The 55,988-nt window shown below is 65.4% G+C and carries 50 protein-coding genes, 1 other RNA gene and 1 pseudogene (1 of these 52 only partly in view); 28 read left to right on the top strand and 24 right to left on the bottom strand.

All coding sequences use genetic code 11. The annotated features are described in order from the left end of the window. The 5 genes from hutG to EV679_RS15865 all read right to left on the bottom strand — a co-directional run. Window positions 1–218: the beginning of an N-formylglutamate deformylase gene (hutG, locus tag EV679_RS15885; RefSeq protein ID WP_130487724.1), read on the bottom strand. It extends 592 nt beyond the left edge of the window; the window shows 218 of its 810 coding nt (coding positions 1–218); its start codon is at window positions 216–218; its stop codon lies beyond the left edge, outside the window. Between the two features lie 79 nt (window positions 219–297). Next, window positions 298–1,119, bottom strand: a complete 822-nt coding sequence (locus tag EV679_RS15880) for a carbon-nitrogen hydrolase family protein (protein WP_130487723.1) — start codon at window positions 1,117–1,119, stop codon at window positions 298–300. Between the two features lie 90 nt (window positions 1,120–1,209). After that, entirely contained in the window at window positions 1,210–2,058 is an 849-nt protein-coding gene (locus EV679_RS15875; RefSeq protein WP_130487722.1) for a serine hydrolase, read from the bottom strand. Between the two features lie 18 nt (window positions 2,059–2,076). Then, window positions 2,077–3,486: a GntT/GntP/DsdX family permease gene (locus EV679_RS15870; protein WP_068375485.1), complete on the bottom strand. Its 1,410-nt coding sequence runs from the start codon at window positions 3,484–3,486 to the stop codon at window positions 2,077–2,079. Between the two features lie 136 nt (window positions 3,487–3,622). After that, on the bottom strand, window positions 3,623–5,098 hold the full coding sequence (locus EV679_RS15865) for an N-acyl-D-amino-acid deacylase family protein (RefSeq protein ID WP_130487721.1): 1,476 nt from the start codon (window positions 5,096–5,098) through the stop codon (window positions 3,623–3,625). A gap of 106 nt (window positions 5,099–5,204) precedes the next feature. Here EV679_RS15865 and EV679_RS15860 point away from each other — a divergent pair, with 106 nt between their 5' ends. Continuing rightward, window positions 5,205–6,152, top strand: coding sequence for a LysR family transcriptional regulator (locus tag EV679_RS15860; protein WP_130487720.1), 948 nt, complete (start codon window positions 5,205–5,207; stop codon window positions 6,150–6,152). 21 nt (window positions 6,153–6,173) lie between these two features. Here the strand turns inward: EV679_RS15860 and EV679_RS15855 are convergent, their stop codons facing one another. After that, window positions 6,174–7,082 carry a LysR substrate-binding domain-containing protein gene (locus EV679_RS15855; RefSeq protein ID WP_165390070.1) on the bottom strand — a complete coding sequence of 303 codons (909 nt, stop codon included), beginning with the start codon at window positions 7,080–7,082 and terminating at the stop codon, window positions 6,174–6,176. Between the two features lie 290 nt (window positions 7,083–7,372). Here EV679_RS15855 and EV679_RS15850 point away from each other — a divergent pair, with 290 nt between their 5' ends. Further along, window positions 7,373–8,728, top strand: coding sequence for a D-amino acid dehydrogenase (locus EV679_RS15850; protein ID WP_165390069.1), 1,356 nt, complete (start codon window positions 7,373–7,375; stop codon window positions 8,726–8,728). 214 nt (window positions 8,729–8,942) lie between these two features. On the opposite strand, the gene EV679_RS15845 is transcribed toward EV679_RS15850, so the two are convergent. Next, complete coding sequence (locus tag EV679_RS15845; protein WP_068375471.1) at window positions 8,943–9,218, bottom strand: SWIB/MDM2 domain-containing protein; 276 nt, start codon at window positions 9,216–9,218, stop codon at window positions 8,943–8,945. Between the two features lie 192 nt (window positions 9,219–9,410). Between EV679_RS15845 and pyrC the strand changes: the two genes are divergently transcribed. Next, on the top strand, window positions 9,411–10,490 hold the full coding sequence (gene pyrC / locus EV679_RS15840) for a dihydroorotase (protein WP_130487717.1): 1,080 nt from the start codon (window positions 9,411–9,413) through the stop codon (window positions 10,488–10,490). Between the two features lie 347 nt (window positions 10,491–10,837). Here the strand turns inward: pyrC and EV679_RS15835 are convergent, their stop codons facing one another. Then, window positions 10,838–12,649, bottom strand: a complete 1,812-nt coding sequence (locus EV679_RS15835) for an ATP-binding cassette domain-containing protein (RefSeq protein WP_130487716.1) — start codon at window positions 12,647–12,649, stop codon at window positions 10,838–10,840. Between the two features lie 531 nt (window positions 12,650–13,180). Between EV679_RS15835 and EV679_RS15830 the strand changes: the two genes are divergently transcribed. The 16 genes from EV679_RS15830 to ftsZ all read left to right on the top strand — a co-directional run bounded on the left by EV679_RS15830 (window position 13,181) and on the right by ftsZ (window position 31,993). Next, on the top strand, window positions 13,181–14,059 hold the full coding sequence (locus EV679_RS15830) for a prohibitin family protein (protein ID WP_130487715.1): 879 nt from the start codon (window positions 13,181–13,183) through the stop codon (window positions 14,057–14,059). A gap of 55 nt (window positions 14,060–14,114) precedes the next feature. After that, an RNA gene (gene rnpB, locus EV679_RS15825) (RNase P RNA component class A) lies at window positions 14,115–14,502 on the top strand. Window positions 14,503–14,963: 461 nt separating this feature from the next. Then, entirely contained in the window at window positions 14,964–15,392 is a 429-nt protein-coding gene (mraZ, locus tag EV679_RS15820) for a division/cell wall cluster transcriptional repressor MraZ (protein ID WP_130487714.1), read from the top strand. A 9-nt stretch (window positions 15,393–15,401) separates the two neighbouring features. Further along, the gene (rsmH, locus tag EV679_RS15815; RefSeq protein WP_130487713.1) at window positions 15,402–16,436 is read left to right on the top strand and encodes a 16S rRNA (cytosine(1402)-N(4))-methyltransferase RsmH; all 1,035 of its coding nucleotides are present in this window, start codon (window positions 15,402–15,404) and stop codon (window positions 16,434–16,436) included. Beyond that, window positions 16,433–16,720: a cell division protein FtsL gene (ftsL, locus tag EV679_RS15810; protein WP_068374490.1), complete on the top strand. Its 288-nt coding sequence runs from the start codon at window positions 16,433–16,435 to the stop codon at window positions 16,718–16,720. The genes rsmH and ftsL overlap by 4 nt, the downstream gene beginning before the upstream one ends. Then, the gene (locus EV679_RS15805) at window positions 16,720–18,444 is read left to right on the top strand and encodes a peptidoglycan D,D-transpeptidase FtsI family protein (protein WP_068374540.1); all 1,725 of its coding nucleotides are present in this window, start codon (window positions 16,720–16,722) and stop codon (window positions 18,442–18,444) included. Before ftsL ends, EV679_RS15805 begins: the two co-directional genes overlap by 1 nt. After that, window positions 18,441–21,314, top strand: coding sequence for a bifunctional UDP-N-acetylmuramoyl-L-alanyl-D-glutamate--2,6-diaminopimelate ligase MurE/UDP-N-acetylmuramoyl-tripeptide--D-alanyl-D-alanine ligase MurF (murF, locus tag EV679_RS15800; RefSeq protein WP_130487712.1), 2,874 nt, complete (start codon window positions 18,441–18,443; stop codon window positions 21,312–21,314). Before EV679_RS15805 ends, murF begins: the two co-directional genes overlap by 4 nt. Further along, a complete protein-coding gene (gene mraY, locus EV679_RS15795; protein ID WP_068374485.1) occupies window positions 21,304–22,476 on the top strand; it encodes a phospho-N-acetylmuramoyl-pentapeptide-transferase in 1,173 nt (390 codons plus the stop codon). The genes murF and mraY overlap by 11 nt, the downstream gene beginning before the upstream one ends. After that, window positions 22,473–24,005 (top strand): UDP-N-acetylmuramoyl-L-alanine--D-glutamate ligase, encoded by a 1,533-nt coding sequence (murD, locus tag EV679_RS15790; RefSeq protein ID WP_130487711.1) that lies wholly within the window; start codon window positions 22,473–22,475, stop codon window positions 24,003–24,005. Before mraY ends, murD begins: the two co-directional genes overlap by 4 nt. Beyond that, entirely contained in the window at window positions 24,002–25,195 is a 1,194-nt protein-coding gene (ftsW, locus tag EV679_RS15785) for a putative lipid II flippase FtsW (RefSeq protein WP_068374479.1), read from the top strand. Before murD ends, ftsW begins: the two co-directional genes overlap by 4 nt. Further along, the gene (gene murG / locus EV679_RS15780; protein ID WP_068374476.1) at window positions 25,192–26,271 is read left to right on the top strand and encodes an undecaprenyldiphospho-muramoylpentapeptide beta-N-acetylglucosaminyltransferase; all 1,080 of its coding nucleotides are present in this window, start codon (window positions 25,192–25,194) and stop codon (window positions 26,269–26,271) included. Before ftsW ends, murG begins: the two co-directional genes overlap by 4 nt. Then, window positions 26,268–27,677: a UDP-N-acetylmuramate--L-alanine ligase gene (gene murC, locus EV679_RS15775; protein ID WP_068374473.1), complete on the top strand. Its 1,410-nt coding sequence runs from the start codon at window positions 26,268–26,270 to the stop codon at window positions 27,675–27,677. Before murG ends, murC begins: the two co-directional genes overlap by 4 nt. After that, on the top strand, window positions 27,674–28,621 hold the full coding sequence (locus tag EV679_RS15770) for a D-alanine--D-alanine ligase (protein WP_068374470.1): 948 nt from the start codon (window positions 27,674–27,676) through the stop codon (window positions 28,619–28,621). Before murC ends, EV679_RS15770 begins: the two co-directional genes overlap by 4 nt. A gap of 24 nt (window positions 28,622–28,645) precedes the next feature. Continuing rightward, window positions 28,646–29,449 (top strand): cell division protein FtsQ/DivIB, encoded by an 804-nt coding sequence (locus EV679_RS15765; protein WP_068374467.1) that lies wholly within the window; start codon window positions 28,646–28,648, stop codon window positions 29,447–29,449. Window positions 29,450–29,453: 4 nt separating this feature from the next. Continuing rightward, a complete protein-coding gene (ftsA, locus tag EV679_RS15760; protein WP_068374464.1) occupies window positions 29,454–30,680 on the top strand; it encodes a cell division protein FtsA in 1,227 nt (408 codons plus the stop codon). A 125-nt stretch (window positions 30,681–30,805) separates the two neighbouring features. Then, window positions 30,806–31,993, top strand: a complete 1,188-nt coding sequence (gene ftsZ, locus EV679_RS15755; RefSeq protein ID WP_068374461.1) for a cell division protein FtsZ — start codon at window positions 30,806–30,808, stop codon at window positions 31,991–31,993. Between the two features lie 241 nt (window positions 31,994–32,234). On the opposite strand, the gene EV679_RS15750 is transcribed toward ftsZ, so the two are convergent. Both EV679_RS15750 and EV679_RS15745 read right to left on the bottom strand, forming a co-directional pair. Next, window positions 32,235–33,533, bottom strand: a complete 1,299-nt coding sequence (locus EV679_RS15750; RefSeq protein ID WP_068374458.1) for a sensor histidine kinase — start codon at window positions 33,531–33,533, stop codon at window positions 32,235–32,237. Further along, window positions 33,530–34,201 carry a response regulator transcription factor gene (locus EV679_RS15745; RefSeq protein ID WP_130487710.1) on the bottom strand — a complete coding sequence of 224 codons (672 nt, stop codon included), beginning with the start codon at window positions 34,199–34,201 and terminating at the stop codon, window positions 33,530–33,532. Before EV679_RS15745 ends, EV679_RS15750 begins: the two co-directional genes overlap by 4 nt. A gap of 207 nt (window positions 34,202–34,408) precedes the next feature. Here EV679_RS15745 and EV679_RS15740 point away from each other — a divergent pair, with 207 nt between their 5' ends. Beyond that, a complete protein-coding gene (locus EV679_RS15740; protein ID WP_068374453.1) occupies window positions 34,409–35,227 on the top strand; it encodes a BUD32 family EKC/KEOPS complex subunit in 819 nt (272 codons plus the stop codon). A gap of 46 nt (window positions 35,228–35,273) precedes the next feature. Here EV679_RS15740 and EV679_RS15735 read toward each other — a convergent pair whose 3' ends face one another. The 5 genes from EV679_RS15735 to EV679_RS15715 all read right to left on the bottom strand — a co-directional run bounded on the left by EV679_RS15735 (window position 35,274) and on the right by EV679_RS15715 (window position 39,802). Next, window positions 35,274–36,269, bottom strand: coding sequence for a TRAP transporter substrate-binding protein (locus EV679_RS15735; protein WP_083969737.1), 996 nt, complete (start codon window positions 36,267–36,269; stop codon window positions 35,274–35,276). A gap of 9 nt (window positions 36,270–36,278) precedes the next feature. Next, window positions 36,279–37,619, bottom strand: coding sequence for a TRAP transporter large permease (locus EV679_RS15730; protein WP_068374450.1), 1,341 nt, complete (start codon window positions 37,617–37,619; stop codon window positions 36,279–36,281). A 10-nt stretch (window positions 37,620–37,629) separates the two neighbouring features. Next, window positions 37,630–38,145 (bottom strand): TRAP transporter small permease, encoded by a 516-nt coding sequence (locus EV679_RS15725; RefSeq protein WP_068374447.1) that lies wholly within the window; start codon window positions 38,143–38,145, stop codon window positions 37,630–37,632. A 90-nt stretch (window positions 38,146–38,235) separates the two neighbouring features. After that, window positions 38,236–38,982, bottom strand: a complete 747-nt coding sequence (locus EV679_RS15720; protein WP_068374444.1) for an HpcH/HpaI aldolase family protein — start codon at window positions 38,980–38,982, stop codon at window positions 38,236–38,238. Beyond that, window positions 38,969–39,802 carry a carbon-nitrogen hydrolase family protein gene (locus tag EV679_RS15715; RefSeq protein ID WP_130487709.1) on the bottom strand — a complete coding sequence of 278 codons (834 nt, stop codon included), beginning with the start codon at window positions 39,800–39,802 and terminating at the stop codon, window positions 38,969–38,971. The genes EV679_RS15720 and EV679_RS15715 overlap by 14 nt, the downstream gene beginning before the upstream one ends. 121 nt (window positions 39,803–39,923) lie before the next feature. Between EV679_RS15715 and EV679_RS15710 the strand changes: the two genes are divergently transcribed. Together EV679_RS15710 and EV679_RS15705 are read left to right on the top strand one after the other, a co-directional pair. Then, entirely contained in the window at window positions 39,924–40,619 is a 696-nt protein-coding gene (locus tag EV679_RS15710; RefSeq protein WP_068374438.1) for a GntR family transcriptional regulator, read from the top strand. A 90-nt stretch (window positions 40,620–40,709) separates the two neighbouring features. Next, window positions 40,710–41,054 (top strand): zinc ribbon domain-containing protein YjdM, encoded by a 345-nt coding sequence (locus tag EV679_RS15705; protein WP_068374435.1) that lies wholly within the window; start codon window positions 40,710–40,712, stop codon window positions 41,052–41,054. A 42-nt stretch (window positions 41,055–41,096) separates the two neighbouring features. On the opposite strand, the gene EV679_RS15700 is transcribed toward EV679_RS15705, so the two are convergent. The 8 genes from EV679_RS15700 to EV679_RS15665 form a co-directional block, all read right to left on the bottom strand. Next, window positions 41,097–42,287, bottom strand: a complete 1,191-nt coding sequence (locus EV679_RS15700) for an ABC transporter substrate-binding protein (RefSeq protein ID WP_130487708.1) — start codon at window positions 42,285–42,287, stop codon at window positions 41,097–41,099. Window positions 42,288–42,319: 32 nt separating this feature from the next. Continuing rightward, complete coding sequence (locus EV679_RS15695) at window positions 42,320–43,018, bottom strand: ABC transporter ATP-binding protein (protein WP_130487707.1); 699 nt, start codon at window positions 43,016–43,018, stop codon at window positions 42,320–42,322. Further along, window positions 43,015–43,734, bottom strand: coding sequence for an ABC transporter ATP-binding protein (locus tag EV679_RS15690; protein ID WP_068374425.1), 720 nt, complete (start codon window positions 43,732–43,734; stop codon window positions 43,015–43,017). Before EV679_RS15690 ends, EV679_RS15695 begins: the two co-directional genes overlap by 4 nt. Before the next feature lie 11 nt (window positions 43,735–43,745). Then, window positions 43,746–44,735, bottom strand: coding sequence for a branched-chain amino acid ABC transporter permease (locus tag EV679_RS15685; RefSeq protein ID WP_130487706.1), 990 nt, complete (start codon window positions 44,733–44,735; stop codon window positions 43,746–43,748). Beyond that, a complete protein-coding gene (locus EV679_RS15680; RefSeq protein WP_068374419.1) occupies window positions 44,732–45,583 on the bottom strand; it encodes a branched-chain amino acid ABC transporter permease in 852 nt (283 codons plus the stop codon). The genes EV679_RS15685 and EV679_RS15680 overlap by 4 nt, the downstream gene beginning before the upstream one ends. A gap of 46 nt (window positions 45,584–45,629) precedes the next feature. Continuing rightward, window positions 45,630–45,974, bottom strand: a complete 345-nt coding sequence (locus tag EV679_RS15675) for an NIPSNAP family protein (RefSeq protein ID WP_068374416.1) — start codon at window positions 45,972–45,974, stop codon at window positions 45,630–45,632. Further along, entirely contained in the window at window positions 45,971–47,704 is a 1,734-nt protein-coding gene (locus EV679_RS15670; protein ID WP_130487705.1) for an FAD-dependent oxidoreductase, read from the bottom strand. Before EV679_RS15670 ends, EV679_RS15675 begins: the two co-directional genes overlap by 4 nt. 61 nt (window positions 47,705–47,765) lie before the next feature. After that, the gene (locus EV679_RS15665; RefSeq protein ID WP_127773135.1) at window positions 47,766–48,611 is read right to left on the bottom strand and encodes an SDR family NAD(P)-dependent oxidoreductase; all 846 of its coding nucleotides are present in this window, start codon (window positions 48,609–48,611) and stop codon (window positions 47,766–47,768) included. A 252-nt stretch (window positions 48,612–48,863) separates the two neighbouring features. Between EV679_RS15665 and EV679_RS15660 the strand changes: the two genes are divergently transcribed. Further along, the gene (locus EV679_RS15660) at window positions 48,864–49,820 is read left to right on the top strand and encodes a helix-turn-helix domain-containing protein (RefSeq protein ID WP_068374408.1); all 957 of its coding nucleotides are present in this window, start codon (window positions 48,864–48,866) and stop codon (window positions 49,818–49,820) included. Here the strand turns inward: EV679_RS15660 and EV679_RS15655 are convergent. Beyond that, window positions 49,813–50,622, bottom strand: a complete 810-nt coding sequence (locus EV679_RS15655) for an IclR family transcriptional regulator (protein WP_127773136.1) — start codon at window positions 50,620–50,622, stop codon at window positions 49,813–49,815. The genes EV679_RS15660 and EV679_RS15655 overlap by 8 nt on opposite strands. Before the next feature lie 443 nt (window positions 50,623–51,065). On the opposite strand from EV679_RS15655, the gene EV679_RS15650 reads away from it, so the two are divergent. The 5 genes and pseudogenes from EV679_RS15650 to EV679_RS15630 all read left to right on the top strand — a co-directional run. Continuing rightward, window positions 51,066–51,881, top strand: coding sequence for a shikimate dehydrogenase family protein (locus EV679_RS15650; protein ID WP_068374402.1), 816 nt, complete (start codon window positions 51,066–51,068; stop codon window positions 51,879–51,881). Between the two features lie 153 nt (window positions 51,882–52,034). Beyond that, on the top strand, window positions 52,035–53,069 hold the full coding sequence (locus EV679_RS15645; protein WP_130487704.1) for a Gfo/Idh/MocA family protein: 1,035 nt from the start codon (window positions 52,035–52,037) through the stop codon (window positions 53,067–53,069). After that, entirely contained in the window at window positions 53,070–54,800 is a 1,731-nt protein-coding gene (locus EV679_RS15640) for an FAD-dependent oxidoreductase (RefSeq protein WP_130487703.1), read from the top strand. It abuts the gene before it with no gap. An 86-nt stretch (window positions 54,801–54,886) separates the two neighbouring features. Further along, complete coding sequence (locus EV679_RS15635) at window positions 54,887–55,504, top strand: NIPSNAP family protein (protein ID WP_068374396.1); 618 nt, start codon at window positions 54,887–54,889, stop codon at window positions 55,502–55,504. A gap of 147 nt (window positions 55,505–55,651) precedes the next feature. Continuing rightward, window positions 55,652–55,988 (top strand): annotated as a pseudogene (locus EV679_RS15630) (sugar phosphate isomerase/epimerase family protein); the annotation flags it as partial.

Raw genomic sequence — 55,988 nt, 5'->3', positions numbered from 1 at the left:
TAGCGCGAGTAGTTCGCGCACAGGATGGATGCGCCCATTTCCCGGGCAAAAGCATACAGGCGGGGCATATGCCAATCGGTATCCGGGACTTGCCGGGCTTCCTCGGTGAAGCGGGCGGCAAGCTCAGGCGGCACGTAGGTGCCGGCGTGCGGCATGGAAATCAGCAGGGGGGCCGTTCCCTGATGAAAGGTATAGACGGCGGGACTGGCTTCGGTCATGAGGGCTCTCCTGGCAGGAGCGCCCGCGCAGGGCGCGGGTGTGAAAACAGGGGAATACGGGCAGCGTCTGGCGTGCGGCTCAGGGGCTGGTGGGATACAGGTCGCCACGGCGGTGCGACCAGGCTGGCAGCTTGTCGCGCAGCATGGTGACGCGCGTCGGGTCCAGGTCGGCGCAAATATAGCCGGGCTGGTCGGGCATGCAGGCCAGTACGGTGCCCCAAGGGTCGATGATCATGCTGCGGCCCAGGCAGGGCAGGGCCGGGCCGGGGCCGCCGATCTGCGCGGCGGCCAGCACATAGCACTGGTTTTCGATGGCGCGGGCGCGCAGCAATACTTCCCAGTGATCCCTGCCGGTATGGACATTGAAGGCGGCCGGAACGACCAGAACATTGGCGCCACGGGAACGCAGCGCACGGAACAGCTCGGCAAAGCGGATGTCGTAGCAGATACTCAGGCCGAGCTGCAGTCCGGCTGCTTCGACGGTGGTGAGGGCGGCGCCGGGGGCGAAATCGTCGGATTCCAGGTAGGGCATGCCATTGACCACGGCATCGTACAGATGCGTTTTGCGATAGCTGGCAGCAATCTGCCCGTCCGGGTTGAATACCAGGCTGGTGTTGCCCAGGCGCGGGTCGTCCGCCAGCCGCTCGTGCATGGAGCCAAGCTGGATCCAGCAGCCGGTGCGGCGTGCCAGGGATGCCATGTGTTCGGTCACGACGCCGGGAACCGGGGATGCCTGTTGTTGCAGCAGCGCGGCGTCGCCACGTACATCGCTGTATTCGGGGGTGATGATGAGCTGGGCGCCATCCTGGGCCGCAGCCAGGACCCAGTGCTCGATTTCCGCCAGATTGGCGGCGCGGTCGTTGCCGCTGTCGAGCTGGATCAGTGCCACGCGTGTGGTCATGGTGTTTCTCCTTGGGGGATGCCACCCCGGTTGCCGGGGCGCATCGGGACGGGCCGGACGCCAGCTTGAGCCAGCGTTGCCGCGCCGGGATCAGGACGCAGACAGGGCCAGGGCGACGGCCCGGGCGAGTTGCGCCAGCAGGGCGGCGCCATCGCCGCCATACAGGGTCATGCTGGTACGCGGGTCGGTGAAACCATCGGCCAGCACAGCCAGAACGACACTCTGGCCGCCAGCCGACAGGATGCCGGCATCGTGGCGCAGCCCGTGCAGCTGGCCGGTTTTGTTGGCCAGCTTGGCGTGCGCAGGCAGCGCGGCGCCGAAGTGCGATTGCTCACGCTGGTCGGCCAGCATTTGCAGGCCGAGCTGACGCAGCGGCGCGGGCAGGCTGCCGTTGCGCAGCAGCCAGAGCAGTGCGGCACAGGCATCGGCGGCGCTGGTCCAGTTGTCGCGGCCGGCTGCGCGCGCCTGGGCGTCCATCATGCGGCGTTCCAGGCGGGTTTGCGGCAATCCGGCACGTTGGCACCATTGCGTGACATCGTCCAGGCCGAGCCAGTCGATCAGCGCGTTGGTGGCGACATTGTCACTCAGCACGATCATCAGGCGGCCCAGCTCTTCCAGTTGCAGGCTGCGCACGCTGGGCAATTGGTTGAGTATGCCCGTGCCGCCCACGCGCTCGGTGTGCTCCAGCGACAGCATGTGGTCCAGCGGCCAGCGGCCGGCTGCCACCTGCTCGAGCAGCAGCATCAGGATGGGTATCTTGATCAGGCTGGCCGACGGCATGGCCGTCCCGGCCTCGCGCTCGAACAGCGGCGTGCCGTCCAGGGCATGCACGGCCATGGTGACGCGTGCCTGGGTGCCGGCCAGGATGGGAGCCAGGCCTTGGGCCAGCCTGCTGCGCAGGCCGGCGATATCGGCGGGTGGATGACCCAATTCGAACATGCCGTTGCCTCTTTTGCGTTAGACCAGGATGAAGAACAGACCGCAGAACATCAGCAGGTTCACGCCCATGACTGCCCAGCCGTTATAGAGCATGTACTTCAGCTGGGTCGAGCGTGCCAGTCCCATCTGCCCGAACATGTCCGACGACGGGAAGGGACCGAACCAGTCGATCTGCGAGCTGCCGAGGATCACTGCCGTGGTGGCGGCAGGGCCGACGCCGGCGGCGGCCAGTACCGGCCCGAATATCTTGGCGGTGAATGTCATCTGCGCGACGGCGGCGCCGGGAATGTGTCCCACGACGTTGAAGGCCACGATGATGATGCACAGCACGGCGCCGCTGACACCGACCAGGTAGGGTTGCACGACGTCCAGCAGGGCGTGGTAGGCATTGAGCTTGTCGACCAGCACCAGCACCGGGTTGAACAGCCAGAACAGGAAGAATATCCAGATCAGCTTGCCCGAGCCGGCATACATGGCCTGGAGGATTTCACGCGGTTGCATGCCGCCGGCCAGGCCGGTGGTGGCGCCCAGCGAAACCATCACGATGATCGCGAAGGCAAAGCCGGCCTTGGCGCTGATGCCGACAATGGCCAACAGGATGATGGTCAGGCAGAAGGCCCAGGCAGCGCGTACGGCGCTGGGGGCGGCCGGGCGCGAGAGGTTCAGCGCAGCCTGGCCGAGCGCGGCTTCTTCGTACTGGAAGTGCGGTTCGGTGATCTTCTGGATACGGCCGGACATGAACCAGCCGGTCAGCAGCGTGGCGATGGCCATGGGAATGCCGGCCACCGTCAGGTACTCGACATAGGTCAGGCCCGTCAGGCCGGTGACGGTCACGACATTGGGCGTGAAGGGACCGAGCACCAGTCCGGCGGAGCCGGCGGTCTGGAACAGGGCGGCCACGGCGGGCGGAGACAGGCGGACCGCAGCGGCGATGGGGATGACCACGGCGGCGATGATGGCGTTGCCGCCTGCCAGCGTGCCCAGGGCGCCACAGATCAGCGTCGAGGTGATCATGATGCCCAGGCGTACGCGCCGCTGGTTGGACAGGCCGATGCGCTTCACGATGGCACGTACCAGCTGCTCGGCCGCGCCGGTACGGGCTGCGACTTCGCCGACGCCGGCGCCCAGCACGATGATCAGGCCGACCACCGCAATGAAGGAACCCAGCGAGTCAGCCAGCAGCTTGCCCATGGCGATGGGCGTGGTGCCGGTCATGATGGCACCGAGTACGATGGCGGCGATCGTCGAGAGAACGATGTCCACGCCCAGCAGGGCGATGACCGCAAAGACCACGACGGGCGTCAGGCCCCACAGCGAAGTCTCGCCGGGGATGACGAAATGAGTGTAGAGCGCAATGGCGAGGCCGACCAGAAACACCGCGATGGCGGCGTTGCGCTTGCCCTGGGGCATTTTTTGCGTGAGCGTCATGATGTCTCCTTCCTATTACCTTTGAGTCCGCCGTGATCGGAAAGTGTCGGACCCGCTGTTGCGGCCATGCTGTCCTGGTTGGTGGTTGGCCGCTGTTGTTGTATGCCGGTGCGGGCTTGCGCTCATCCGGGTTGTTTCAGGCCTCGCCGGCATTGCCGGACATGGCTGGAAATTCTCGCTGAAGGACTTGCCCGGGTCGTTGCACGCCTTCAAGTTTGGGAAATACCTGAGTCCCGTTCACCAGTACCGCGTCCACGCCGACGGAAGGTTGGGTCGGATTTTCCCAGGTCGCGCGGTCCTCGACGGTTTCGGGATCGAAGATCACGATGTCGGCCCAGGCACCTTCGCGCAGCGTGCCACGGTCGCGCAGGCCGAAAACGGATGCGGGCAGCGCCGTCATGCGTGCCACGGCCTGTTCCAGCGGCATCAGCTGGCATTCGCGCACGTAGCGGCCGAGGATGCGTGTGAAGCTGCCCCACAGGCGCGGGTGCGGACGTTCGTCACTGGGCAGGCCGTCGGAGCCCACCATGCAGCAGGGGTGGCGGAAGATGCGCTGCACCTCGTCTTCGTCCATGGCGAAATAGATGGCGCCGGCAGGCAGCAGGCGGCGGGCGGCGGTTTCGCGGTCACAGCCCCATTCCCAGGCGATGTCCGACAGGTACTTGCCGCTGCATTCAGGGTGCGGCGTGGACCAGGTGATGCGGATATCGTCGATCAGGTCGGCGCGTTCCGGGATCAGGATGGTGGAGCTGCCAGGATAGGGGTAGATGTCGAGCGCAACATCCAGCCCCTGCGTGCGGGCCAGGTCGATGTTGGCCAGGGTGTACTGGCTGCGGCCCCAGTTGGCCTTGAGCATGCATTTGTGGTGCGATACCAGCGTGGCGCAGCCGGTGCGGCGGCTGATGCCCAGTACTTCGTCGACGGCGGCCTCGACGTCATCGCCTTCGTTGCGGATGTGGCTGGTGTGCAGCGAGCCGGCGGCGGCTGCAATGTGCGCCAGGCCGTCGAGTTCTTCCAGTTTCGAGACGCTGCCCGGTTCATAGGCCAGGCCGGTGCTGAAACCGACGGCGCCGGCCTGCAGCGATTCGCGCAGCAGGGTCTCCATGGCCTGTTGTTCCGCCTCGGTCGGCGTGGCCATCGGGTCCTGCATGACGGCCAGGCGCAGGTTGGCGTGGCCGACCAGCGCGGCTACGTTGATCATTGGGTGCAGGCCGCGCAGGGCCTGCAGGTAGGTATGCATGTCCGGGAACAGCGGGGATTCACCCAGCAGCGCCAGTGCGGCGGCGGTGTTGCCCGGCATGGGGGCGGGCGAGGCGCTGACGCCACAGTTGCCGACGACCACGGTTGTGATGCCTTGGCTGGTTTTCCAGTCCAGCTGCGGCTTTTCCACGAACATGAGATCATCGTGGCCATGAGTGTCGATGAAGCCGGGCGCGACGATATGGCCGCCAGCGCTGAGCGTCTGGCGGGCTGGCGCCTGGCCCAGATCGCCGAGGGCGGCGACGCGGCCGTCCAGAATACCGATGTCGGCACGGCGGCGTTCGGCGCCGGTGCCGTCGATAAGCCAGCCGTCCGTGATCTTCAGATCGAATTCCCGGGTGTTGTTCTGCATGTCTTCCTCCTGACGCCCTTCCTGAACGGAATGGGCTGGCTTTATTATCCAAAGCCAGCATCCATCTGAAAAATCCTTTTAGTTAATGCATTGATCAGGATTTGTTATGAATCGACTGCCCAAGCACATCACGCTGAAGCACCTCAATGCTTTTGTCGCCGTCGCCCAGGAGGCGAGTTTCACGCATGCGGCGCATCGCCTGTTCCAGACCCAGTCCTCGGTGACCGGCCTGATCCGGCAGCTGGAATCGGCGCTGGGAACCCAATTGTTCTCGCGCACCAGCCGGCGCGTGGCGCTGACTCAGGTCGGGCAGGAGTTTCTGCCGCGCGTGACGCGCCTGCTGGCCGATTTCGATGGTGCCATCGAGGATGTGGTGCGCTATGGCGCGCTGGAACGCGGACGGGTCGGCGTCGCGGCCGCACCCTCGGCGATCACCGAACTGATAGCGCCGGCGGCAGCGACATTCGCGGTGCGCTATCCGGGCATCCGTCTTTATCTGCGTGATGACAACTCCGGACGCATCCAGCGCCAGGTGGTGGCGGGCGACGTGGATTTCGGGCTGACCAGCCGCTGGGCCGATGTGCACGGACTGGATTGCGAACCCCTGCTGGAGGACACCTTCGGCGTGCTGTACCGCAGCGACGACGCGGATATCCGGCCAGACGACGCCGGTACGGTGGCCTGGGAGGATCTGGTTGGGCGCAAACTGGTGGGGGTGGTGGATGAAACCGGCATCATGGCCCTGCTGCAGTCGCGCGCAGATCTGCCCATCGAGGCGGCTGCGCCGTTTTACGAGGCGTCCAGCACGACTTCGCAGGCTGCCATCGTGCAAAGCGGGCTGGCCATTGCCGTGCTGCCGGCGCTGGCCGCCAAGCGTGTGATGGCGCCGGGCCTTACCTATGCCTTGCTGCGCGAACCGACGGTGGTGCGCTTGCTGTGCCTGATGTTTCATGAAGAGCACGCGCCGACACCCGCCGCCCAGGCCTTGGCCGATGCCATCCGGAAACAGGTGCGCCGGGCCGCCTTGCCGGTAGGTTGCCGCTTGCCGTCATAGGCCGGCGGCGGATGACGGGGCTTAAGCCTGCGCGTCGGAAGTCGTGGCGGCAGTCAGCCATTGGCGCAAGGCCTGGATGGCCGGACTATGCGCACGTTCTTCCGTTGAAATGAAAAAATAGTCCCTTGGTGACGCGAAGGGCTCATCGTGCAGACGCACCAGCCGGCCGGCGCGCAGGGCGTCCCCGGCGACGTATTCGGGCAGCAGCGCAGCGCCCAGACCGGCTTCGGTCGCGGTAATGGAGAGCGTCAGCAGGCTGTAGTGCGCGCCGGGTGCGGGGACTTCGATGCGTTGTCCGAGTTGGCGCAGATAGGCTGGCCAGGCGTTGGGCGCCGATGTCAGGTGCAGGAGCGGCAGCCCGGCCATTCGTTCGGGGGCGAGCGGCGCCTGGGGACATAGCGCCGGGGCAGCCATGGGCCAGGAAATCAGGGGGGCCAGCATGTCGCCGACACAGCCGGGTTCCGGGCCCTCGCAATGTACGATGGCAGCGTCCAGCACCGAATCTCGAACCGAGATGGGCCCGACATGGGTGACCACATCCAGTTGGATCGCCGGGTGGGCGAGCGCGAATTGGCTGAGCCGGGGCATGGCCCACAGCGTGCCGAACGTCGTCGGGACGGAAATCCGGATGACGGTATCGGGCACAGATCGGGTGGCGACGGCAATCGACGCAGACTCCAGTTCATCCAGCAGATAGCGGATGCGTCGCAGGTAGCTGGCGCCGGCTTCCGTCAGCACCAGCCCGGTCGGGGTACGCAGGCACAGGGCGGCGCCAACGAAATTTTCCAGGTCGGTCAGCTGGCGGCTGACGGCGCTCTGGGTCAGTCCCAGATCCTGTGCCGCTGCGGTAATGCTGCCGCGCCGGGCAATGACTTCAAACGTATTGAGGTTGACGGTCGCAGGCAGCAGGCGCTGCGTAGGATGTTTCATGAGACTCCGGGGCCAGGGGCGGGCAGCACAGGGATGCGGCAAGGGTATCGAAAAAATGCAAAGGGGGGTACTTTTATTTTGTTGGACAGCAGGTGGCGCGGTGACGGAAACTTTGCATGCCTGTATTTTTTCGAGGTCTGCCAAGACTGTCAGGGAATAGTCTTGAAAATGCAGCGATCTCGCCAGGCCGCTTCCCGACACGGAAGCGGCAGGCGCAGGCGTCAGGCAACAGGTGCCGCAGCGGCGGTTGGCGCGCTGGCGGAGCATCAGGCAATACCACGGCTAGGGGAATGAAGGTGGCGTCAGTCAGTACACAAGGCCGGCAGGCCTCATCGGAACATCAAGGAACGGGAATCCAGCCCGGTTTGCGCCACGCGGTGGTGCTGGGCTCGGGCATTACAGGCTTGTTGACGGCGTGGTATCTGCGCCAGGAAGGCCTGGAGGTGACGGTGCTGGACCAGGCCCAGGCGCCCGCCCTGGGTGCCAGTCATGGCAATGGCGCGCAACTATCCTATAGCTATGTGGCGCCGCTCGCCGGGCCGGGCGTGCTGGGGCAAGCCGTGACCTGGTTGTTCAATCCGGCCTCGCCGCTGCGCTGGCGACCGCGCGCCGATTGGCGCCAGTGGCGCTGGCTGATGCAGTTCGCCGCCGCCTGCAATGCGCGGCAAAGCCAGCTGACCACCGAGCGCCTGCTGCGCCTGGCGTTCTACAGCCGTGACCTCATGCATGCATTTCTGGAAACTCCCCAGGGCGCAGGCCTGTCGTTTTCCTATCGTCGCAATGGCAAGCTGGTGGTCTATTCCGATGCCTCGGCCCTGGAAGGAGCACGCCGCCAGGTGGCGCTGCAGGCGCCACTGGGGTGTGAACAGCAGGTGCTGGATGCGCAGGCCTGCATGGACGCCGAGCCGGCCCTGGCTCACCCTGATTGTGGCATGGGGCGGCGCATGGTGGGAGGGGTGCTGACGCCCAGCGAGGAAGTGGGCGATTGCCATGCTTTCTGCGTCGGTTTGCAGCAATTGCTGCAACAGGCGGGCGTGACTTTCCATTATGGCTTTCGGGTCGAGGGTTGGCGTCGCCGCCCGGGGGCGGGCGCTCATGCGGTGTTCGGGCCGCAAGGCGAGGTGGAGGGGGATGCTTTCGTCATTGCCTGCGGGGCGCAAAGCGCGCCCCTGGGGGCACAGATCGGGCTGGACCTGCCGGTTTATCCGCTCAAGGGCTACAGCCTGACATTGCCGGAGTCCAGTGCCATGCCGTCCCTGAATATTACCGATCTGGCCAAAAAAACGGTCTATGCGCCGCTGACGGGCCGGGGCCTGCGCGTGGCCGGGCTGGTGGATATCGTGGGCCAGGACAGCCGCCTGGACCCGGCGCGCGTGGCATTGTTGCGCCGGGAAGTGCAGGCGGCCGCAGCGCCCTGGCTGCCGGCCTCGCCGGACGCGCCCTGCGAGCCCTGGGCCGGACTGCGTCCGGCGACACCCAAGGGTACGCCGGTGCTGGGCGCCACCCCGGTAGCGAACGTATTTGTCAACGTGGGGCAGGGGGCACTGGGCTGGACGCTGGCGCACGGCAGTGCCCGGGTGGTGGCGGATGTCATGCTGGGCCGCAAGCCCGGGCTGGCGCTCGACGGACTGCAGTACCGTCGCTGAACCTTCTGCCGCAGCCGGTTCCAGGCGCGGCGCAGGTCGCACCGCCGGGCGGGTTTGCCTGCTTCACGCGGGCACACGTCGGCACAGAACGAAAAAAAGGACGCATCGGCGTCCGTTTTCCTGGCTCCCGGACATTCCGGGCCATGGGCCGGGGAAGGCAGCTCAGGCTGACAACTCAGCCGGCCGGGCCTCCCTGGCGGGTAGTGCTGCCTGATTATTTCAGGTGGGCGTTGACCAGCTTGGTCAGTTCGAACATCGACACCTGATCCTTGCCGAACAGCGGGCGCAGCTTGTCGTCGGCATTGATATTGCGGCGATTGGCGGCGTCTTGCAGGTCGTGTTTCTTGATGTATTCCCAGATCTTCTTGGTGACTTCCGTGCGCGGCAGCGGATCCGCACCGATGACGGCAGCCAGGATAGGGCTGGGGGTCAGCGGCTTCATGAAGGCTGCATTGGGTTTGCGCTCGGCTGCGGCGGGGGCTTTTGCCATCGTGGGCACTCCTGCTTGATGGGTTGAAAAGGTTTAGCGGCGGCAGCATAACTTGTCTTGGCCCGAAAGACAAAACGGTTCATGCCTGTACCCGGTAAGCTCTTACAATAGCACCGGCACTGGCCAGGGCGGTGTGCACGGCCGTGATTTTTCCATCATCATGCTTTCAGCCGGGGGGCGTTTGTGTCTGCAGTGACTTCCAAGAATTCGAGTGGTTCGGGTATTGACAGCCTGACCATCACCAGGCCGGACGACTGGCATCTGCACGTGCGCGACGGCGAGATGTTGCGCGCAGTGCTGGCCGATAGCGCAAGCCAGTTCGGCCGCGCCATCATCATGCCCAACCTGCGTCCGCCGGTGGTCGCTACCGAGCAGGCCGGCGCCTATCGGCAACGCATCCTGGCGGCGCTGGAGCAGGCGGGCATGGGCGGCCGCTTCGAGCCGCTGATGACGCTGTATCTCACCGACAACACGACTGCCGAGGAAATCGGCCGCGCGGCGCAGTCCGGGTTCGTCAAAGCGGTGAAACTGTACCCGGCGGGCGCCACCACCAACTCCGATGCCGGCGTAACGGATTTGCTGGGCCGCTGCGCGCCTGCGCTTGAAGCTTTGCAGCGCCATGGCCTGCCGCTGCTGGTGCATGGTGAAGTGACCGATCCGGCGATTGACCTGTTCGACCGGGAAGCCGTGTTCATCGACCGCGTGATGATTCCGCTGCGCAAGGCGTTTCCCGAGCTGAGGGTGGTGTTTGAACACCTGACGACCAAAGAAGCCGTGGCGTATGTGTCGCAGGCGGAAGGCCCGATTGGCGCAACGATCACGCCGCAGCATCTGCTGTACAACCGCAACGCGATTTTCCTGGGCGGGGTGCGTCCGCATTTCTACTGCCTGCCGGTACTCAAGCGTGAAACCCATCGCCTGGCGCTGGTGGAGGCCGCGACCAGCGGCAATCCGCGCTTCTTCCTGGGAACGGACAGCGCTCCGCATATTCGCGGCCTCAAAGAGCACGCCTGTGGCTGCGCTGGTTGCTATACCGCATTGCATGCCATGGCCCTGTACGCGACGGCATTCGATGCCATGGGCCGCCTGGACAAGCTGGAAGCCTTCGCCAGTTTCAATGGGGCAGACTTTTACGGTTTGCCGCGCAATACCGGCACCCTGACGCTGCTGCGCCGGGAAACGCCCATTCCGGAACGTCTGGAACGCGGCGGGTTGGAAATTGTGCCGCTCGCGGGTGGCGAGTCGCTGGGCTGGACGGTGCAGCAGGATTGATATGTGAAAAATGCCAGGTTCATTCGGCCTGGCATGTTTTATTGCGGCCAGGTTTGGCCTATGCCGCAGGTCGTATGTCGCATACCGTAGTAAGCCGCCATTTGCCGCCAAGGGAATCAGGCGTTGCCAGGCCTGAAGGGCGGCATCGGTCTCGGCGTGAAGAACTTCGGCCTAAAGGCCGAAACTTCTCCGCCACGATATAGGGGCGCCTGCGGCGCCGTATGGATATTGTCTCGCTCGACCCCGGCCTGAAGTCCGGGGCTTGCGCTTAGGCACGTGGTCAATTGAAAGGCTGGCAGCGGCCCACCAATGGGGGAAGGGCTGCGCGAGGGCAGCCCTGCGGCGGCTCAGCCCTGGCTGCGCAGTTCCAATTGTTCCCAGCGCTCCATTTTTTCCAGGATGGTGGTTTCGATTTCTTCCAGTCGTGCCTGGATGCGCACGACTTCGGAGGGCTGGTCGCGGTACAGGCTGCCGTCGGCCAGTTGTTCCGTCAGGGATTCCTGCTCGTTTTCCAGTTCGCTGATCTGGCCCGGCAGCGCATCCAGTTCCCGTTGCTCCCAGCTGCTGAGGGCTTTGACGCCTTGCGGCTTGGCAGCGGTTTTTTTGCGCGCAGGCGCTTCTTCGCGGGCGGGGGCCGGGCGGGCGGCGCCTGTCGTGGCGGGGGCGGGCCGCTGGGCCAGCCAGTCTTCGTAGCCGCCGACGTAATCCCGCCAGACGCCATTGCCTTCGCTGGCGATGGTCTGGGTGACAACGTTATCCAGGAATGCGCGGTCGTGGCTGACCAGCAGTACTGTGCCGCTGTATTCCTGCAGCAGGCTTTCCAGCAGTTCCAGCGTTTCGACGTCCAGGTCGTTGGTGGGTTCGTCCAGTACCAGGATATTGGCAGGACGGGCGAATAGCCGCGCCAGCAGCAGGCGGGCACGTTCGCCGCCGGACAGGCTGGAAACGGGCGAGCCGGCGCGCGCGGGGGCAAACAGGAAGTCCCCCAGGTAGCTCATGATGTGCTTGCGCTCGTTGCCGATTTCCACCCATTCACTGCCCGGGCTGATGACATCGGCCAGCGTGGCGTTTTCATCCAGCTGGGCGCGCATCTGGTCGAAATAGGCCACCTGCAGCTTGCTGCCCAGGCGCACGGTGCCGCTGTCCGGGGCGAGTTCGCCCAGCATGATTTTCAGCAGCGTGGTTTTGCCCGCGCCATTGGGCCCGATGATGCCGATGCGGTCGCCGCGCATGATGGCAGTGGAGTAATCGCGGATCACGGTGCGGTCGCCGAAAGTCTTGCTGACGCTTTCCAGCTCCGCCACCAGCTTGCCGGAACGTTCACCCTGGTCCAGTTGCAGGTTGACCTTGCCCTGCAGGTCGCGGCGTTGGGCGCGCTCCACGCGCAGTTGCTCCAGGCGGCGCACGCGGCCTTCGTTGCGGGTACGGCGGGCTTCCACGCCCTTGCGGATCCAGACTTCTTCCTGCGCCAGCAGCTTGTCGAAGCGGGCTTCTTCCAGGCGCTGGGATTCCAGCCATTGCGCCTTGTGTTGCTGCCACTGTGAAAAGTTGCCGGGAAAACCCAGCAACTGGCCGCGGTCCAGCTCGACGATACGGGTGGCGACGGCGTCCAGGAAGCGGCGGTCGTGGGTAATGATGACCACGGCGCAGGTGGCCTGGCGCAGCGCTTCTTCCAGCCAGTTGATGCCGTCGAAGTCCAGGTGGTTGGTCGGCTCGTCGAGCAGCAGCAGGTCTGGTTCGTCAGCCAGGGCGCGCGCCAGCGCGATGCGTTTGCGCGTACCGCCGGACAGGCCCGTGGCTGCGGCATTGCCATCAAGCCCCAGCTTCTCCAGCAGCGCATCGACGCGTGCCGGTTTGCTCCAGTCTTCCGCGTCCAGGTCCAGCGGGCCGGCGACGGCTTCATGGATGTTGCCGCTTTCGTCGATCTCGGGTTCCTGCTCCACGGTGCGGATGCGCAGCCCTGAACGGACTCGCCGTTCGCCGTCATCCGCATGGATGACGCCGGACAGCAGTTTCAGCAGCGACGATTTGCCGGCGCCGTTGCGGCCGATCAGGCCGATGCGCTCGCCTTCCTGGATGGAAAGGTCGGCATGGTCCAGCAAAGGGTGGTGACCAAAGGCCAGGTGTACTTGGGACAGGGAAATCAGGGGAGCGGACATGGAAACACGATCAGGAATTCAATGGCAGGGCGCGCTGCCGCGCCGGGAATGGCTGCTATTGTCGCAGGCAAAGGGCGTTGGGGGCGAATCCTTGCTGCAAGGCTGCGAATTGCCGCACGGCTGCGGGCTGCTTGCGCATGGTAGGAATTGGTAACATGGGTGTTGTTGTATCCTTGGGCCCCGCCGCGCATTGTGCGGTCTTTTGGCGCTGGCACGATCGTTGGCGCAGCTTTATCCGGCCTGCGGCCCAGGCCAAATCTTATGAGTTTCAGACGCAAGGGAAAACAGCATGCGATACATCCTGATGGCAATAGGCGCCGCCGTGGTGGCCTACCTGCTGGCGCTGGGCATCCGGGCCTGGCTGTCGAAAAATCGCTGAAGCCCGCGCCGCCGGACGCGGCTGCGAAGCCGGCGTCCGCGCCGGCACGCGCGCTGCCTTCCCTGCCTTCCGGCACATCTTCAAAACCCGCCAGGTCCGGCACGGCTGATGCCGCCGGCACCGTTCCGCCCAACTATCATGGAGTTTCAGGCATGACCAGCAAACCTTCGGCGCTGCTCAAGAGCACCGCCCGCTTCGGGGTACTGTTCCTGGTGCTGTTCGTCGTTATCATTCTTGTCGCTTTTGGCGCCTTCTTCCAGGTCGACCAGGGCGAACGGGCCGTCGTGCTGCGCAACGGCAAACTGTCCAGCGTGGCCGAGCCTGGCCTGGGCTTCAAGACCCCGGTGCTGGATTCCGTGCGCTTTGTTTCGGTGCGGGACCATAACGTGACCATGCCGCTGGAGGCGTATTCGTTCGACCAGCAGCCCGCCAACATGAAGGTATCGGTGACTTACCGGGTGCCGGTGGACCGTGTGGCCGATCTCTATAGCGAATATGGCACGCTGGAAAACCTGCAGGTGCGGGTGATCGAGCGCCGCACGCCGGACGCGGTGAAGAACGTGTTCGGCCGGTTCACCGCCGTGCGCGCCATCCAGGAACGTGAAAAGCTGGGGGTGGAAACCGTGCAGGCGGTGTCGGCCGCGATGCGTGATGCGCCGGTGCAAATCGTGGGCGTCCAGGTCGAGGAAGTCGGTTTCTCCAAGGCTTATGAGCAGTCCATCGAGCAGCGCATGCTGGCCCAGGTGCAGATTGAAACCACGCGCCAGCAGAAGCAGACGGCGGAAATCAAGGCGGATATCCAGGTAGTGCAGGCGCGCGCCGATGCTGACGCCCAGCGTGAGCGCTTCCAGGCCGAGGCCGACGGCATCCGCATGCGCGGCGAGGCCGAGGCAGCCGCCATCCTGGCCCGCAGCCAGGCGCTGGCCAGCAATTCCAACCTGGTCAACCTGATTGCCGTGGAAAAGTGGGATGGCGCCTTGCCCTCCACCCAGGTGCCGGGTTCGGCCCTGCCGTTCCTGGGCGTCAAATAAGTAATACCTGATTCATCTGCGGCGGGTAGCCCGTATCGCGCTACAATCGCCGCCGCAGGATGGACAGGCAATCGCGGCACAGCAATGTGTCGAGGAAGGTCCGGACTCCATAGGGCGGGATAGCGGCTAACGGCCGTCCGGCGCAAGCCGAGGACTAGGGCCACAGAGACGAGTCTGATGCGGGGGCATGCCTGGCATGCACGGGTACGGCCACTCCGTACCCTGCGGTCTGGCAACAGATCGCGGCGCATCAGGGTGAAACGCGGCAACCTCTATCCGGAGCAACGTCAAATAGGCATGCGTGTGGTTTCGGCCACACAGGGCGGCTCGCCCGAGCATGCGGGTAGGCGGCTAGAACCACGTGGCAACGCGTGGTCCAGAGGAATGATTGCCGGCCAGCGCAAGCTGGTCTACAGAATCCGGCCTATCGTTCATCCTGCACCGATTTCCCGTGATTCCGCGCCATGGCCCTGGCGGCCATGCGGTGTCCGGCCGCGCCCGGCCGCCAGCGACACCGGCCATGTTGCCGGTGGGGCGGCCCGGATCGCAGCCAGGGCAGGGTGGGAATTCTCCTGCGCCCGCCACGCAAAATCACCATTTCATCCCAGCAAACCGACTGCTCCTGTAACAAGTGTGGGCGTGACACATTTTCTTAATGTCTGGCGGCATTTGCATTGTCTTACAGATGCCCGGCGCCCTCCATTTCCTCCCGATGTTCACACCTGGCTTTTATATCACCGGTTAACTTTCTGATTTTGAAGCATATTTTCTATTGTAAGAGAATATGTCAATCCTAAGTCCTTGTTGTGATTGAAAAAAACCGGGATTCCGACTTGACCGCCTTATATCGATCTCTTAAAGTGGGGGAAAGTAGGTTTTTGTGTTTATTGGTGGGGGAAAAGGGGTGTTTCAGGGAAGCAGCGCACTCACGCTGGATGCCAAGGGGCGGATGACAATTCCGGCCCGGCATCGTGACGCCCTGATGGCCCAGGCGGAAGGGCGTTTGACCCTGACGCGCCACCCTGATGGCTGCTTGCTGGTCTACCCCCGCCCGGAGTGGGAAAAGAAGCGCGAACAGATCGTGCGTTTCCCCATGAATGCCAGGCCGCTGCAACGCTTGCTGCTGGGCAACGCCCAGGATGTCGAGCTCGACAGCGCGGGCCGAGTGCTGGTGGCGCCGGAGTTGCGGCAAGCGGCCGGACTGGTCAAAGAGGTCATGCTGATGGGTCTGGGTACCCATTTCGAGTTGTGGGATACGCAGTTGCTGGCCGCCAAGGAGGCGCAGGATCTGCAGCAGGGCATGGCGGACGTTTTGAACCAGTTTTCTTTCTGACGGGGCGGTATGGAGTTCGAACATCGGTCCGTCTTGCTGACGCCGACGGTGGAGGCGCTGTTGCCAGTGGATGGCGCGGGCCAGCCACGCCGCAGCGGTGTGTTTGTCGATGGCACTTTCGGCCGGGGCGGGCATAGCCGTGAATTGTTGTCGCGGCTGGATGGCGATGCGCGCCTGGTGGTGTTCGACAAGGACCCCCAGGCCATTGCCGTTGCGCGTGAATTGGCAGCGGCCGACCCGCGCGTCACGGTGGTGCACGACGGTTTCGCCACTATGCCGGATGCGTTGGCAGAGTTGGGCATCGCCCAGGTGGACGGCGTCATGCTTGATCTGGGGGTTTCCTCGCCGCAGATCGACGACGCCGAGCGCGGTTTTTCGTTCATGCGGGATGGCCCGCTGGACATGAGGATGGACACGTCGCGCGGCTTGACCGCCGCGCAGTGGCTGGCCGAGGCCAGCGTGGATGAGATGCGGGAGGTCATAGCAGGCTATGGCGAAGAACGGTTTGCTTTTCAGATTGCAAAAGCGGTTGCAGCGCGCCGCGAAGTACGGCCGATACTCAGCACACGCGAGCTCGCCGAGCTTGTCGCCGGCGTCGTCCGCACCCGTGAAAAAGGCCAGCATCCGGCCACCCGTACCTTTCAAGCTGTACGGATTCACATCAATCGGGAGCTCGAAGAGCTCGCGCACACCCTCCAGGCAGTTGTAGGCCTGTTGGCAACCGGTGGGAGGCTGGCTGTGATCAGTTTTCACTCGCTCGAAGACCGCATGGTCAAGCAGAGTATCGCCGCCGCCGGACAATTGGATCCGGCGCTGGCGCGCTTGCCTTTGCGCGAGAGTGAGTTGCCGCGTCCCGTGATGCGGGCGATCGGCCGCATCAAGCCCGACGATGCGGAAGTCGCGGGCAATGCACGCGCGCGTTCCGCCGTGTTGCGCGTGGCCGAGCGCACCGATGCACCCTGGCGCGCCGAGGCGGCGCCGGTGCAGCCGACTCCCCTGGCGGGCCGGCCGGCGGCTGCCCGTGGGCGAGGTAAGCGGCGATGACTCGCGTCCTGTTCGTCCTGGGCTTGTTGCTCATGCTCTCGGCCGCTTCCCTGGTGACCAGCCAGTACCAGGGGCGGCGGGCGTTCATCGAACTGGAACGCGCACGCGCCCAGGCCAACGATCTGGACCTGGAGTGGCGCCGTTTGCAACTGGAGCGTGCCGGGCTGGCGCGCAATGCCAGGGTGGATGATGTTGCAGTCAACGAACTGCAGATGGTACCGGTGGACCCCCAGCGGGCGTTGTATTTCAATGCCCCCGCTGCAGCGCAACCAGGGGGCTCATGATGCGGCGCGCTCCCTTTTTCAATAATCCGGTACTCAAGAGCAGCCTGCCCCTGTGGCGGGCTCGGCTCGTTTTTATCCTCCTGTTTCTGGGCTTCGCCGTTCTGGCCGGGCGGGCCTTGTTCCTGCAGGGCCTGTCGACCGAATTCCTGCAGCAGCAGGGCGAGCGCCGCTACGAGCGCACGCTGACGCTGCCTGCGGTGCGCGGCAAAGTGACGGACCGGCATGGCGAGGTGCTGGCGTCCAGCGTACCGGCGCGCGCCATCTGGGCCATTCCAGAGGACGCGGCCGGGGCGTCGCCCGAGAGCCTGGCGCAACTGGCCAGCCTGCTGGAAATGAATGCCACGGACATCAGTGCGCGCCTGAGCGATACCAGCCGCAATTTCGTTTACCTGAAGCGCCAGGTGCCCATGGATGTGGCCGAACAGGTCCAGGCGCTGAAGGTGCCTGGCGTGTCCCTGCAGCCGGAAATGCGTCGCTACTATCCGGAGCGCGACGTGGCGGCCCATCTGGTGGGCTTCACCAATCTGGACGGCCGAGGCCAGGAAGGCGTCGAGCTGGCGTTCGAATCCATGCTGTCGGGCAAGGACGGTAGCCGGCGCGTCATCCGTGACCGCCTGGGGCGCGTCATCGAAGACGTACGCGACATCCACCCGCCGATTGATGGCCAGGATATTCGCCTGTCCATCGACATGCGCCTGCAATTCGCCGTTTACAAGGCGCTGCAGGATGCCATGGAAGAAAACAAGGCCAAGGGCGCGGCCGCCGTCGTGCTGGACGTGCGCACCGGCGAAGTGCTGGCGCTGGTGAACCTGCCATCCTACGACCCCAACGACCGGACCGGGCTGCGCGGCGACATGCTGCGCAACCGGGCCGTGACCGATACCTTCGAGCCCGGCTCCATCATGAAGCCGTTCACCGTGGCGCTGGCGCTGGATCTCAAACGCATCAGCACCAGCAGCACCTTTGATACCGGCAATGGCCGCCTGGTCTACCAGGGCCGCACCATCAGCGACGTGAGCCGCAACGGCGTCATCACGCCGGCCGATATTCTGCGCCGCTCCAGCAACATCGGCATGACGCTGATCTCGGAGAAACTGTCGGCCCAGGAAATGTGGAGCAAGTTCACGGAACTGGGCTTTGGCCAGGCGCCCAAGATCGGCTTCCCCGGCGTGGCGGCAGGCAGTCTGCGCCCCTGGGAGCGCTGGCGCCTGATCGAGAAGGCCACCATGTCCTACGGCTATGGCCTGTCGGTGTCGCTGATGCAGGTAGCCCGAGCGTTCGCGGTGTTTGCGCGCGATGGTGACGTCGTGCCGCTGTCGCTGCTGCAACGCGACGAAGCCGTCACCGGTACGCAGATTTATACGCCTGAAACGGCCCGCAGCGTGCGCAGCATGCTGGAAGCTGCTGCAGGCGAAGACGGCGCCCGGCGGGCGCGGGTCGACGGCTACCGCGTGGCAGGCAAGAGCGGCACCGCCCGCAAAATCGTCGACGGCAAGTACAGCACCAAGCATTTCCGCAGTTCCTTCGTCGGTTTCGCGCCGGCTTCCGATCCGCGCCTGGTCGTGGCCGTCAGTATCGACGAGCCCGGCGCTGGCGCTTATTACGGCGGCCGCGTGGCCGCACCGGTGTTTTCCACCATCATGGGCCATTGCCTGCGTCTGCTGGGCGTGCGGCCGGATGCCCCTGTGGACGGACCGGTGGCAGCAGCAGGAGGCGCGCGATGAGCCAGGCGAATGTCATGAGCTTGCAGGGTATCGACAACATTCTTGGCTGGCTGCGGGCCAAGGTCGCGGCCCAGGCGGATCTGCACCTGGATTCCCGGCGCTTGCGCCGAGGCGATGTCTTCCTGGCCGTGCCGGGTGTGCGCGGCGACGGCCGTGACCATATTGCCGCCGCATTGGCGGCGGGCGCCCTGGTGCTGGCCGACACGGCGACACGCCATGCGGGCGAGCCCTGGCAGCCCGTGGCCGGTCTGGACGTGTCCCGGCTGGCCTGCGTGCCTGGCCTGAAAGGCCTGTTGGGCGAGCTGGCGCACGAATGGTATGGCCGGCCCTCGCAAGCGCTGGCCGTGGTGGCCGTAACCGGAACCAATGGCAAGACGTCCTGCGCCTACTGGATCGCCGATGCGCTCAATGGCGCCGGCATGCCCTGCGGCGTGCTCGGCACGTTGGGCATACGCTGGCCGGATGGCAGCAGCGAAGCCGGCAGCCTGACCACGCCTGACGTCGTCAGCGTGCACCGCTCCCTGGCCGCGCAACGTGCGGCCGGTGCTCAGGCAGTTGCCATGGAAGCCTCTTCCATCGGCATCGAGCAGGGCCGGATGAGCCAGGTGCAGGTGCGTGTCGCCGGCTGGACCAACCTGAGCCGCGATCACCTGGATTATCACGGTTCCATGGACGCCTACGCAGCGGCCAAGGAAGCCCTGTTCCGTTTTCCGGGCCTGCAGGCTGCGGTCATCAATCTGGATGATGCGGCTGGCCGGGCGGCCTGCGGCCGCCTGCCTGCCGGGCTGGACGTCTGGACTTACGCGCTCGCTGGCCATGCCGCAGACGCCGACCGCCCAGCCAGGCTGGCAGCGGCCATGTCTGCGGCGCAGCCGTCCGGTGACGGCCTGGCGTTCGCGCTGGAAGAGCGCCGTGCCGGCCAGGCGTCGGCGCAGGCAGCTGTCGCCAGCCAGTTGCTGGGTGAACACAATATAGAGAACATGCTGCTGGTGGCGGGCGTGCTGCGTGCGCTGGGGCTGGACCTGGCCGCCAGCGCCGCACAGCTGGAACGCCTGGCGCCGGTGCCCGGCCGCCTGGAGCGGGTACAGGCGCCCGGACTGGCTGCGGACCAGCAACCCCTGGTGGTTGTTGATTACGCCCACACGCCGGATGCGCTGGCGCGTACGGTGCAGGCGCTGGCGCCCTTGGCGCAACGCCGTGGCGGCCGCCTGCTGTGCCTGTTCGGCTGCGGCGGCGATCGCGATCCCGGCAAGCGGCCGTTGATGGCGCAGGCCGCGCTGGCGGCAGATCGGGTCATCGTGACCAGCGACAACCCGCGCAGCGAATCGCCTGAGGCCATCATCGAGCAGATCCTGGCCGGTGTGCCGGCAGATCGCCAGGTGGAAGTGCTGGCGGATCGCGCCGAAGCCATTCTGCATGCCATTTGGAGCAGCGCGCCGGCGGATGTCCTGCTGCTGGCAGGCAAGGGCCATGAAACCTACCAGGAAATCCAGGGCCTGCGCCATGTCTTCGATGACAGGGAATGGGCGCGGCTGGCGTTGTGGTGGGGAACAGGCCGCGATGCGGCGATAGATGCCCGCAAGCTGGCGGCCGGTGAAGTTTTCGTGGCGCTGGCTGGCGAACGTGCCGATGGTCACGCTTTCGTGGCGCAGGCCGAGGCGGCGGGTGCCGCCGCTGCGCTGGTGGCGCATCCGGTGGCGGACGTCGCGCTGCCGCAGTTCGTGCTGGGGGATGGCCGCGCTGCGCTGGCCCGCCTGGCCACGGCCTGGCGGCGCCGCTTTGACCTGCCCGTGATTGCCGTGACCGGCAGCAATGGCAAGACCACCACCAAGGAAATGATTGCTGCCGTCCTGGCGGCCTGGGTGGGCGAACCGGCCCGGCTGGCCACGCGTGGCAACCTGAATAACGAGCTGGGCGTGCCCATGACGCTGCTGCGCCTGCGTGCCGGCCACCGTGCCGCCGTCGTCGAGCTGGGTATGAACCATCCTGGCGAAATCGCCGTGCTGGCGGCCATGGCCCAGCCGACCGTGGCGCTGGTCAACAACGCGCAACGCGAACACCAGGAATTCATGAAGTCGGTCGCGGCCGTGGCGGAAGAAAATGGCGCCGTGCTGGCAGCCCTGCCGCAGAACGGCATTGCCGTTTATCCGGCCGACGATGCGCATGCCGCCGTCTGGGAGCGCCTGTCGGGCGCACGCCGCAAGCTGCGCTTTGCCTTGTCCGGCGCGGCGGAAATCCTTGCCTGCGCGCCGCAGCTCACGCCGGCTGGCGTCGAAGCCACGGTGCGCCTGCCGGAGGGCGCGGCGTTGGCGCTGGCCACCGCCGTTCCCGGCCTGCACAACCTGCGTAACGCTCTGGCAGCGCTGGCCTGCACGCTGGCGGTCGGCGTGCCGGTGGATACCGCCGTGCAGGCCCTGCATGCGTTTTCTCCGGTGGCAGGCCGCATGCAGGCGCGCCGCCTGGCTGCTGGTGTCTGGCTGATCGACGACAGCTATAACGCCAACGCCGATTCGGTACGTGCCGCCATCGACGTGCTGGCCAGCGTGCCAGGCCCCAGGGTGCTGGTGCTGGGAGACATGGGTGAAGTGGGCGATCAGGGCCAGGCCATGCACGAGGAAGTGGGGGCGTATGCCGCCGGCCGGGGTGTGGACGTACTGGTTGCCATGGGAGAGTTGTCGCGCCGGGCTGTCACAGCCTTCGGCGCTGGTGCAGTCTGGGTGGATGCCACGGAGGCGGCGATGACGGCAGTGCGTGCCGCACAGCCTGCCGTGGTGCTGGTGAAGGGATCGCGTTTCATGCACATGGAAAAAATCGTGGCGGCTTGCGTCGCCGAATGGGATAACGGGGAGGCCGGGCATCATGCTGCTTGAACTGGCGCGCTGGCTTTCCGACCATCACTTCCGCGCGTTCGGCGTGTTTGAATACATCACGCTGCGCGCGGTGCTGGCCGCCGCTACGGCATTGTTCATCGGCCTGCTCGCGGGGCCGGCGGTCATCCGCAAGCTGACCGCGATGAAGATCGGGCAGGCCGTGCGCAGCTACGGCCCCCAAACTCACCTGGTCAAGACCGGTACGCCCACCATGGGCGGCGTGCTGATCCTCATCGGCATCGGCGTGAGCACGCTGCTTTGGGCCGACTGGGCCAACCGTTTTGTCTGGGTCGTGCTGCTGGTTACCTTCGGTTATGGCTGGATCGGTTGGGCGGACGATTATCGCAAGGTGGTGCACCGTGATCCCGAAGGCATGCCGGCGCGCCAGAAGTTTTTCTGGCAGGCGCTGATCGGCGGCGTGGCGGCGGTGTATCTCGCATTCGCCGTGTCCGTGCCGGCGAATATGGAAATCTGGCCGCTGTTCAAGGCCTGGGTCATGAGCGGCTTCACGATGGCGCTGCCCGACCAGGCCGACCTGATCGTGCCGTTCTTCAAGAGCGTCAGCTATCCGCTGGGCGTGTTCGGCTTCGTCATCCTGACCTGGCTGGTCATCGTCGGTACCAGCAATGCAGTGAATCTCACGGACGGCCTGGATGGCCTGGCCATCATGCCGACCGTGATGGTCGGAGCGGCGCTGGGCGTGTTCGCCTATGTGGTGGGCCGCGTCGACTATTCCAAATATCTGCTGTTCCCGTATATCCCGGGTGCCGGCGAGCTGATGGTGCTGTGTGCCGCGCTGGCCGGGGCGGGCCTGGCATTCCTGTGGTTCAACACCTATCCGGCCCAGGTTTTCATGGGCGACGTCGGCGCGCTGGCGCTGGGCGGGATGCTGGGCGCAATCGCCGTGGTGGTGCGCCAGGAAATCGTGCTGTTCATCATGGGCGGCGTCTTCGTCGTCGAAACCCTGTCGGTCGTGTTGCAGGTGGGCTGGTTCAAGTACACCAAGCGCAAGTACGGCCAGGGGCGGCGCCTGCTGCGCATGGCCCCGCTGCATCACCATTTTGAAGTTGGTGGCTGGAAGGAAACGCAGGTTGTCGTGCGTTTCTGGATCATCACCATCATGCTGGTCCTGGTTGGACTCTCTACCCTGAAACTGCGATGAATACCCTGCAAGCTTCCTCTTCGGCAGACGCCCGCACCCTGGTCCTCGGACTGGGTGAGACGGGTGCGGCGGCAGCGCGCTGGCTGGCCCGTCAGGGCCAGCGGTTGCGCATTGCCGATACGCGGGAAGCGCCGCCGGGCCTGGAGGCCTTGCGCGCCGCGCTGGATGGCGCGGCGGTGGAGTATTGCCTGGGCCAGGGGCTGCCTGCCTCCTTGCTCGATGGCGTGCAGCAACTGGTGCTGAGCCCCGGACTGGCGCCGGGCCAGGCGCCAGTCAGCGGCCTGCTTGCCGAGGCTGGCGTGCGCGGTGTGGAAATCGTGGGCGAGATCGAACTGTTCGCCCGCGCCCTGGCGGCGCTGCGCGAAGAGCGCGGCTATGCGCCCAGCCTGCTGGCCGTGACCGGCACCAATGGCAAGACAACGGTGACGTCCCTGACGCGCCATCTGCTGGAAGCGGCGGGCATGAGCGCCCGTGCCGCCGGTAATATCAGTCCCGCCGCGCTGGGCGCGCTGGCGCAGGCGCTCGACGAAGATGCGCTGCCGCAGGCCTGGGTGCTGGAACTGTCCAGTTTCCAGTTGGAGACCACACGCAGCCTGCAGGCCGATGCCGCCGTGGTCCTCAACGTGACCCAGGATCACCTGGACTGGCATGGCGGCATGGATGCCTATGCGGCAGCCAAGGCGCGTCTTTTCGAGCAGGCCCGCATCAAGATCGTCAACCGCGAGGATGCCCTGGTATGCGGCATGGTTCCTGGCCTGACGCGTACCGACGTGCGCAGCTTCGGCCGTGGCGAACCCTCGCTGGCGGGCGACATGGGCCTGGTTTCGGTCCAGGATATCGTGTGGCTGGTTGCCAGCGAGAGCACGGATTTCGACGAACCCGCGCCGGCCTCGTCGCGCCGAGCCAAAGGGCCGCAGCCCGAGCCGCAACGCCAGCCCGGCCGCGATAGCCGCCTGATGCCGGTGGATGCGCTGCGCCTGCGCGGCCTGCACAATGCCCTCAATGTCCAGGCAGCCCTGCTGCTGGCGCGCAGCCTGGGCCTGCCGTGGGCGCCGCTGTTGCGTGCCGCCGGGCTGTATGAAGGCGAACCGCACCGCATGGCCTTCGTACGCAACATTGCCGGCGTCGATTTCATCAACGACAGCAAGGGCACCAATGTCGGTGCCACGCTGGCAGGGCTCGACGGGCTGTCTCAACCTGTGGTTCTGATCGCGGGCGGCCAGGGCAAGGGCCAGGATTTCACTGAACTGGCACAGCTGGTGGCGCGCCGCGCACGTGCGGTTGTGCTGATCGGTCAGGATGCTTCCATTATTGATGCAGCGCTGCGCGAGCAGGGTGTGCAGGCACTGCATGCCGGCTCGATGGATGAAGCCGTGCGCGCCGCATTCGCCCAGGCGCAGAGCGGCGACGCGGTGCTATTGTCGCCAGCGTGCGCCAGCCTGGACATGTTCAAGGGCTATCCGCAGCGCGGCCAGGCGTTTGCCGATGCGGTGCGTGAACTGGCGCTGGATAACGGGGAGGTCGCATGAGCCTGCTGGATGGCGTGAGCAGCAGTGTCAACGCCGTGCGTCCTGGACGCACGCGCATGCGCGGCTTCGACCTGCCCCTGGTGGTCGTGGCGATCGCGCTGCTGCTGTTCGGCCTGTTGATGGTGTATTCCGCCTCGATCGCGCTGGCGGATGGGCCGCGCTACGCCAGCTACGGGCGCTATTACTTTGTGATCCGCCATGGCATGTTCCTGCTGATCGGCCTGGTGGCGGGCGCGCTGGTTCTGACAGTGACAATGCAGTCCTGGCAGCGGCTGTCCGTGCCGCTGTTTATCGGTTCCATCCTGTTGCTGGTTGCGGTGCTGATCCCCGGTATCGGGCGCGAGGTCAACGGCGCCTACCGCTGGCTGCCGCTGGGGCCGCTGAATTTCCAGCCGTCGGAACTGATGAAGTTCGCGATCGTGCTGTTTGCTGCCGATTACACGGTGCGCAAGCAGGAGCACATGCAGAATATCGTGCGCGGTTTCGTCCCGATGGCGCTGGTTATCGCGCTGGTCGGCATGCTGCTGCTGCTGGAGCCCGACCTGGGCGCCTTCATCGTGGTCGTGGCAATTGCCGTCGGCATCCTGTTCCTGGGCGGCATTGACGGCCGCCTGTTCTCCGCGCTGGTCGCGGTCATGGTGTCGCTGTTCTTTGCGCTGATCTGGCTGGCGCCCTGGCGCCGGGCGCGCCTGTTCGCCTATCTCGACCCGTGGAACCCGGACAATGCCTATGGCAGCGCCTACCAGTTGTCGCATTCGCTCATTGCCCTCGGGCGCGGCGAGTGGTTGGGCGTGGGCCTGGGGGCCAGTGTCGAAAAGCTGCACTACCTGCCGGAAGCGCATACCGACTTCATCGTGGCAGTGATCGGTGAGGAACTTGGTTTTGTCGGCGTGTTCCTGGTGATTGCCGGGTTTGTCATCGTGCTGCAGCGCGGTTTCGAGATCGGCCGGCAGGCCATCGCCATGGACCGCACGTTCAGCGGCCTGGCTGCGTTGGGCGTGTCCTTGTGGTTCGGCGTGCAGGCTTTCATCAATATGGGTGTTTGCCTGGGCCTGCTGCCCACCAAGGGCCTGACACTGCCGCTAGTGAGCTATGGCGGCTCCGGCCTGGTCATGAATATCTGCGCCATTGCGCTGATGATCCGAGTGGACATCGAAAATCGCATCCTGATGCGGGGAGGACGGACATGAGCCGGGCCCCCGTTCTATTGGTCATGGCTGGCGGTACCGGCGGCCACATCATGCCCGGCCTGGCCGTGGTGGAAGTGCTGCGCGCCAAGGGCTGGCAGGTGTACTGGCTGGGCGACCCGGACAAAATGGAAGGCCGCCTGGTGCCGCCCAGTGGCATCGAATTGCTGCCGCTGCGCTTTTCCGGCCTGCGCGGCAAGGGCGTCGGCGCCATGCTGAAGCTGCCGTTCCTGCTGCTGAGCGCGCTGTGGCGCGCCTGGAAGATTTTTTCCCAAGTGCGGCCGGACGTGGTACTGGGCATGGGCGGTTATGTCACCTTCCCGGGCGGCGTCGTGTCCGCGCTGCGGCGCGTGCCGCTGGTGCTGCATGAACAGAATGCCGTGGCCGGCATGAGCAACAAGGCATTGGCACGGTTGGCGAAGACCGTGCTGCTGGGCTTCCCCGGCGCGATTCGGGGCGCCGAGGCCGTGGGTAACCCGGTGCGCGCCGCGATTGCAGCCCTGCCTGCGCCCGGCGAGCGTGCCGCCGGCCGTGAAGGCCCGCTGCGCCTGCTGGTGGTGGGCGGCAGCCTGGGCGCGGCCGCGCTCAATCACCTGATTCCGCAGGCGTTGGCGCTGATGGTGCCGGGCCAGCGGCCCAAGGTCGTCCATCAGGCAGGCAGCGCTCATATCGACAACCTGCGTGCCGGCTACGCCGCCGCAGGCATTGAAGCCGAATGCGTGGCCTTCATTGATGACATGGCGGCGGCCATGGGGCAGGCCGACCTGATCATCTGCCGTGCCGGCGCCATGACGGTGGCCGAAGTGGCGGCTGCGGGCGTGGCGGCCTTGTTCGTGCCTTTCCCGCATGCCGTCGATGACCACCAGACCATGAATGCGCGCTATCTCAGCGACCATGGTGCGGCCTGGCTGCAACAGCAGTCGGCGTTGAGCGCGCCGGGCATGGCCAATTGGCTGGCCGAACGAAACAGGGCTGAATTGCTGCAAGTCGGCGAGAAGGCCAGAACCTATGCGTTGCCGGATGCGGCCGCGCAAATTGCCATTCGCTGCGAGCGGGTGGCTCGAAGGCAAGAACAATGAAACACCGTATCCAACACATCCACTTCGTCGGTATCGGCGGATCGGGCATGAATGGCATCGCCGAGGTGCTGCTCAACCTCGGCTATACGGTGAGCGGTTCGGATCTGCGCAGCTCCGCCGTGACGGAGCGCCTGGCGGCGCAAGGCGCCAGCATCCATATCGGCCATGCGGCCGAGCATGTCGGCCAGGCCGACGCCATCGTGACGTCTACGGCTGTCTCGGGCGACAACCCGGAAGTGCTGGCAGCGCGTGCGGCGGGCATTCCTGTCGTGCCGCGTGCCGTGATGCTGGCTGAACTGATGCGCCTGAAGCGCGGCATTGCCGTCGCCGGCACGCACGGCAAGACCACGACGACCAGCCTGGTAGCCAGCATCCTGGCTGCCGCCGGCCTGGACCCCACGTTTGTCATCGGCGGCCGGCTCAATTCCGCCGGCGTCAATGCGCGCCTGGGGCAGGGTGAGTTCATCGTGGCAGAAGCGGACGAGTCCGATGCTTCTTTCCTCAACCTGATGCCGGTGATGGCGATCGTCACTAACATCGACGCAGATCACATGGACACCTACGGTCATGATCTGGCGCGGTTGAAGCACGCCTTCATCGAGTTCACCCAGCGCCTGCCGTTCTACGGCAGCGCCATTCTGTGCGTGGACGATGCCAATGTGCGCGAGATCGTGCCCTTCGTGTCGCGCCCCGTCACCACCTACGGTTTCGGTGAAAACGCCCAGGTGCGCGCCGAGAACATGCGCACCGATGGTGTGCGCATGCGCTTTGATGTGCTGCGCCGCGACCGCAAGGGTGTCGTGTTGCCGCGCATGGAGATCGTACTCAACCTGCCGGGCCGCCACAACGTGCTCAACGCGCTGGCCGCGATTGCCGTGGCGACCGAGCTGGGCGTGGCCGACAGCGTGATGGTGCAGGCGCTGGCCGATTTCAACGGCGTAGGCCGACGCTTCACCCATATCGGCGACTTCCCGGTGCCGGAAGAGCGCGGCGGCGGCAGTTTCACGGTGATCGACGATTACGGCCATCACCCGGTGGAAATGGCGGCGACGCTGGCGGCAGCTCGGGGGGCCTGGCCGGAGCGTCGCATCGTGCTGGCCTTCCAGCCGCACCGCTATACCCGCACGCGGGATTGTTTCGAGGATTTCGTCAAGGTATTGAGCGACGCGGACGCCGTGTTGCTGACGGAGGTTTATGCCGCCGGTGAAGAGCCGCTGGTCGCGGCCGACGGCCGGGCGCTGGCGCGCGGCCTGCGGGTTGCGGGCCGGGTCGAGCCGGTGTTCGTGGAGGATGTGGAGGAACTGCCGCAGGCCATCCGCGATTTCGTGCGTGGCGGAGACGTTGTGATTGTCATGGGCGCGGGGTCCATCAGCCGGGTGCCGGCGCGTATAGGAGAACAAGAATGAGCATGGAATTCGGCAAGGTCGGGGTGTTGTATGGTGGCCGTTCGGCGGAGCGCGAAGTTTCCCTGATGTCCGGGCAGGGGGTGTATGACGCGCTGCGTTCGCGTGGCGTCGACGCGCACCTGTTCGATACCGGCAAGCACACGCTGGCAGAACTGGCGCATGCAGGCTTTGACCGCGTGTTCATCGCGCTGCATGGCCGCTACGGCGAGGACGGCACGCTGCAGGGCGCGCTGGAACTGCTGGGCATTCCCTATACCGGCAGCGGTACGCTGGCTTCAGCGCTGGCCATGGACAAGGTCATGACCAAGCGCATCTGGGTGAACGAAGGGCTGCCCACGCCGCTCTACGCCGAACTGGATGACGACAGCGACCTGGATGCCGTCGTGGCCGAGCTGGGCCTGCCGATTTTCGTCAAGCCGCCGCATGAAGGTTCGACGCTGGGCGTGACCAAGGTGGAACACGCCTCGCATTTGCCGGCTGCCGTGCAGTTGGCTTCGCGCTACGAAGAAAAGGCGCTGGCGGAGAAATTCGTCGACGGCCGTGAGCTGACGGTCGCGGTGCTGGGCAGTGGCGCCCAGGCGCGCGCCCTGCCGGTCATCGAGATCCGCGCGCCGCAAGGCAACTACGACTTTCAGAACAAGTACTACTCGGACGAAACCCAATACATCTGCCCGGCCGATCTGCCGAACGCGCTGACGGCCGAGATCCGCAGCCTGGCCGAGCGCGCCTTCCGCGTGCTGGGTTGCGAAGGTTGGGGCCGGGTCGACGTGATGCTGGACCGCCAGGATCGTCCCTGGCTGTTGGAGATCAATACCTCGCCCGGCATGACCGGGCATTCGCTGGTTCCCATGGCAGCTCGCGCCGAGGGAATTGATTATGCCGAACTGTGCGTCCGCATCCTGGCAGGGGCGTCCCTGAAGGTGCATGGGCACCGCCAGGCCTGAGCGTACTAGACAGGAACAATATCCGTGTGGAATGACGCCCGTTTCCTCAATGTGATCGCCAACGCGCTGGCCGTGCTGGCCGCCGCCGTGTTGCTGGTGGCCGGCGTGCTGTGGCTCGTGCAGCGTCCGGTGTTTGCGCTGACGGCCATTGAGCTGGAATCGGCCGCCCAGGAGGAACCCCTGTCCTACGTGACACCGGAGGGCGTGCGGTCCGCGATTGCGGGTCGCTTGCATGGCAATTTCTTTACGCTGGACCTCGACGAGGCGCGCCAGGTGCTGGAATCCGCACCCTGGGTGCGGCGGGCGAGCGTACAGCGAGTCTGGCCGGGCACGATCAAGGTCAGTATCGAGGAACAGCAGCCGCTGGCCTTCTGGAACGAAAACCAGATGATCAACACCTGGGGCGAAGTATTCACCGCCAACCTGGGCGAACTGGCCGACGACGAAGAGTTGCCGCGCCTGCTGGGCCCGGAAGGCACCGAAAGCCTGGTGGTGCAGCGTTATGCAGAGCTGGCGCGCTGGTTTGCGCCGCTGTCCCTGCAGGTGCGCCGCATCGAGCTTAGCCCGCGCTATGCCTGGATGGTCGATCTGTCGGATGGCATGACGCTCAATCTGGGCCGGGACCCGGGCGCGGATGCGCCTGACCCCCACGGCCTGCCTGGCGCATTGCCTTTCGCCGCACGTATTCAGCAGTTTGTTCAGGTCTGGCCCGACGTGGTCCGACGGCTCGAAGGCCGTGCCGTCAAAGAGGCGGATCTGCGTTATCCCAACGGGTTTGCGCTGACGCTGGCCGAACTTCCCAATAATTCTCTTCGTAAGACACATTGAAGCCATGACCCGAGACATCAAGGATCTCATCGTTGCCCTGGATATCGGCACCAGTAAAGTGGTGGCGGTAGTGGCCGAAATCTTGCCCCAAGGGGGCTTTGAAGTGCTGGGCCTGGGGCAGCACGAATCGCACGGCATGCGCAAGGGCGTGGTCGTGAACATCGAAACCACGGTGAACTCCATCCAGCGCGCGCTGGAGGAAGCCGAGCTGATGGCGGATTGCAAGATCCGTGACATCTATGCGGGCATCGCCGGCAGCCATATCCGCAGCTTCAATTCCAGCGGCATGGTGGCGGTGAAGGACAAGGAAGTCACCGCGACCGACGTGGCGCGGGTCATCGAGACGGCCAAGGCGGTGAATATCCCCACCGACCAGCAGGTGCTGCACGTGCTGACCCAGGAATTCATCGTCGACGGCCAGGAAGATATCCGCGAGCCCATCGGCATGAGTGGCCTGCGCCTGGAAGTGCGCGTGCATATCGTCACCGGTGCCGTCAGCGCTGCCCAGAACATCATCAAGTGCGTGCGCCGCTGCGGCCTGGAAGTGCAGGACTTGATCCTGCAGCCGCTGGCCTCCAGCCTGGCCTGCCTGACGCCCGATGAAAAGGAACTGGGCGTGGTGCTGGTGGATATCGGTGGCGGCACGACCGACATCGCCATCTTCACCGGCGGTGCGATTCGCCACACGGCCGTGGTGCCGGTGGCGGGCGACCAGATCACCAATGACATCGCCGCCATGCTGCGCACGCCGACGCCTGATGCCGAAGAAATCAAGCTGCGCTACGGCGTGGCCAAGCAGGTGCTGGCCAATGCCGACGAGACCGTGGAAGTGCCGGGCCTGGGTGACCGTGGCTCGCGCCTGGTCAAGCGCCAGGCGCTGGGCGCAGTCATCGAGCCGCGCGTGGAAGAGCTGTTTTCGCTGGTGCAGCGCGTGGTGCGCGAATCTGGCTACGAAGACCTGCTGGCCTCGGGCGTGGTGCTGACCGGCGGTTCGTCGCTGATGCCGGGCATGGTCGAGCTGGCCGAGGATGTGTTCCTCAAGCCGGTGCGAGTTGCCGTCCCCGATTACCAGGGCAGCCTGGCCGACGTGATGCGCAATCCGCGTTTCTCGACGGTCATGGGCCTGTTGGCCGAAGCGCGCACCCAGCGCCTGCGCGGCCACAAGGTGGCGCAGCAGCGCGGCAGCTTCCAGCAGGTGCTGGCGCGCATGCGCGAGTGGTTCATGCATTGATATTCGTACCGGCTGCCAGGGTTGCAGGCGGCCGGAAGGTTCGTGGCACAGCGCGGTTGCCGTGCCATTCATATGTTGTAGAGGGTAGTTGTTTATTTTCTTTAGACTTGTGAGGGAGTCTTGTCATGATCAATTTCGAACTTGTGGATACCAACCCCAGCGGGACCGTCATTAAGGTTGTGGGCGTCGGGGGCGCGGGCGGCAATGCCATCGCGCACATGATCCGTTCCAATGTGCAGGGCGTGGAATTCATCAGCGCCAACACGGACGCGCAGGCATTGGTGACCAGCCAGGCCCCGGTGCAGATCCGCCTGGGCCGCACCGGCCTGGGCGCCGGCGCCAAGCCCGAGCAAGGCCGTGCTGCTGCCGAAACCGCACGCGAGGAAATCCGCGCTGCGCTCAACGGCGCGCATATGGTCTTCATCACCGCCGGCATGGGTGGCGGCACCGGTACCGGCGCTGCTCCGGTGGTGGCCGAAGTGGCCAAGGAACTGGGCATCCTGACGGTTGGCGTCGTGACCAAGCCATTTGGTTTCGAAGGCGCGCGCCGCCTGAAATCGGCTGAGGAAGGCATCCGCGAACTGTCGCGCCATGTCAATTCGCTGATCGTGGTGCTCAACGAGAACCTGTACGACCTGATGGATGAAGACGCGACGCAGGACGACTGCTTCCGCGCCGCCGACGACGTGCTGCACAATGCTTGCGCCGGCATCGCCGAAATCATCAATGTCGAAGGTAACGTCAACGTCGACTTCGAAGACGTCAAGACCATCATGGGCGAGCAAGGCCAGGCCATGATGGGGACTGCCGTCGCCAGCGGCCCGGACCGCGCCCGCGTTGCCGCCGAGCAGGCCATTGCTTGCCCGCTGCTGGAAGGCGTGGACCTGCATGGCGCGCGTGGCGTGCTGGTGAACATCACCGCCAGCCGTTCGTTGAAGATGCGTGAAACCCGCGAAATCATGGAAATCATCCGTGGCTATGCCGCTGAAGATGCCACCGTGATCTTCGGTAACGCCTACGATGAAACCATGGGCGACGATCTGCGCGTGACCGTGGTGGCCACCGGCCTGGGAAAGCAGGCGCAAAGCGGCCCGCAACTGGTGCCTGAACCTGCCGAGGCGCTGCGCACCGGTACCGATGATTACTTCATCGGTGGCGCGAACATGCCCATGGGCGGCTATGGCAACGATCTGCAGGTTCCGACCGTGATGCGCAATCCGCGCGGCCAGGCTACTGCCCAAGTGCGGGCGATGGAGTCTGCCGGTATGGAGCATCTGGATATTCCGGCTTTCTTGCGCAAGCAGGCGGATTGAACCGGCTGAAAAACCAGACCGCTAGACCCTCTCTCTCACAGTAAACCCGTCTCCTGGCGGCCTTCGGGCCGCCGGGAGGCAGGGCGGACGGCGCCTTTAACGGGCAGGCCGGCGAGCGTGCACCTCTACCACGCAAGCCGGTCTGCCGAGCGTCGTCCGCCCTTTTTGTTTTAGCGTTCGCTTTTTTGCCAAATTTCGGGAAAAACAGGCATTCGTCATGTTGCGGGCTGCTGGGCGGCCGTCACGGACGGGCGCCGGGCCGCATTTCGATCACGAAGCGGCTGCCCTGGCCGGGGCGCGAATGCAGGCGCAGGTGCCAGCCCTGGTGGCGGCAGATGCGCTGCACCATGGAAAGCCCCAGGCCCAGATTGCCTTCGGGGCGGCCGTCGCTGGTATCGCCGCGCACGAATGGCGAGAACAGCGCTTCCTGCAGGTCCTGCGCGATGCCAGGGCCGTCATCGCACACTTCCAGCCAGTCCCAGCCATGGGAAATGCGCACTTCTGCGCCGCTGCCGGCATATTGCAGGGCGTTGCGGATCAGGTTGGAGAGCACGCTGCGCAACAGGGGCACCGGGTAGCCGGGGGCGCCGGGCGCGGCGCTGGAGCCGCTGTCCAGGCGCAAATGGATGCCGCGCCGCTCGGCCTGCGGCTGCCAGGCCTGCCATTGTTCCTGCGCCAGGTTGTGCAGGGGCGCGTGCGGGAAGGCGGCACCGTCCTGGCGGCCGCGTGCCAGCATCAGGTAGACATCCACCCGTTGTTGCATGTCTTGCAGCGCATCCTCTATCCGGGCCACGCGGGTACGGGTGGCATCGTCCAGGGCCGGGTCTGCCGCCAGCAATTCGCAGGTGCTCAGTCCGCTCATCAGCGGCGTGCGCAGTTCATGCCCGACATCCGCCGTGAATAGCCGTTCCCGCAGCAGGGCCTCTTCCAGCGCGTTGTAGGCGGCGTCGAATGCCGTGGCAAGCTGGCCGATTTCATTGCCTGGATACTGCGTTGCCAGCTGGGTCCCGGGTGGCAGTTCACTGCGCCGCTGTACATCGCGCGACAGGCGTTCAATGGGGCGGATCACGCGCCGGGTTGCCAGGTAACCCAGCGCCAGCGCCAGCACGAGACTGGCGGCCAGGCACAGCAGGCCGGCGATTTCATAGATGCGCTGCGATTGCAGGTAGTCGGTGTAGTCGCGCAGCAGGATGTAGCGCTGGTCTTCTATGTCTTCCACCATGACAAGCCAGTTGCGGCCCTTGCGGTTGACCATGTGGAAGCCGGGTGGCAGGGGGCGCAGATCGTCCGGGAAGGAGGCGCTGTTTGGCTCGCCATACAGGAAGTGATTGGGCCAGCCCGGCGCGACGCCGGCTTCCAGGTCGTCGCGCAGCCGGTCGATCGCCAGGTCCATGTCGATGCGGTGGGAAATGGCTTCCAGGCGATTGAAGGCCCAGCCGGAAAGCAGGGTCAGGACACCGGCGACAGTCAGGGTCAGGGCAAGGAATCGCAGGATCAGGCTGCGTGCCAGCTGGCCGCGCAGGATTTTAGGTGTTTTCATTGGGCGCGCAATTGATAGCCGATGCCATGCACGGTATGGAGCAGGGGCTGCTCGAAGGGCTTGTCGATGACCTGGCGGATGTGGTGGATATGGGTACGCAGCGCATCGCTGTCCGGCGGGGAGTCATGCCAGAGCGCTTCTTCCAGCCGGGTGCGGTGCACCACGGCCGGGCTGTGCAGCATCAGCAGCCGCAACAGCGTGAGCGGTGCCGGCGGGAGCTTGAGCGGCGTGCCGGCGCGCTCCAGCGCCAGGGTGTCCTGATCCAGGCTGAGATCGCCGACCTTGAGGACGGAGGGCGCGGCGCTGCGCCGGCGTTGCAGCAGCGCGCGTATGCGTGCCCCCAGTTCGGCCAGCGCAAATGGCTTCACCAGGTAGTCGTCGGCGCCGGCGTCGAAGCCGGCCAGCCGGTCGTCCAGCGCGTCGCGCGCCGTCACCATGATGACGGGTATCGTGCTGCGCAGTTCGCAGCGCAGCCGGCGGCACAGCTCATAGCCGTCCATGCGCGGCAGCATCAGGTCCAGCACCACGAGATCGAATTCATCCCGGCACAGCCGTTCGTAGCCGGCCTGGCCATCGTCGGAACAGTCGACGATGTAGCCCAGGCCGGACAGGTAGTCGACGATATTGGTAAGGATGGGGGTGGTGTCTTCGATGACCAGAATGCGCATGTTTGCCTGCGATGGACGCGGTTTTGGGGCTCAGTGTTGGGCAGATCCAGTTATACCCGAGGCTGCCTCCGCCTGCCGGAAGTGTTAACGCTTTCTTGACGTCCGCTTGTTCAGAATGGAATGCGTACCGGAGGGCAGAGTGCCGGCAGCGGGGCTACCGTTGCTGGCGCTGTGCCCGTGGATGGGGAACTTCCGTGGAGGTCCGGGATGTCAGAATCATCGCTGGCCTTGCGCCAAACCGCGCTTGCCGTGTATCGCGGTGCGGCCGCCGAATTGCAGATATTCCGCCTGGCGGATCGTCATTACGTCATGAAAGCCTGGCGCGCCAAGCCTGGGGCCTCCTTGCGCGCCGGGTTCAGCGCACTGGCCTGTCTGCTGGCGTTTGGCGAGTTCGCCCGGCCATCGCGTCTGCGCCAGGGGGATATTCACTTCGAGGCCGGCCGCCTGCGTGCGCTGGCACACGGCGGCTGTGCCGTGCCCAAGGTCTATCTGGACGAAGAGCGTTTCATTGTGCTGGAGCATGTGGGGCGCTGCCTGGACGAGATTGTCCGGGGCCAGCCGCTGGCGCGGGTGGGACGCTACTACGAAGCCGCGGTCGATGACCTTGCCGCTTTTCACCGTGCAGGCTTCTGGCATGGCGGCGCGCAACTGCGCAACCTGACCGTGCGCGACGGCCGGCTGTACCGCATAGATTTCGAAGAGCGCTTCGGCGCCGCGCTGTCCCACGGCCTGGCAGCGGCCTATGACCTGTTCCTGCTGCTGGGCGATATCCTGTGGCGCCTGGAACCCGATGAAGTCGTGCCGACTGGCAGGGCCTTGTTGCGGCGCTATTTTTCGCGGGCCGGCGCGCAAGGCGCCGATGCGGGTGCCTTGCTGCGCCTGGACAAACTGCTGGCGCCGGTACGCGGGCTGGCTCGCATCGTGCCCGCCCGCCTGCGGGAAAAGCGCGATGTGCGGCGTGTGGCGCGTTTCGCCGCGGTGCTTCGGGACTGGTGCACCCATGAGCGCACCGCGGTGCTGAACTGAGTCCGGCCGTTTTCAGGTCATTTCCTGGCTGTTCCCTGGCCGCTGCCTAACGGCGCCGGCTTTCGTATTCGCTCAGAATGCGGCTGGCCCGCTCGCCCACTTGCGCTTCCCAGGCCCGCACCACGGGCTGGTTGGCCTGGCCCAGTGCGGCGGCCAGTTCAGGGGCGGGAACCTCGATCACCTGCATGCCGTTGTCTGCCAGTTGCTGGTATTTGGCCTGCAGGTTCGCTGCGATCTGGTGCTTGCGCCAGGCCTGTGTATCCTGCGCCGCCTGATGCAGGACGGCGCGCAGGTCTTCCGGCAGCGCCAGGTACGCATCGCGATTCATGTGCACGAAGGTCAGCGGCATGGCGTAGTTGATCTGGGTGAACACTTTGGTGTAGTCCCACAGCCGGATCGAGGCGCCGCCGTCGGCGCCGGTCAGGACAGCGCTGACACCGCCGGTCGCCAGCTGCGGCACCAGATCGGCCCATGAGATCACCAGTGGCGCAGCACCTACCTGTTGCAGCAGGCGGGTGCCGGTGGCGTCGTAGGTCCGGATCTTTAACTGTTGCAGGTCGGCCAGCGAGTTGATAGGCCGGGAGGCCCAGATGCCCGAGGGGTCGACCCAGCCTGCGTGCAGCAGTATCTGGTTGTGCTTTTCGAAGAAAGCCTTGTAGTGCGGCATGGCGATATCTAGCAGCAGTTGCGCATCGTCGAAGTCGCGTGCCAGGAAGGGCAGGGAACTGAGCAGGAACAGCGGGTCGAAGCCGGCCAGCGTGCCGCTGACGGTGGTGGCGATGGGGGCGGCGCCACGGCCCACGACCTGGAAGTGGTCGCGTTCCCGGTAGCCCAGCGCGGCGCCTGGGTGCAGGTGGATTTTCAGGCGTCCGCCGCTCAATTCAGCGACGCGGTCGCGATAGAACACGTCGGCTTTGGTGTTGACGGAATTGGTGCCGTACTCCGATGACTGGTCCAGCGCATGGACAGGTGCAACCGGGTTGGCCTGGACGGCGGCGCAGGCCAGCATCAGGCAGGCGGCGATGAATTTTCTGGTGAACATACCGGCCTCTTATTTATTGAAGATCAGGTCAGGCAGGAACAGGGCGATCTGCGGGAAGTAGCACAGCAGGAAGACGGCGAAGCACATCACCAGGAAATAGGGGATGCTGTAGCGGATCAGCGTGCCCATGGGCGTGTCGCTGAGCGACTTGATCACCATCAGGTTGAAGCCGACCGGCGGCGTGATCTGGCCGATTTCCACCATGATGATCATGTAGATGCCGAACCAGACGGGGTCTATGCCCAGCACCTTGATGATGGACAGAAAGATCGGCAGCGTCATGACGATGATGGACACCCCATCGAGCACCAGGCCGATTGCCAGGAAGAACAGCGACGTCAGCAGCAGGAAGCCGCCGATGCTAAGCTGGCTGTCGGAAATGCGCTGGGCGATTTCCGCCGGAATGTGCAGGTAGGCAAAGGTGGTGGACATCAGCGTTGCGGCCAGGATGACGCCCAGGATCATCACGCTGGTCAGCAGCGTGTCACGCAGCGAGGCAATGATGTTTTCCAGGGTCAGGCAGCGGGTGCAGAGCGCATAGACCAGAACGCTCAGCACGCCGATGGCGGCAGCCTCGGAGGGCGTGGCCCAGCCGGCGTAGATGGAGCCCAGCACGAAGCCGATGATGAGCGTCAGCGGCACCAGCTTGAGCACATTGCGCCAGCGCCCTTCCTCGGCCAGCTGGGCGAGCATGGCCGGGTCCTGGCTCTGGCTGGCATGGCCGGGTTCCATCTCGCCGCGGACCAGCGAATAGACGATGATGTAGAGCGAAAACAGGCCGGCCAGCATCAGGCCCGGCAGGATGCCGGCGGCGAACAGCCTGTCGATCGGGGCTTCGGCCAGCACCCCATAGACGATCATGACGATGGATGGTGGGATCAGCAGCCCCAGGCTGCCAGCGCCGGCCAACCCGCCCAGGCAGATGGACTGGCGGTAGCCGCGCCGGGCCAGTTCGGTGACCGTGATCTTGCCCACGGTGGCGGTGGTTGCCGCGCTGGAGCCGCAGATCGACGCAAAGACGGTGCAGCCGATGATGTTGATATGCGCCAGGCGGCCGGGAAGGTAGCGTACCAGCGGCGTCAGGCCGGCAAAAATCTCGCGTGCGATGTTGGTTTTCAGCAGCAGTTCACCCATCCAGATGAACAGTGGGATGGCGGACAGCTCCCAGGAGCCGGCGGCACGCTGCACGGTGAAAGACAGGATATTGGCGATGCGCCAGAGATCGAAGTCGACAATGAAGTACAGCGCGCCGATGGAAACCAGGAACAGACTGGCATATACCCACAGGCCCAGTCCGATCAGGACCAGAATCATGCCCAGCATGGCAAACGAAAGCAGTAAGGGATCCATGCGTGGCTCCTCAGGACCGGACGGGAGGTTGCGTCAGGGCGAGCAACAGGTCTGTCAGCAGACGCAGCAGACTGGCGCTCAGGCCGACGAGTATGGGAATCTGGGGCAGCCAGAGTGCAACGCGTGCGATGCTGGTGCTGGTGAAGCCGAAGTCCAGGTTCTCGCGGAACATGTCGATGAAGCAGACCAGGGCGAGCGCGTAGATGAAAATGGCGCCGAGGCAGCGGATGGCGATCAGCGTGCGCTGCGAGGCGCGCCCAGGCAGGAAGTGGTCGATGGTCTCGATACGGATGTGGCGGTTGCGCTGGTGCACGTAGGGCAGGCCCAGGAACACGACGGCAATCAGGGCATAACCGACGAATTCCTCCAGCACGAAGGTGGAGCGGTCCAGCGCGGAGCGCATCACGACTTCGGTGATGATGTGCAGGAAGATATAGACGATGAGCAGGCAGGCTATGCAGGCGAGCGCCCGGCACAATGCGCTGACGGCACGGTCCAGGCGGACTGCGAAGGCAGAGGAACGCATGTTGTCTCCATTGTTATTCTGGGGGCCGCCCGCGTTGCGGCGGGCGGACGGCAGCCCCGTCTGTGCGGGGCTTGGCCGGTACTGCGGGGCTCAGTCCGAGAGGGCTCGGGTCTGGTCCCAGGCGGCGCGGATGCCCGCGGCCAGGGCGCCATGTTCCATGGTCAGCGCAAGGGTACTGGCCTTGTGTTCCAGCGCGAAGCGTTTTTCCGATTCGCTCCAGGCCGGCAGAACCCAGTCCTTGCCGGCCGCGTTGGCGGCCTGGGCGATGCGCAGCAGGTCGGCGAAGTCTTCAGGCGTACGCTTGTAGGCGCCGCGCCCGCGCAGCAGCGATAGGTCGGTGGGGCCGATGAACACACCATCGACGCAGTCCAGCGCCAGGATCGCCTCGACGTCGTCCAGGGCGGTATGGTCTTCGATCATGGGATAGCAGCGCGTGATGCGGTCCTGCTGTGCGACCCATTCGTCGGTGGGCGCCTGGTAGCTGACCGTGCGCCCGCCGGCGAAACTGCGGTTGCCCAGCGGCGGGAACTTGGCATGGGCGCAGACCCGGCGGGCATGTTCCACGCTTTCGATGTGTGGAATGACCACGGCGTTGGCGCCGAAGTCCAGGGCCTGCTGGATCGGGCTGCGTTCTGGCGCGAGGACCTTGGCCAGCACCTGGAAGCCCAGGCGCTTGAGCAGAGGAATGAAGCGTTCGAGGTCGGCCAGGTCGAAAGCGCCATGCTCGATGTCCAGGACAATGCTCTGGTAGCCGATGCCAGCGGCGATTTCAGCGGCGGCCACGTTCGGGCTGGATAGCCAGAGTGCGTAGCGAGGGTTGTGTTCAGGCTGCGACATGCTTGGTCTCCAGCTGGTACAGGTCGCCGCGCCGGTTGGGCAGGCAGGGCATTTCTTCACGGACTTTCTGCAGGAAATCGAAGTCCAGGTCGGCGACGGCGATGCTGGTGGTGTCCTGCGCTACGGCCTGCACCGTGCCCCAGGGGTCGATGATCATGCTGCGGCCGTTGCAGGCGCCGTTGGGCAGGTACTTGCCGATCTGGCCAGCTGCCACGACGTAGCACTGGTTTTCGATGGCGCGTGCGCGCAGCAGCACTTCCCAGTGGTCGCGCCCCGTGTAGAGATTGAAGGCGGCGGGAATGAACAGGATCTTGGCGCCGGCCAGGGTTTGCAGCCGGAACAGCTCGGGAAAGCGCATGTCGTAGCAGATCGACAACCCGGCGGTAATGCCTTCGATGTCGGTCGTCACGATTTCCTTGCCGGGCCGCACCGTTGCCGACTCCAGGTAGGTCACGCGGCCAGGCAGGTCCACGTCGTACAGGTGCAGCTTGGTATAGCGCGCCGCAATGGCGCCATTGCGGTCGAACAGCAGCGAGGTATTGGCGCAGCGTCCGCCCTGGGGGTCGATTTCACGCATGGAGCCCAGCAGCACCCACATGCCATGTTCCCTGGCCTTGGCGGCAATGCGCTCGGAGGTCGGGCCGGGGATGGTTTCCGCCGTCGCCAGGGCGCCGTCGTTGGGGCCCATGTAATCGGTGTACTCGGGCAGGACGGCAATATCCACGCCACGCGCCGCCGCCTGGTCCAGCAGATCCAGCGCGGTCGCGATATTCGCAGGCTTGTCCTCTCTTGAATTCAATTGGCAGACAGCGACTCTCATAGGTTCTCCTCTCTAATGGATGCGTCATGTATACACAGTGTATTCTTGGGGTGTCCGGAAAACAAGCGGTTTGTGTTAAAACAGCAGCCGTATCTAAACCACAGTGGAATTCGGGCCAGACATGCGTAGCGAGCCTGTAAAGGATGGCGGTCGGGGGCTTGCGCGAGGCAAGCCGTCCGCCAAGGAGCAGGTGTATCTGTACGTGCGTGATCTCATCATGCGCGGCGAGGTGCCGGGAGGCGCCTTCATCGAGGAAGAACAGATTACGGAAGCCACGGGTGTGTCTCGCACGCCGGTGCGCGAGGCCTTTCTGCGCCTGGAGGCCGAGCGCTTCCTGGACCTGATCCCGCGCCGGGGGGCGCAGGTGCGTCAGATCACGGCCCAGGAATTGATGAATGTCTACGAAGCGCGGCGCGTCATCGAAGTACACGTGGCGCGCCGGGTCTGTGACGAGCGCCTGGAAGTGCCGCCGGCGATGACCACGCTGATGCGCGGCATGGAGGAAGTGGCGGGGGCCAATGGCCAGGACCTGGACTATGCCCGCCACATCGAACTGGACGTGATGTTCCATCGCGCCCTGGTGGCAGCTGCCGGCAATGACGTGCTGCTGGAAGTCTATGACGCGCTGCAGGTGCGCAAGATGCGCGTCGCCTATACCGCGTTGCGGGTCGGGCCGGCGCGCATGGCGCTGATCATGTCGCAGCACCAGGCGCTGCTCGATGCCTTGCATGCACATGATGCGGACGCCGCCGCCGCCGTGCTCGAAGAGCACTTGAAGCCAGTGGTGGAAGTGATTTCCCTGTTGCCCAGCCGCTGAGCCGCCGTTCTTTTTGCGGGGGCGCGGGAATGCCCCTGCTGATATATCGGGATTTGCCTATAATGGCTTGTTTTGAATGAGAAAAAAGCCATGACCAGTTTGCCTCCCTGTCCGCAGTGCCAGTCTGAATACGTTTACGCCGATGGCGAGCTGCTGGTTTGCCCCGAATGCGCCCATGAATGGTCGGCCCAGGCGGCCGCCGAGCCCGACGCGGAGCAGGCGCGTGTCGTCAAGGACGCGGTGGGCAATGTGCTGCAAGACGGCGACACCGTGGCCGTGATCAAGGACCTGAAGATCAAGGGGTCTTCGCAGGTCGTGAAAATGGGCACGAAAGCCCGCAACATCCGTCTGGTGGACGGTGATCACGACATCGACTGCAAGCTCGACGGGATCGGCAGCATGCAGCTCAAGTCGGAATTCGTGAAGAAGGTTTGATGGCAGCGGCCGGCGCCGCGCGGGCACCGGCCATGGCAGGCCTTACATCTTGCACTCGCCGGTCGGTGCCGGCACGATGTCGGGGCCGAAGGCCTGCTTGACGACCGGGCGCAGCTTGCCGTCGACGGCTTCCACCTGGCCGATGTAGGTCGGCAGCACCAGCTGGTTGTCTTCGGCACGCATCGTGGCCGGGCCGTAGATGGTGTCGTAGGTGGCGCCGCGCAGGGCGCGGGATACCTCGCCGGGCTTGGTACTGCCTGCCAGTTTCACGCCTTCGAAGATGGTTTGTACGGCGTTGTAGGCCTGGCCTTCGTTGTCGGTGGGGGCGCGGCCGTATTTCTCCTGGAATTCGGTGACGAATTCATGGTTTCTGGCGGTGTCGATATCAGGGCTGTAGCCGATGTTGCCCCACACGCCCTGGGTGGCGTCGCCCGTGGCGTTGACGACGAAGTTCATGATGTAGGCATGGCCGATGATGCGCTTGTCGGTCAGGCCGAATTCATGGGCCTGCTTGGCGAAGGCGATCAGGTCGCGCCCGACCAGCGCCACCCAGATGCCGTCGATATCCGGCTGGGCCTTGATCTGTGCGATGTAGGGAGCGAAATCCTTGGTACCGACTGGGGGAAAGACGCTGAGCGCTATTTCCTTGCCCAGCCTGGCGGCCGAGTGCTGGAAGTGTTCGGCCGAATCCCTGCCCCAGACGTAGTCCGCGCCTACCACCGCGAATTTCTTTTCCGGCACTTCTTTCAGCCATTCGTCGAACATGGCCAGGTCCATGCTGTCCGAATGGCTGCTGCGGAACATACGCGGCTTGCATGAGTCGCCGGTGATGCGGTCGGCCTTGGACAGGTGCACGACCAGCATGGCATCCCAGCGCTCCAGCCCCTGGCCCACGGCCAGGGTGATGGAAGACGCGATGGGCGCGACCAGCAGGTTATGGCCGTCGCGGGCCAGTTTCTCGGCTGCGCGCCGGCCGGCGTCTGGCGTGCTTTCGTCGTCCGCGATTTTCAGCTCGACGGCGCGGCCGTCTATGCCGCCCTTGCGGTTGGCCTGCTCCACGGCGAATTGCACGGCGCGCTGGACTTCCTCGCCCTGCTGCGAAAACACCCCGGATACCGATGTCACGGTACCGATGCGTATCGGGTCTTTGTCCGCTGCAGCGGCAGACAGGGGAATGATGGCAGCCAGGGCAAGGCTGGCCAGGCGGCGCGGCAGGAAGCGTTGCTGGGTCATGTTTGTCTCCTTGGTTATTGTCGGCCTGGTGCTCAGGCCACTACGTGCTCGCGCAATGCGCGCAAGCTGTCTGCGTCGATCTGGCCGGTGCCGGTGATGGCGCCCTTGGCCATGGCGTAGTAGCGCCGGGCCACGCGCGCCACCAGGCTGAGGTTCTGCTCGATGAGCAGCAGGGCGGTGCCCTGATCGGCCACCAGATTGAAAATGTCGGCCAGCTGATCGACGATGACCGGCGCCAGGCCTTCGGTGGGTTCGTCCAGGACGACCAGCGTCGGGTTGGACATCAGGGCGCGCCCGATGGCCAGCATCTGTTGCTGCCCGCCAGACAGCGCTGTGCCAGGCGTATGGGCGCGCTCACGCAGGATGGGGAACAGCTCGTAGATGCGTGGTACGTTCCAGTGGCCGGCGTGGCCGCAGGCGGCCCCCAGCAGCAGGTTTTCCTCGACGCTCAGATTGGCGACGATGCGCCGGCCCTGCGGCACGACGGCCATGCCCTGCCGGGTTGCCATATAGGGGCGCGGCCGTGCAATGGCCTTGCCGCCGATGTGCATGCTGCCGCCGCGCACGCTGGCCAGCCCGAGCAGCGAATTGACCAGCGTGGTCTTGCCGACGCCGTTGCGGCCGATCAGCGCGACGCGCTCGCCGGCCTGGATTTCCAGCGACAGGCCGTGCAGGATGTGCGCGGCGCCATAATAGGATTGCAGATCCCTGACTTGCAGGACGGTATTCATGCGGCGCTCCCGAGATAGGCTTCGCGTACGCGCGGATGTGCGCGGACCGAGGCCGGCTCGCCGCTGGCGATGACACGGCCGAGTTCAAAGACAGTGACGGCATCGCTGATGCCGAAGACGATGTCCATGTCGTGCTCCACCAGCAGCACCGACACCGACCATTGCTGCGCCAGTGTTTGCAGGTGCTGCGCCAGGTCTTCCGATTCCTGCGCCGACAGGCCGGCCATGGGTTCGTCCAGCAGCAGCAGCGAAGGCTGGCCGACCAGCGCCAGCGCCAGGTCCAGGCGGCGTTGTTCGCCATAGCCCAGTTCCGCGGCAGTCAGCTGCGCCATCGGGCTCAATTCGAGCTGGCGCAGCACTTCTTCGGTGTTGGCTTCGGGGTGCCGGGCGCCGACCTTGCAGGCTGCCAATTCGATCTGGTCATACACGCGCATGTCGGGAAAGATGCTGGTGCGTTGGAAGGACCGGGCCAGGCCGAGCTGGCGGCGTTCGATCACGCCCAGTGCAGTGACGTCCCGGCCGTTGAGCAGGACCTGCCCTCGGGTGGGGCGGCGCCTGCCGGTGATGGCGTCGATCACAGTGGATTTGCCTGCGCCGTTGGGGCCGATCAGGCCGTGGATCTGGCCGCGCGCCACGGCAAAATTCACGCCGTCCACCGCTTTCACGCCGCCGTAGTGCACGGCGATGTCGCGGACTTCAAGGATGTTCTGTTGCATGGCGGGGCCTCTCAGGTACGTTGCGGGCGGCGGCGTTGGCACAGGCGTTGCAAGGCGCCGCCTATGCCTTCGGGCGAAAACACGATGATGAGGATCAGCGCCGTGCCGAATATGGCCAGCCAGTGCTGCGCGTAATCGCCGATCAGGTCGCGCGCCAGGAAGAACACGATGGCGCCCAGCGCTGGCCCCCAGAGCGTGCGAAAGCCGCCGATGATGACCATCATCAGCGCCGAGCCGGAGACGCTCCAGTGCAGGCTTTCCGGAGAAATGAAGCCGGTATTCAGTACCGACAGCAGGCCCGCCAGGCTGGTGACCAGCGCCGATAGCGTGAAAATGGCGACACGCGGCATCAGCGTGCGGATCCCGATGAAGCGCGCCCGCTCCTCGTTGTCGCGCACGGCTTCGGTCACGCGGCCGAAGCGGGTCGACAGCAGCGCGGCCAGGCCGGCGATGCACAGCACCAGCAGGGTCCAGCTGATGGAAAACAGCACGTCCTGGCGCTGGATGAGCGCTATCGGCACGCCGAACAGGCGCGCCGGCCAGTCCAGGTACATGCCGTCGGCGCCGCCGGTCAGCGAGCGCGATGTCGACGCCAGCTGGAAGAACATCTGGCCGACGGCCAGTGTCAGCATGCCGAAGGCAATGCCGGGCACGCGCACGATGACCAGCCCCAGCAGGCAGGAAAACAGCGCCATGATGAGGAGGGTCAGGAGGACGACGGCTTCGGCCGGTACGGCATGCTGCATCAGGATGGCGGCAACATAGCCAGCCAGCCCGTAGAAGGCGGCATGGCCGAAGCTCACCATGCCGTTCTGGCGCAGCAGCAGGCCGACGCCAAGCGCGAAGATGGCAAAGATGGTGGCCTGCGTCAGCAAGGACAGCAGCATGGCGGATTGCACCTGTGTGGCAACCAGCAGGCCGGCAGCCAGCGCCGCCAGGGTGCGCAGCAGCAGTGTGGCAGGGGCCAGGGCACGGGGCTTCAATGGGGTCAGGGATGTCATGTGCGGTTCCCGGCCAGTCCGGCGGGCCTCCAGAGCAGTACGGCAATCATCAGGATGAAGGGCAGCACGGCAGCCAGTCCGGGCAGGTAGATCGCGCCCAGCGCCTGAATCTGCCCCAGGGCCAGTGCCGCGATGAAGGCGCCCGACAAACTGCCCAGCCCGCCTACCACGACCACGACGAAAGAGTCGATCAGCACGTCGCTGTTCATCGTGGGCGAGAGGGACAGGAAGGGCGCGGCCACCACACCCGCCAGTCCGGCCAGGGCGGTGCCCAGGCCCACGACGAGCGCGCTGAGGCGGTCGGTATTGACGCCCTGCATGGCTGTCGTGGTCGGGTCGGTGCTGGCGGCGCGCACATAGAGGCCGATACGGGAAAAGCGCAGCCAGGCCGCCAGCCCCAGCGCCACGGCCAGGCCCACCACCAGTACGGCGATGCGATAGGCCGGCACCGGCGTGCCGAACAGGCTGACTGATGTGTTCAACAGCGCGGGCGCGGCCAGCGACAGGTTGCTGCGGCCCCATATGGTCTGTACCAGGTCTTCCAGGATCAGCAGCAGGCCGAAGGTCACCAGCACGACGGTGAGCGGGTTGCGGTCCTGCAGCAGGCGGAAGCAGTAGCGGTCCAGCAAGGCGCCCAGGCCCAGCATGATGAGCGGGACGGCAACCAGGGCCAGCCAGAAGCCGCCCTGGCTGGCGATGCTGTAGCCGATATAGGCGCCCAGCATGTAGAGCGAACCGTGGGCGAAATTGACGACCCGGCGCAAGCCGTAGATCAGCGCCAGCCCGGAGGACATGACGATCAGCAGCGCGCCATAGACCAGTCCGTTGAATAGATTGATGCTTGTCATCCGCAAAGTCTCCTCTTGTATGTATTGGTTGCGGAACGGAGGGGGCTCAGCCGGCGCCGCTGTCCGTCTGGCAGGACGGCAGCTCGGCGCGGCGCAGCAGGCGGTTCTCCTGGGCCACGATGAGGTGGCCGGAAGCCTGCAGGTAGGCGGGGAAATCCGGGTCGCTGTCACGTGCCTGGCTGCGGCGCTCGTAGTCGGCCAGGTCCTCGTAGGCCCACAGGTGCACCACCTGGTTCAGCGCGCCTACGTGGCTGGTGTAAAAGCCAATGGGCTGGCCCAGCGTGCGCTGGAGCACCGGCATGGCGAGGCGGTCGAAAACCTCCAGGAACTCCGCCATCTTGCGCGGTGCGATGGTGTAGGTGCGATGGTCGATCAGGGGCTTGCGGTTCATGGCTGGCTCCGTGCGGTGGATGGGGTTTGCCGGGCGATATGGCGGCCCGTGATGTAGCCGAAGGTCAGGATGGGGCCGAGCGTGATGCCGGCGCCCGGATAGGTGCCACCCATGACGCTGGCGCGGTCGTTGCCCACGGCATAGAGGCCGGGAATGATGCTGTTGTCCGGTCGCAGGACTTCACCCGTGACGGCGGTACGGATGCCGTCGAACGTGCCGAGATCACCCATGATGACGCGCAGCGCATAGAAGGGGCTATCCTGTATCGGGGCCACGCAGGGGTTGGGCTGGTGTTCCGGGTCTGCCAGGTAGCGGTTGAAACTGGTGCTGCCACGGCCGAATTGGCGGTCTTCGCCGTGGACGGCGCCCTGGTTGTATTCACGTACGGTGGCCTCCAGCCCGGCAGCATCAATGCCGGTGTTGCGGGCCAGTTCCGCCAGGGTCTTGCCGCTCGTCAGGTAGCCGCTGCGCAGATGCGGCCCCAGCGGCAGGGGGGCGGGCTTGGCGTAGCCCAGTCCGTACCGGGCAATGGCTGTCCGGTCGCAGACCAGCCACATTTCGGTTTCCTGGGCGCTGCTGCAGGCTTCGATCATGGCGGCCCCGACATCGTGGTAGGACTCGGATTCATTGGTGAAGCGCCGGCCTGCGCGGGTGACGCCGATGATGCCCGGCTTGTAGCGGTCCAGCAGATGGGGAAACACGCCGTGGCGACCGCCGCCGAGCGGGACGCGTGAGACGGGCATCCAGGCGGCCGGCGCGGGAAAGCGGATGTCCACGATGCCGCCGGCCTGTTCCGCCAGCCGGCCGCCGTCGCCAGTGTTGTCGCTGGGGCCGGGGGACAGGTGCGTGCCGCCGCGCCTGACATGGGGAAAGGCCTGGCGCAGGCGTTCCTGGTCATGCGGAAAACCGCCGCAGGCCAGGACCACGCCCCGGCTGGCTTCGATGCGCAGGCGGCCCGCCGGGGCATCGGCGAGGGCGCCGGTGATGCGTTCGCCATCGCGCAGCAGTTCGCGTACCTGGGTCGAGGTATGGATGGCGATGCCCTGGTCCAGCGCACTCTTGGCCAGCCGCGCCGCCAGCGCATTGCCGCTGGTGACCTGTATGCCGCGCCGGTAGCGCAGCAGCTCCAGCAGGTGGCGCGCCAGCCGGCGGGCGACATAGCTGAACGATGTCAGTGATTTCGTCGCGCGGAAGAAATGCTTCAGGTCGGCGTTCGATGAGTTGAACATCATCCCCATGAAGGTGATGGTTTCCAGTGGCGGCCGCAGGCGCGCCATATCCTGGCCCAGCGCGCGGATATCGAAGGGCGCGGCGAGGATGGAGCGGCCCACGTCCACGCCGCCGGGCGCGGTGGGGTGATAGTCGGGATACAGCGTGGGCACGAAGCGCACCGAGGTTTCCCGGGTGAAGAAATCGACCATGTCCGGGCCGTTGTCCAGGAAGGCCTGGACGGCTTCGGCGTCGTAGTGCTGGCCGATCTCGTGGCGCAGGTAGGTTTCAGCGGCGCTGCGGCTATCCTGGGCGCCGGCTTCGCGTGAAATGCGGTTGCCGGGAATCCACAGCACGCCGCCGGAAAAGGCCGTGGTGCCGCCAAATACCGGCGCCTTTTCGACGATGACGACATCCAGGCCGTGCTTGCTGGCGACGATGGCGGTGGACATGCCGCCCGCACCGGCGCCGACAACCAGCAGGTCGCAGCGGATGAGGGTTTCCTGTTGGGATGGGGTCATGCAAAGAATCTCCTTGTGGTGCGCGGATCCGTGACTGGCCGCGCGCCAGCATGATTGGGGCTCAGGCGGCCTGGGTGGCGCCGCCGTGGTTGAAGCCCGGACGCGGCACCATGTCCATCAGCATTGAGGACATGCCGCCATCGACCATCAGTTCCGCACCATTGACATAACCCGCGCGGGGGCTGGCAAGGAACAGCACGGCGTTGGCGATATCCTCGGGTTCGCCCACGCGGCGGCTGGCCGTCATGGCGGCCCTGGCGGCTTCCACGCCGGGCTGGGCATAGAACGTGGCGGACAGCGGGGTGCGGATCATGCCCGGGCAGATGGCATTGCTGCGAATGCCCGATTGCCCCCATTCGGCGGCCAATTGGCGCGACAGCAGCAGGATGCCGGCCTTGCTGGCGCTGTAGGCGCCGCTGCGGGTCTGCGGAAAACGGGCGGCGATGGAAGCAATGTTGACGATGCTGCCGTCGCCCTGCTTGCGCAGTTGCGGGGCGAAGGCGCGGGCGCACAGCAAATAGCCGGTGAGATTGACGGCGAGGATCTGGTTCCATTCTTCCAGGCTGACGTCGGCCAGCGCCGAAGAGCGCAGCAGCCCGGCGTTGTTCACGAGGATGCTGGCTGCGCCCAGGTTGGCCTGCACATGTTGAGCGGCATCGCGGGTCGAGGTTTCGCTGGCGGTGTCGCAGGCCACGGCCATGGCCTGCCCGCCGCGCAACGCCAGGCTGTCGGCCAGGCGTTGCGCGGCCGGAATGTCCCGGTCCAGCAGCGCGACGCTGGCGCCCGCCTGCGACAGGCTGCTGGCAATGGCGGCGCCTATGCCGCTGGCCGCGCCGGTGACAACCGCGACGCGACCGCGCAGCGCCAGCCAGTCTTCTACTGAATTGCGGGGAAGAGGGGAAACCATGGGGGCTCCTGGCAAGGGAAAAGAGAGGAACAGAAGGCCGGGGAAGGCGCGCTGCGCTGCCTGCGGGTCAGGGGGGCGGCGTGCCGTTCTCTGGGCTGATGGGGCGGATTGTGGGCGGGTTCGCACAACGGCGGGGTTGCGATTCCTGCAAAGGACAGGACGAATCGTGCATTTGCTCGGCTTCTAGGGATATCACCTAGTGACGATTCCGGCGCCGAAATGGATATTTCGTGCATATCAGGGAGCACATCCATGGGACTGCTGCGGTCCATACCGAACTACGCGCTATATGGCGACCAGGCCCCCGAGGTCTGGGATACCCTCTTTGATTTTGAATGGATTCCTCAACGGTCCGGGCTCTACAACTGGAATATTCAGCCGCACCTGCATGACGGCTGCGTGCAGATCCTGCTGGTGACGGCCGGTGGCGGAGAGGTATTGCTGGACGAAAAGCGCTGGCAGGCCCAGGCACCTTGCCTGATCGTGGCACCCGCACGGATCGTGCATGGTTTTCAGTGGGCGCCACCCGTGGATGGTGCGGTCATCACGGCGGCGCAGGGGCCGCTGGAATCCTTGGCGCAGATCATCATGCCGGAGCTGCTGGAGGTGTTGCATACGCCGCTGGTGATGAACTTCCCGCGTGATACGCCGCATGCCGATGCGCTGATGCCGCTGATTCTGGCGATTCAGCGGGAATGGCGCGTGCCGGCGCTGGGGCAGCGCGCAGCCAGTCTGTCGCTGTTGACGGCATTGCTGGTGCAGGTCGCGCGCATCACCCAGGCGCCGGTGGTCAAGCCCGAATCATTTTCGCCGCGCAAGGCGGCGCATCTGGAACGTTTCCGGGCGCAGGTCGAAGCCTGGTTCAAGACCCATCGGCCCCTGGCGGATTACGCCAATGAACTGGGGCTGACGGTTGGCCAGTTGACGCGCATCTGCCGCGAGGCGCTGGGCATGTCGGCGTTGGCGGTCATCCAGGCGCGCCTTCTGCACGAGGCCAAGCGCAATCTGGTCTACACCATGGGAAGCATCAAGCAGATATCCACCGCCCTGGGCTTCCAGGACGAGGCGTACTTCGGGCGCTTTTTCCGCAAGCACGCGGGCACCAGCCCCAGCGCCTTCAGGAAGCAGGCGCTGAGCCAGATACGGGAGGTGGCCTTGCCGCCAGACGCGGCGCCGGAAGCGCGCCGCAGGGCGGAAGGGGTCAGTTGAGGACGGGGTGGCCGGCCTGGCGGTTGGAGCTGCCCGCCAGCATGGAAACTCCGCCGGAGGCGGCCATTTCGGCAGCGGCTTCCAGCAGGGCCGGGCCCAGTTCCAGCATGCGCTCGGGCGTCATGCGCGAGGCCGGGCCAGCGATGCTGATAGTGCCGGTGGCCGGCTGGTTGGCACGCCGGATGGGGGCGGCCATGGCTGCCATGCCCGCCATGAACGTGTCGGTGGTCATGCTGAAGCCGCGCGTGCGGGCGGCTTCCAGGCAGGCCAGCAGTTCATGTACGGTCTGCGGCGCATTGGGGCCGTAATCTTCGCGCTTGCCGAAGCCCTGGCGCGCCACCATTTCGATGGCGCGTTCGTCGGGCAGCGTCAGCAGCCATGCATGGCCGGAAGCGGAACAGGAAAGCCGGGCTTCCATGCCCATTTCCGGGTCATAGCGCAGGCCGGTGCGGGCGCCCTGGGCGCGCGCCAGCCAGGCAATGCTCTCGCCGTCGATCACGCCCAGACGCACGAATTCTCCGGACAGTTCGGCGAGCCGGTCGAGGATGGGCTGGGCGATATCCTGTACGCCGGTATTGGAAAGAAAACTCATGCCCAGTGAGGCCAGCTTGGTGGTCAGGACGTAATCGCCATGGGCGCGTACCTGGCGCACGTAGCCGCAATCCGATAGCTCGGCGAGCAGGCGGTGGGCGGCGCTGCGGGGGATCTGCAGGGTGTCGGCGATGGTCGCCAGCGGCAGTCCTTCCGGATGGCTGGTCAGGTATTCGAGTACATGAAGGGTGCGGGAAGCTGGGCCGGCCATAGGTGAACAGGTGTCGTCAGTGCGGTTTGAATAATTATTGCAACAGGACCAACGGAATGGACGGATCCATCCCTGTTATATCCGTATGAATGCATGAATAGTTCTAATCGTAGCTTGTCTGCGGCAGAAGCGCGAATACTGTCTTCCACAGTGTCTACGGAGGCAGGCCCGGGAAAAGCCGCCTGCTGGCACCGGATAGGCGCAGCAGGCCGTCAGGATGCATTTTTTGGAATCTGATTCCAAAAAATATTTTTTATGAATATAATTCCAGCAAAAGGATGCTCGACCATTGCCTGTTGTCTGGTCCTGCAGCCATGGCTGCGGTGCGGCGGAGGCGGCGGTGTCCGATGGACAGGCATGGGCGCAGGCAAGGAGACAGGCCGTGTGCATGCCTATTGGCTGACGGCGCCAGACGCCGCCCATAACCGAGACACAGAAATTCCATGAGCCAGAATAGCCAGAGTTTTACCCTGAACGGCGCGACGCGCGTTATCGCCATCGTTGGCGATCCCATCGCGCAGGTCAAATCGCCCGCCGGCGTGACTGCCATGTTGCAGGAGCAGGGCCACAACGCCATCGTCGTGCCGGTGCACGTCAAGCCGGAACAGCTGGGTGACTTCATGCGCGCCGCGGAGATCGTGCGTAACCTGGATGGCATCATTGTGACCATCCCGCACAAGTTTTCCATGCGCGGCTATTGCCGCACCGCCACCGAGCGCGCAGATTTCCTGGGGGCAGTGAATACCCTGCGCCGCAATGCCGATGATTCCTGGGATGGCGACATGTTCGACGGTGAAGGCATGGTGGGCGGCATCCGTCTCCATGGTGGCAACCCGACGGCCCAGCGCTGCTTGCTGGTTGGGGCTGGCGGCGCGGGCACTGCCATTGCGTTCGAACTGCTGGTGCAGGGGGCGAGCTACCTGGCAATCCATGATGCTGATACGCGCCGCCGCGACGACTTGATCGCGCGCCTGCAGGCCCGTTACGGCGACAAGGTCGGCGTCGGTTCGGATGACCCGACCGGGTTCGGCATGGTCGTGAACGCCACGCCCATGGGCATGAACCCCGCTGACCCCATGCCGGTCCAGGTCGGCAAACTGGACCCGGCGGCATTTGCCGCCTGCCCGATCACTTCGCCGGCGGTGTCGCCGTGGATCCAGGCGGCGCGTGAGCGCGGCTGCAAGACCAGCGTGGGGGCCGATATGTTCAATTCAGAACTCAAGCTGATGGTCGATTTTCTGGCAGCGCGCCTGCGTTGAACCAGGATGCCGGGCCTGCATGGCAGTCCGGCGCCAGACGAACAAGCACAACAGCCTGGCAGGCATTCATGAGAACGGGCGCGGCAGACATGCCGCGCGCGCAGGGCGGCTGCGCGCTTTTGCAAGCGGCGGTGCCAGGGTAAGGAGGAAGGCATGGCAAGGAAGAATCTGGCGGTAATCGGCGCAGGCGCGATCGGCCGCATCCATATCGAGGCGGCTTTGCGCAGCGCGCAGTGGCGGCTGTCGGCCGTCGTGGACCCCACCGATGCCGGACGGGCGCAGGCAGAGCAGGCCGGCGCCGCCTGGTACGCGGATATCGACGCCATGTATGCGGCGCAGCGCCCGGATGGCGTGATCGTCGCGACGCCCAACCATACCCATGTGAGCCTGGGGGTGAGCTGCCTGGAGCGCGGCAGCGCCGTGCTGGTGGAAAAACCCATTGCCGACAGCGTGGCGGAAGCGCGCCAGCTGTGTGATGCCGCGCAGCGTCTGGGCCAGGCCCTGCTGGTGGGTCATCAGCGTCGCCACAACGTCATTTTGCGCCAGGCGCGCGCGATTGTGGCTTCCGGCCGGCTGGGCCGGATCGTGGCGGCCAACGGCATGGCCGCATTCATGAAGCCGGACAGCTATTTCGAGGCCGCCTGGCGGCGCGAGCCCGGCGGCGGCCCGATCCTGATCAACATGATCCATGACATCGACCTGCTGCGCTTTCTGCTCGGGGAGGTGCTCAGCGTGCAGGCCGTCAGCGCCAACACGGTGCGCGGCCATGCCGTCGAAGATACCGCCGCCGTGGTGCTGTCCTTCGCCAGCGGCGCGCTGGCCACCCTGACGGTGTCCGATACGGCGGCCTCGCCTTGGTGCTGGGACATGGCGGCCGGCGAAGCCGAACACTATCCGCGCCAGAACGTGAATTCGCATTATCTGGTCGGCACGCAGGCATCGCTGACACTGCCCCTGCTGGAAGTCTGGGAATACCGTGGCCAGCCGGGCTGGCATGCTCCCTTGACCATGGAGCGCACGGCCCCTCATCTGGGCCATCCCTATGACGAGCAATTGCGGCATTTCGCCGCCGTGGTCGATGGCAGGGAAATGCCGGTGTGCAGCGGCGAGGACGGCTTGCGTACCTTGCAGGCGACGCTGGCGGTCGGGCAGGCGGCGGCCAGCGGCGCCCGGGTGGAACTGGAGTAGATGGCAATGGTGGAAACGGCGGTGGCGCGGCAGGAATTCGATGTGGTCGTAGTGGGCTCGGGCGCCGGCGGCCTGGCCGCAGCAGTGACGGCGGCCGAGCTGGGCCTGAGCGTGCTGGTACTCGAAAAACACCGGCAATTCGGTGGCACGACGGCCTGGTCCGGCGGCTGGATGTGGGTGCCGCGCAATCCGCTGGCCGTGCGCGCCGGCATTGTCGAAGACATCGAAGGGCCGCGCCGCTATCTGCGCAATGAGCTGGGCGAGTACTACGACGAACCGCGGGTTGAAGCTTTCCTGCGCCATGCGCCCGCCATGGTGTCATTCTTCGAACAGAAAACGGCCTTGCAGTTCATTGCTGGCAATACCATTCCGGATTTCCACGGCAAGCAGGCGGGTGCCGTGACCGGGGGGCGCTCGGTATGCGCCGCGCCCTTCGATGGCCGGGCCCTGGGGCGCCGGCTGGCCGACATGCGCGAGCCGCTGGAACTGATCGCGCCCTGGCGCATGGGCATTGCTTCTGGCGCCGACCTGGGCCATTTCATGAATGCCATGCGCTCGGCGCGTTCCTTTGCCCACGTTACGCGCCGCGTGCTGCGCCATTTCTGGGAACGTGCGACGCAAGGGCGCGGCATGCACCTGGTCAATGGCAATGCGCTGGTGGCCGGGTTGGCCAAGTCGGCCTTCGACCGCAAGGTGGATATCCGCGTGGCGACCCCGGTGGTCGGCCTTTTGCGGACCGATGACGGCCGGGTGGCCGGCGTCCGGGTGCGAGGGGCGGATGGCCGCGAAACCGAAATCGGTGCGCGCCGGGGCGTGGTGCTGGCCTGTGGCGGTTTTCCGCATGATGTCGAGCGCAAGCAGGCCTTGTTCGCCCATGCGCCGACCGGCCGGGAACACTGGTCCGCCGCACCACCGTCCAATACCGGCGACGGCCTGCGCCTGGGTGAATCCGTTGGCGCAGGGGTCGATGCCGGGCTGTACCGCCCGGCGGGCTGGGCACCGGTGTCGCTGGTCCCCGGCGCGCAGGGCGAATCCAATAACTATCCTCACTTGATCGAACGGGCCAAGCCCGGCGTCATGGCGGTCACGCAGGCCGGGCAGCGCTTCGTCAATGAAGCCGATTCCTACTATGACTTCATGGAAGGACTGTTCCAGCATTTCAAGCCCGGGCAACCGGCGCATGCGTGGCTGGTCTGCGATCACCGCTTCCTGCGGCGCTACGGGCTGGGCGCAGTACGTCCTGCGCCCATGCCCTATCGTTGGGCATTGCGTTCCGGCTACCTGAAGCAAGGCCGCACGCTGGCCGATCTGGCGCAGCGGTGCGGTATCGAGGCGGGGGCGCTGGAAGCGTCTGCCGCGCGCTACAACGAAGATGCCAGGCAGGGTGTGGATACTGCCTTCGGCCGCGGCGATACGCCCTACAACCGGGTACAGGGCGACGCCGAATGCAAGCCCAATCCCTGTATGGCGCCCATCGAGCAGGGGCCGTTCTATGCGGTCCGGCTCGTGCCGGGCAGCCTGGGGACTTTCGCCGGGTTGCGTGCCAACGAGCACGCGCAAGTGTTGGATCAGGCGGGCAATCCGATTGCCGGCCTGTATGCCTGTGGCGCGGATATGAGCAGCGTGATGGGCGGCCGTTATCCCAGTGGAGGTATTACGCTGGGGCCGGCGATGACGTTCGGCTATATCGCCGGACATCATATGGCAGGCAAGCAGCCTGCTGCGGTTTGAGGCCGCGCTTTTTCCTGGCGCGGATTGAATGAATACGGCCGGCGGGGTGGCGTACCGTCACCGGGCCGGCAGTGACAAGGAGAGTGATGATGTTCTATGAACTGGCAAAGATCACCGTGCGCTTCGGCACGGCAGCCAAGGCGGCCGAAGGCATACAGGCCTATGTGAATGCACCTGGCGCGCGCGGCACGCTGCATGGCGTGTGGTTTTCGGATATCGGCGACCTGAACCAGATCGCCATCCTGCGCAGCTTCGACACGGCAGAAGACCTGCTGGCCGAGCGCCAGCGCGGCCTGGAAAGCGATAACCCCTTTGGTGCCGCCGAACTCATGGTCAAGCTCGAATGGGAAAGCTACAAGGGCTTCCCCTGGCTGTCCGCGCCCGAAGCCGGCGCCTATGGCGGCGTGTACGAGATCCGCACCTACAAGTTCAAGACCGGCGGCCTGCCGCATACCCTGGCCGCCTGGGAAGGCGCCCTGCCGGCGCGCGCCGAAGTGTCGCCCTGCCTGGCGGCCATGTACGCGCTGGATGGTGAGCCGCGCTTCACCCAGGTGTGGCCGTATGCCGACCTGAACGAACGCGCCAAGGCCCGTGCCGATGCGGTCAAGCAAGGCATCTGGCCGCCCAAGGGCGGTCCGGACTGGCTCACGACGGACATGTACTCGCAAGTCTTCGTGCCCATGGCCATTTCGCCGCTGAAGTAAAGCGTATCCGGCACGCCGGAGACGGGGCGCCCCAGGGCGCCTTTTTGCAGCCGGATCGTGGCGGACGCCAAGCCCGGCGCTGGCTATCCCGCGCCGCAGAGCGCGTGCCGGGCCGTGGCGCTGCATTTCCTGGAGGAGATAAGTTTCATGACTGATAACAAGCCTGTGGTTCCCCCTTATTCCCTGGCCCACCTGACGGTCCTGGCCCAGACGCCACCTGAAGTGATCAGCGTGGCGGCCCGGGCCGGCTACGATTTCGCCGGCCTGCGCCTGTTGCCCGCCGCCCCGGGCGGCCCGGCCTATAACCTGATGGAAGATGCAGCCATGCTGCGCGAAACGCTGGCGCGCATGGAAGATACCGGCGTGGGCGTTTTCGACCTGGAAATCATCCGCATCAATGCGGGCTTCCAGCCCGATGCCTATCAGGCGTTCCTGGAAACCGGCGCCAGGCTGGGCGGCAAGGCCATCCTGGTCGGCGTGGACG

The organism is Kerstersia gyiorum (assembly GCF_004216755.1).
GTDB lineage: Bacteria > Pseudomonadota > Gammaproteobacteria > Burkholderiales > Burkholderiaceae_B > Kerstersia > Kerstersia gyiorum.
This window is presented reverse-complemented; position numbering and strand designations above follow the sequence as displayed.

Coding starts and splice junctions, on each gene's coding strand:
- EV679_RS15880 (WP_130487723.1), bottom strand. CDS start 1,119: ATGACCACACGCGTGGCACTGATCCAGCTCGACAGCGGCAACGACCGC.
- EV679_RS15875 (WP_130487722.1), bottom strand. CDS start 2,058: ATGTTCGAATTGGGTCATCCACCCGCCGATATCGCCGGCCTGCGCAGC.
- EV679_RS15870 (WP_068375485.1), bottom strand. CDS start 3,486: ATGACGCTCACGCAAAAAATGCCCCAGGGCAAGCGCAACGCCGCCATC.
- EV679_RS15865 (WP_130487721.1), bottom strand. CDS start 5,098: ATGCAGAACAACACCCGGGAATTCGATCTGAAGATCACGGACGGCTGG.
- EV679_RS15860 (WP_130487720.1), top strand. CDS start 5,205: ATGAATCGACTGCCCAAGCACATCACGCTGAAGCACCTCAATGCTTTT.
- EV679_RS15855 (WP_165390070.1), bottom strand. CDS start 7,082: ATGAAACATCCTACGCAGCGCCTGCTGCCTGCGACCGTCAACCTCAAT.
- EV679_RS15850 (WP_165390069.1), top strand. CDS start 7,373: ATGAAGGTGGCGTCAGTCAGTACACAAGGCCGGCAGGCCTCATCGGAA.
- EV679_RS15845 (WP_068375471.1), bottom strand. CDS start 9,218: ATGGCAAAAGCCCCCGCCGCAGCCGAGCGCAAACCCAATGCAGCCTTC.
- EV679_RS15835 (WP_130487716.1), bottom strand. CDS start 12,649: ATGTCCGCTCCCCTGATTTCCCTGTCCCAAGTACACCTGGCCTTTGGT.
- EV679_RS15830 (WP_130487715.1), top strand. CDS start 13,181: ATGACCAGCAAACCTTCGGCGCTGCTCAAGAGCACCGCCCGCTTCGGG.
- rsmH (WP_130487713.1), top strand. CDS start 15,402: ATGGAGTTCGAACATCGGTCCGTCTTGCTGACGCCGACGGTGGAGGCG.
- ftsL (WP_068374490.1), top strand. CDS start 16,433: ATGACTCGCGTCCTGTTCGTCCTGGGCTTGTTGCTCATGCTCTCGGCC.
- EV679_RS15805 (WP_068374540.1), top strand. CDS start 16,720: ATGCGGCGCGCTCCCTTTTTCAATAATCCGGTACTCAAGAGCAGCCTG.
- murF (WP_130487712.1), top strand. CDS start 18,441: ATGAGCCAGGCGAATGTCATGAGCTTGCAGGGTATCGACAACATTCTT.
- mraY (WP_068374485.1), top strand. CDS start 21,304: ATGCTGCTTGAACTGGCGCGCTGGCTTTCCGACCATCACTTCCGCGCG.
- murD (WP_130487711.1), top strand. CDS start 22,473: ATGAATACCCTGCAAGCTTCCTCTTCGGCAGACGCCCGCACCCTGGTC.
- ftsW (WP_068374479.1), top strand. CDS start 24,002: ATGAGCCTGCTGGATGGCGTGAGCAGCAGTGTCAACGCCGTGCGTCCT.
- murG (WP_068374476.1), top strand. CDS start 25,192: ATGAGCCGGGCCCCCGTTCTATTGGTCATGGCTGGCGGTACCGGCGGC.
- murC (WP_068374473.1), top strand. CDS start 26,268: ATGAAACACCGTATCCAACACATCCACTTCGTCGGTATCGGCGGATCG.
- EV679_RS15770 (WP_068374470.1), top strand. CDS start 27,674: ATGAGCATGGAATTCGGCAAGGTCGGGGTGTTGTATGGTGGCCGTTCG.
- ftsA (WP_068374464.1), top strand. CDS start 29,454: ATGACCCGAGACATCAAGGATCTCATCGTTGCCCTGGATATCGGCACC.
- ftsZ (WP_068374461.1), top strand. CDS start 30,806: ATGATCAATTTCGAACTTGTGGATACCAACCCCAGCGGGACCGTCATT.
- EV679_RS15750 (WP_068374458.1), bottom strand. CDS start 33,533: ATGAAAACACCTAAAATCCTGCGCGGCCAGCTGGCACGCAGCCTGATC.
- EV679_RS15745 (WP_130487710.1), bottom strand. CDS start 34,201: ATGCGCATTCTGGTCATCGAAGACACCACCCCCATCCTTACCAATATC.
- EV679_RS15740 (WP_068374453.1), top strand. CDS start 34,409: ATGTCAGAATCATCGCTGGCCTTGCGCCAAACCGCGCTTGCCGTGTAT.
- EV679_RS15735 (WP_083969737.1), bottom strand. CDS start 36,269: ATGTTCACCAGAAAATTCATCGCCGCCTGCCTGATGCTGGCCTGCGCC.
- EV679_RS15730 (WP_068374450.1), bottom strand. CDS start 37,619: ATGGATCCCTTACTGCTTTCGTTTGCCATGCTGGGCATGATTCTGGTC.
- EV679_RS15725 (WP_068374447.1), bottom strand. CDS start 38,145: ATGCGTTCCTCTGCCTTCGCAGTCCGCCTGGACCGTGCCGTCAGCGCA.
- EV679_RS15720 (WP_068374444.1), bottom strand. CDS start 38,982: ATGTCGCAGCCTGAACACAACCCTCGCTACGCACTCTGGCTATCCAGC.
- EV679_RS15715 (WP_130487709.1), bottom strand. CDS start 39,802: ATGAGAGTCGCTGTCTGCCAATTGAATTCAAGAGAGGACAAGCCTGCG.
- EV679_RS15710 (WP_068374438.1), top strand. CDS start 39,924: ATGCGTAGCGAGCCTGTAAAGGATGGCGGTCGGGGGCTTGCGCGAGGC.
- EV679_RS15705 (WP_068374435.1), top strand. CDS start 40,710: ATGACCAGTTTGCCTCCCTGTCCGCAGTGCCAGTCTGAATACGTTTAC.
- EV679_RS15700 (WP_130487708.1), bottom strand. CDS start 42,287: ATGACCCAGCAACGCTTCCTGCCGCGCCGCCTGGCCAGCCTTGCCCTG.
- EV679_RS15695 (WP_130487707.1), bottom strand. CDS start 43,018: ATGAATACCGTCCTGCAAGTCAGGGATCTGCAATCCTATTATGGCGCC.
- EV679_RS15690 (WP_068374425.1), bottom strand. CDS start 43,734: ATGCAACAGAACATCCTTGAAGTCCGCGACATCGCCGTGCACTACGGC.
- EV679_RS15685 (WP_130487706.1), bottom strand. CDS start 44,735: ATGACATCCCTGACCCCATTGAAGCCCCGTGCCCTGGCCCCTGCCACA.
- EV679_RS15680 (WP_068374419.1), bottom strand. CDS start 45,583: ATGACAAGCATCAATCTATTCAACGGACTGGTCTATGGCGCGCTGCTG.
- EV679_RS15675 (WP_068374416.1), bottom strand. CDS start 45,974: ATGAACCGCAAGCCCCTGATCGACCATCGCACCTACACCATCGCACCG.
- EV679_RS15670 (WP_130487705.1), bottom strand. CDS start 47,704: ATGACCCCATCCCAACAGGAAACCCTCATCCGCTGCGACCTGCTGGTT.
- EV679_RS15665 (WP_127773135.1), bottom strand. CDS start 48,611: ATGGTTTCCCCTCTTCCCCGCAATTCAGTAGAAGACTGGCTGGCGCTG.
- EV679_RS15660 (WP_068374408.1), top strand. CDS start 48,864: ATGGGACTGCTGCGGTCCATACCGAACTACGCGCTATATGGCGACCAG.
- EV679_RS15655 (WP_127773136.1), bottom strand. CDS start 50,622: ATGGCCGGCCCAGCTTCCCGCACCCTTCATGTACTCGAATACCTGACC.
- EV679_RS15650 (WP_068374402.1), top strand. CDS start 51,066: ATGAGCCAGAATAGCCAGAGTTTTACCCTGAACGGCGCGACGCGCGTT.
- EV679_RS15645 (WP_130487704.1), top strand. CDS start 52,035: ATGGCAAGGAAGAATCTGGCGGTAATCGGCGCAGGCGCGATCGGCCGC.
- EV679_RS15640 (WP_130487703.1), top strand. CDS start 53,070: ATGGCAATGGTGGAAACGGCGGTGGCGCGGCAGGAATTCGATGTGGTC.
- EV679_RS15635 (WP_068374396.1), top strand. CDS start 54,887: ATGATGTTCTATGAACTGGCAAAGATCACCGTGCGCTTCGGCACGGCA.